Origin of the sequence: Paraburkholderia sp. RL18-085-BIA-A (genome assembly GCF_046027075.1) — a bacterium.
GTDB lineage: Bacteria > Pseudomonadota > Gammaproteobacteria > Burkholderiales > Burkholderiaceae > Paraburkholderia.
In genome coordinates this window covers 55828-112946 of the sequence record NZ_JARESU010000017.1, presented here as the reverse complement: position 1 = coordinate 112946, position 57119 = coordinate 55828, and the positions used below count along the sequence as shown (strand labels likewise).

Annotated in this window: 48 protein-coding genes (2 of these 48 only partly in view); 28 read left to right on the top strand and 20 right to left on the bottom strand. The window is 65.4% G+C overall.

The features are described 5' to 3' along the window. Both P0D89_RS14870 and P0D89_RS14865 read left to right on the top strand, forming a co-directional pair. On the top strand, positions 1-969 hold the 3' portion of the coding sequence (locus P0D89_RS14870; RefSeq protein WP_408376868.1) for a CpaE/TadZ family protein. 234 nt of this gene lie to the left of the window's left edge; the window shows 969 of its 1203 coding nt (coding positions 235-1203); its start codon lies off the left edge, out of view; the stop codon is at positions 967-969. Between the two features lie 428 nt (positions 970-1397). Then, complete coding sequence (locus tag P0D89_RS14865) at positions 1398-2837, top strand: nicotinate phosphoribosyltransferase (RefSeq protein ID WP_408367614.1); 1440 nt, start codon at positions 1398-1400, stop codon at positions 2835-2837. Here the strand turns inward: P0D89_RS14865 and P0D89_RS14860 are convergent. The 3 genes from P0D89_RS14860 to P0D89_RS14850 form a co-directional block, all read right to left on the bottom strand. Beyond that, positions 2834-4699: an ABC transporter ATP-binding protein/permease gene (locus P0D89_RS14860; protein WP_408376866.1), complete on the bottom strand. Its 1866-nt coding sequence runs from the start codon at positions 4697-4699 to the stop codon at positions 2834-2836. The two genes, P0D89_RS14865 and P0D89_RS14860, sit on opposite strands and share 4 nt — an antisense overlap. 3 nt (positions 4700-4702) lie before the next feature. Continuing rightward, complete coding sequence (locus P0D89_RS14855) at positions 4703-5581, bottom strand: extracellular solute-binding protein (protein ID WP_408376864.1); 879 nt, start codon at positions 5579-5581, stop codon at positions 4703-4705. 102 nt (positions 5582-5683) lie between these two features. Further along, entirely contained in the window at positions 5684-6610 is a 927-nt protein-coding gene (locus tag P0D89_RS14850) for an NHL repeat-containing protein (protein ID WP_408376862.1), read from the bottom strand. Positions 6611-6780: 170 nt separating this feature from the next. Between P0D89_RS14850 and P0D89_RS14845 the strand changes: the two genes are divergently transcribed. From P0D89_RS14845 to P0D89_RS14835, 3 genes are all read left to right on the top strand, one after another. Next, positions 6781-7269 carry a molybdopterin-dependent oxidoreductase gene (locus tag P0D89_RS14845; protein ID WP_408376861.1) on the top strand — a complete coding sequence of 163 codons (489 nt, stop codon included), beginning with the start codon at positions 6781-6783 and terminating at the stop codon, positions 7267-7269. 177 nt (positions 7270-7446) lie between these two features. Next, entirely contained in the window at positions 7447-7980 is a 534-nt protein-coding gene (locus P0D89_RS14840; protein ID WP_408376886.1) for a nitrogen fixation protein NifQ, read from the top strand. A gap of 39 nt (positions 7981-8019) precedes the next feature. Next, positions 8020-8430 carry a winged helix-turn-helix domain-containing protein gene (locus P0D89_RS14835; protein ID WP_408367624.1) on the top strand — a complete coding sequence of 137 codons (411 nt, stop codon included), beginning with the start codon at positions 8020-8022 and terminating at the stop codon, positions 8428-8430. A gap of 30 nt (positions 8431-8460) precedes the next feature. On the opposite strand, the gene P0D89_RS14830 is transcribed toward P0D89_RS14835, so the two are convergent. The 3 genes from P0D89_RS14830 to P0D89_RS14820 form a co-directional block, all read right to left on the bottom strand. Continuing rightward, positions 8461-9813, bottom strand: a complete 1353-nt coding sequence (locus P0D89_RS14830) for a DUF2325 domain-containing protein (RefSeq protein WP_408376859.1) — start codon at positions 9811-9813, stop codon at positions 8461-8463. A gap of 130 nt (positions 9814-9943) precedes the next feature. After that, positions 9944-10558 carry a hypothetical protein gene (locus tag P0D89_RS14825; RefSeq protein ID WP_408376858.1) on the bottom strand — a complete coding sequence of 205 codons (615 nt, stop codon included), beginning with the start codon at positions 10556-10558 and terminating at the stop codon, positions 9944-9946. Positions 10559-10723: 165 nt separating this feature from the next. Further along, the gene (locus P0D89_RS14820; RefSeq protein ID WP_408376857.1) at positions 10724-11611 is read right to left on the bottom strand and encodes a LysR family transcriptional regulator; all 888 of its coding nucleotides are present in this window, start codon (positions 11609-11611) and stop codon (positions 10724-10726) included. A 109-nt stretch (positions 11612-11720) separates the two neighbouring features. On the opposite strand from P0D89_RS14820, the gene P0D89_RS14815 reads away from it, so the two are divergent. The 3 genes from P0D89_RS14815 (at position 11721) to P0D89_RS14805 (ending at position 14887) form a co-directional block, all read left to right on the top strand. After that, the gene (locus P0D89_RS14815; protein WP_408376856.1) at positions 11721-13301 is read left to right on the top strand and encodes an MFS transporter; all 1581 of its coding nucleotides are present in this window, start codon (positions 11721-11723) and stop codon (positions 13299-13301) included. Between the two features lie 121 nt (positions 13302-13422). After that, positions 13423-13902: a nuclear transport factor 2 family protein gene (locus P0D89_RS14810; RefSeq protein WP_408367634.1), complete on the top strand. Its 480-nt coding sequence runs from the start codon at positions 13423-13425 to the stop codon at positions 13900-13902. Between the two features lie 106 nt (positions 13903-14008). Further along, complete coding sequence (locus P0D89_RS14805) at positions 14009-14887, top strand: 2OG-Fe(II) oxygenase (RefSeq protein WP_408376855.1); 879 nt, start codon at positions 14009-14011, stop codon at positions 14885-14887. 7 nt (positions 14888-14894) lie between these two features. Here the strand turns inward: P0D89_RS14805 and P0D89_RS14800 are convergent, their stop codons facing one another. The 4 genes from P0D89_RS14800 to P0D89_RS14785 form a co-directional block, all read right to left on the bottom strand. Then, on the bottom strand, positions 14895-15548 hold the full coding sequence (locus P0D89_RS14800) for a cation diffusion facilitator family transporter (RefSeq protein ID WP_408376854.1): 654 nt from the start codon (positions 15546-15548) through the stop codon (positions 14895-14897). 349 nt (positions 15549-15897) lie between these two features. Continuing rightward, positions 15898-16335, bottom strand: a complete 438-nt coding sequence (locus P0D89_RS14795) for a GNAT family N-acetyltransferase (RefSeq protein WP_408376853.1) — start codon at positions 16333-16335, stop codon at positions 15898-15900. Between the two features lie 50 nt (positions 16336-16385). Then, a complete protein-coding gene (locus P0D89_RS14790) occupies positions 16386-17825 on the bottom strand; it encodes an MFS transporter (protein ID WP_408367642.1) in 1440 nt (479 codons plus the stop codon). Positions 17826-18255: 430 nt separating this feature from the next. Continuing rightward, positions 18256-19137, bottom strand: a complete 882-nt coding sequence (locus P0D89_RS14785; RefSeq protein ID WP_408357722.1) for an isocitrate lyase/PEP mutase family protein — start codon at positions 19135-19137, stop codon at positions 18256-18258. Positions 19138-19380: 243 nt separating this feature from the next. Between P0D89_RS14785 and prpR the strand changes: the two genes are divergently transcribed. From prpR to ahpF, 3 genes are all read left to right on the top strand, one after another. After that, positions 19381-21399 carry a propionate catabolism operon regulatory protein PrpR gene (prpR, locus tag P0D89_RS14780; RefSeq protein WP_408376852.1) on the top strand — a complete coding sequence of 673 codons (2019 nt, stop codon included), beginning with the start codon at positions 19381-19383 and terminating at the stop codon, positions 21397-21399. A gap of 137 nt (positions 21400-21536) precedes the next feature. Next, positions 21537-22100 carry an alkyl hydroperoxide reductase subunit C gene (ahpC, locus tag P0D89_RS14775; RefSeq protein ID WP_020067922.1) on the top strand — a complete coding sequence of 188 codons (564 nt, stop codon included), beginning with the start codon at positions 21537-21539 and terminating at the stop codon, positions 22098-22100. A 159-nt stretch (positions 22101-22259) separates the two neighbouring features. Continuing rightward, positions 22260-23852, top strand: a complete 1593-nt coding sequence (gene ahpF, locus P0D89_RS14770; protein ID WP_408357724.1) for an alkyl hydroperoxide reductase subunit F — start codon at positions 22260-22262, stop codon at positions 23850-23852. 88 nt (positions 23853-23940) lie between these two features. Here ahpF and P0D89_RS14765 read toward each other — a convergent pair whose 3' ends face one another. Beyond that, complete coding sequence (locus tag P0D89_RS14765; RefSeq protein ID WP_408357725.1) at positions 23941-24354, bottom strand: DoxX family protein; 414 nt, start codon at positions 24352-24354, stop codon at positions 23941-23943. Positions 24355-24441: 87 nt separating this feature from the next. Continuing rightward, the gene (locus tag P0D89_RS14760; protein WP_408357726.1) at positions 24442-25167 is read right to left on the bottom strand and encodes a pirin family protein; all 726 of its coding nucleotides are present in this window, start codon (positions 25165-25167) and stop codon (positions 24442-24444) included. Between the two features lie 133 nt (positions 25168-25300). Between P0D89_RS14760 and P0D89_RS14755 the strand changes: the two genes are divergently transcribed. Continuing rightward, entirely contained in the window at positions 25301-26191 is an 891-nt protein-coding gene (locus tag P0D89_RS14755) for a LysR family transcriptional regulator (protein WP_408376885.1), read from the top strand. Positions 26192-26293: 102 nt separating this feature from the next. On the opposite strand, the gene P0D89_RS14750 is transcribed toward P0D89_RS14755, so the two are convergent. Beyond that, positions 26294-27310: a 1-aminocyclopropane-1-carboxylate deaminase gene (locus P0D89_RS14750; protein WP_408376851.1), complete on the bottom strand. Its 1017-nt coding sequence runs from the start codon at positions 27308-27310 to the stop codon at positions 26294-26296. A 168-nt stretch (positions 27311-27478) separates the two neighbouring features. Here P0D89_RS14750 and P0D89_RS14745 point away from each other — a divergent pair, with 168 nt between their 5' ends. From P0D89_RS14745 to katE, 5 genes are all read left to right on the top strand, one after another. Then, positions 27479-28006, top strand: coding sequence for an Lrp/AsnC family transcriptional regulator (locus P0D89_RS14745; protein ID WP_408376849.1), 528 nt, complete (start codon positions 27479-27481; stop codon positions 28004-28006). Positions 28007-28140: 134 nt separating this feature from the next. Beyond that, positions 28141-28650 (top strand): peptide-methionine (R)-S-oxide reductase MsrB, encoded by a 510-nt coding sequence (gene msrB / locus P0D89_RS14740; RefSeq protein ID WP_408376848.1) that lies wholly within the window; start codon positions 28141-28143, stop codon positions 28648-28650. 19 nt (positions 28651-28669) lie between these two features. Continuing rightward, positions 28670-29413, top strand: coding sequence for a peptide-methionine (S)-S-oxide reductase MsrA (gene msrA / locus P0D89_RS14735; protein WP_408376847.1), 744 nt, complete (start codon positions 28670-28672; stop codon positions 29411-29413). A gap of 429 nt (positions 29414-29842) precedes the next feature. Further along, positions 29843-30742, top strand: coding sequence for a MipA/OmpV family protein (locus P0D89_RS14730; protein ID WP_408376846.1), 900 nt, complete (start codon positions 29843-29845; stop codon positions 30740-30742). A 12-nt stretch (positions 30743-30754) separates the two neighbouring features. Next, positions 30755-33055: a catalase HPII gene (gene katE, locus P0D89_RS14725; protein ID WP_408376845.1), complete on the top strand. Its 2301-nt coding sequence runs from the start codon at positions 30755-30757 to the stop codon at positions 33053-33055. A 96-nt stretch (positions 33056-33151) separates the two neighbouring features. On the opposite strand, the gene treF is transcribed toward katE, so the two are convergent. After that, positions 33152-34960 carry an alpha,alpha-trehalase TreF gene (treF, locus tag P0D89_RS14720; protein WP_408376843.1) on the bottom strand — a complete coding sequence of 603 codons (1809 nt, stop codon included), beginning with the start codon at positions 34958-34960 and terminating at the stop codon, positions 33152-33154. 34 nt (positions 34961-34994) lie between these two features. On the opposite strand from treF, the gene P0D89_RS14715 reads away from it, so the two are divergent. From P0D89_RS14715 to P0D89_RS14690, 6 genes are all read left to right on the top strand, one after another. After that, complete coding sequence (locus P0D89_RS14715; RefSeq protein WP_408376841.1) at positions 34995-35288, top strand: hypothetical protein; 294 nt, start codon at positions 34995-34997, stop codon at positions 35286-35288. Continuing rightward, positions 35233-38820: a response regulator gene (locus P0D89_RS14710; protein ID WP_408376839.1), complete on the top strand. Its 3588-nt coding sequence runs from the start codon at positions 35233-35235 to the stop codon at positions 38818-38820. The genes P0D89_RS14715 and P0D89_RS14710 overlap by 56 nt, the downstream gene beginning before the upstream one ends. Positions 38821-38861: 41 nt before the next feature. After that, positions 38862-39719 carry a CheR family methyltransferase gene (locus P0D89_RS14705; protein WP_408376837.1) on the top strand — a complete coding sequence of 286 codons (858 nt, stop codon included), beginning with the start codon at positions 38862-38864 and terminating at the stop codon, positions 39717-39719. Between the two features lie 14 nt (positions 39720-39733). Next, positions 39734-40360, top strand: coding sequence for a chemotaxis protein CheB (locus P0D89_RS14700; RefSeq protein ID WP_408376835.1), 627 nt, complete (start codon positions 39734-39736; stop codon positions 40358-40360). A 9-nt stretch (positions 40361-40369) separates the two neighbouring features. Beyond that, the gene (locus P0D89_RS14695) at positions 40370-41497 is read left to right on the top strand and encodes a hybrid sensor histidine kinase/response regulator (protein WP_408357736.1); all 1128 of its coding nucleotides are present in this window, start codon (positions 40370-40372) and stop codon (positions 41495-41497) included. 92 nt (positions 41498-41589) lie between these two features. Continuing rightward, entirely contained in the window at positions 41590-42408 is an 819-nt protein-coding gene (locus P0D89_RS14690; RefSeq protein WP_408376833.1) for a helix-turn-helix transcriptional regulator, read from the top strand. A 71-nt stretch (positions 42409-42479) separates the two neighbouring features. On the opposite strand, the gene P0D89_RS14685 is transcribed toward P0D89_RS14690, so the two are convergent. Further along, complete coding sequence (locus P0D89_RS14685) at positions 42480-43421, bottom strand: LysR family transcriptional regulator (protein WP_408376831.1); 942 nt, start codon at positions 43419-43421, stop codon at positions 42480-42482. Between the two features lie 214 nt (positions 43422-43635). On the opposite strand from P0D89_RS14685, the gene P0D89_RS14680 reads away from it, so the two are divergent. From P0D89_RS14680 to P0D89_RS14670, 3 genes are read left to right on the top strand one after another with little or no spacing between them, the layout of a single operon-like run. Next, entirely contained in the window at positions 43636-44835 is a 1200-nt protein-coding gene (locus P0D89_RS14680; RefSeq protein ID WP_408376829.1) for an amino acid aminotransferase, read from the top strand. 44 nt (positions 44836-44879) lie between these two features. Then, positions 44880-45671, top strand: a complete 792-nt coding sequence (locus P0D89_RS14675) for a class II aldolase/adducin family protein (protein WP_408357740.1) — start codon at positions 44880-44882, stop codon at positions 45669-45671. 28 nt (positions 45672-45699) lie between these two features. Continuing rightward, complete coding sequence (locus tag P0D89_RS14670; RefSeq protein WP_408376827.1) at positions 45700-46683, top strand: 2-dehydropantoate 2-reductase; 984 nt, start codon at positions 45700-45702, stop codon at positions 46681-46683. Between the two features lie 70 nt (positions 46684-46753). Here P0D89_RS14670 and P0D89_RS14665 read toward each other — a convergent pair whose 3' ends face one another. The 4 genes from P0D89_RS14665 to P0D89_RS14650 form a co-directional block, all read right to left on the bottom strand. Continuing rightward, entirely contained in the window at positions 46754-46945 is a 192-nt protein-coding gene (locus P0D89_RS14665; RefSeq protein WP_367837090.1) for a hypothetical protein, read from the bottom strand. 17 nt (positions 46946-46962) lie between these two features. Continuing rightward, positions 46963-48723, bottom strand: a complete 1761-nt coding sequence (locus tag P0D89_RS14660; RefSeq protein WP_408376825.1) for an FAD-dependent oxidoreductase — start codon at positions 48721-48723, stop codon at positions 46963-46965. A 261-nt stretch (positions 48724-48984) separates the two neighbouring features. Next, positions 48985-50937, bottom strand: a complete 1953-nt coding sequence (locus P0D89_RS14655) for an AI-2E family transporter (RefSeq protein WP_408376823.1) — start codon at positions 50935-50937, stop codon at positions 48985-48987. Between the two features lie 160 nt (positions 50938-51097). Beyond that, positions 51098-52378, bottom strand: a complete 1281-nt coding sequence (locus tag P0D89_RS14650) for a DUF445 domain-containing protein (RefSeq protein WP_408376821.1) — start codon at positions 52376-52378, stop codon at positions 51098-51100. Positions 52379-52591: 213 nt separating this feature from the next. On the opposite strand from P0D89_RS14650, the gene P0D89_RS14645 reads away from it, so the two are divergent. Together P0D89_RS14645 and P0D89_RS14640 are read left to right on the top strand one after the other, a co-directional pair. After that, entirely contained in the window at positions 52592-53734 is a 1143-nt protein-coding gene (locus P0D89_RS14645) for a metallophosphoesterase family protein (RefSeq protein WP_408357746.1), read from the top strand. Continuing rightward, positions 53731-56355 carry an AAA family ATPase gene (locus P0D89_RS14640; RefSeq protein WP_408376819.1) on the top strand — a complete coding sequence of 875 codons (2625 nt, stop codon included), beginning with the start codon at positions 53731-53733 and terminating at the stop codon, positions 56353-56355. Before P0D89_RS14645 ends, P0D89_RS14640 begins: the two co-directional genes overlap by 4 nt. A gap of 45 nt (positions 56356-56400) precedes the next feature. On the opposite strand, the gene cobJ is transcribed toward P0D89_RS14640, so the two are convergent. After that, positions 56401-57119, bottom strand: partial view of a precorrin-3B C(17)-methyltransferase gene (cobJ, locus tag P0D89_RS14635; RefSeq protein WP_408376884.1) — the final stretch only. It continues 1057 nt past the right edge of the window; only the last 719 of its 1776 coding nucleotides appear in the window; its start codon lies beyond the right edge, outside the window — the gene reads right to left on this strand; it ends in the stop codon at positions 56401-56403.

Sequence of the window (57119 nt, the reverse complement as noted above, 5' to 3'; positions counted from 1 at the left end):
CATTGCATACTGGTGACACCGGCGCCGTCCACCGCGTTGCTGGGCGCGGCGCTGCGCATCGGCGTGCAGCACGTCCTGTCATGGCCGCTCGACTCGCAGACGGTTACGGCGGCGCTGACCCGGATCGACGCGAAGAAAAACGCGCCAGGCCGCCGCGCGGGACGGGTCGTGGCGCTTACGTCGAGCAAGGGCGGCAGCGGCACGACGATGGTCGCCGTCAATCTCGCCTGTTCGCTCGCCGGGCAGCGCGACCGGCGCGTGCTGCTGATCGATCTGAGCCAGCAATTCGCCGACGCGAGCCTGCTGATGGTCGACCGGCCGCCGCCGACGACCCTCGCCGATCTGTGCTCGCAGATCGAGCGGCTCGACGCCGCGTTGCTCGATTCGTGCTTGATGCCCGTGCACGCGAACCTGGACGTGCTGGCGGGCGCGGGCGATCCGCTCAAGGCCGCCGCGTTGCTGCCGGCGCAGTTGGAGCCGATTCTCGCGCTGGTGCGCGAGCGCTATGACGCGGTGCTGATCGATGTCGGCGCGAGCCTCAACGCGCTGACGATCCACGCACTCGATCACAGCGACGCGATTTGCATGGTCGTGCGGCAGAACCCGCTTTATCTGCACGGCGGACGCCGCATGCTCGACATCTTCAGGGAATTGGGCTATCCGGCCAGCAAGGTGCGCGTGGTGGTCAATCAGTACGACAAGAATGCGCAGATCAATCTGCCGATGCTGGAAAAAACGCTTGGCGCGAAAGTCGCGCATCAGTTGCCGCGCGACGACAAGCAGGTCAACGACGCGCTCAGCCGAGGCGTGCCGCTCGTGACGCTGGCCCGCGACAGCGCGCTCGCGCAAGGCATCGGTCTGCTCGCCGGTATGCTGTTGCCGGCGGCTGCCGAGCGCCGTAAAAGCATGATCGGCCGGTTGTTGACGACGTGGCCGAACCTGCCGCCGCAATTGAAGCCGGGGATTTGAGTCTGTCCACGTGCCAGCCCCCGCGGCGGATCACTCGTGACGCATTCCGTGCGGTCCGGTAGCTGTTCGCGAAGGCGGCGCTGCGCCGCTCGTTCGGCATCCCGCCGGCCGATTGCGGCGTCGTATCGCGCGGAGCATACCGGTTCGGGCGCCATCCGATGTACCTTGACTGCTTCCTGTTGGACAGTGACTCTCTGCTGGTGAATTTCGGCATCCAGAACATGATCGTCTACGGCTGCCAGTTCGCACTGTAGGTGAGGCGCATCGTGCCTGGGGAGAAGCTGCCGTCGGACGCGACGAGCACTACCGCGTGTACCGCAACAAGGTACGGTTCCGGGTGCTTCCCGGCGTATTTTGACGGTGTATGGTTAAGGCACGCAGTCCGTCCGCTTGCCCTTCGAGAAAATCACCTGAGCGCAGCCTCGTCCATGCCGAACATGACCCGCGGTCTTAACGACATCGCTTCGATCCTGTCCAATCCGATCCTCAACACGGATTCGTACAAGGCGTCGCACTATCTGCAATATCCGCCCGAAGCGTCGGCGATGTTCTCGTACATCGAGTCGCGCGGCGGCCGCTACGACCGCACGCTGTTCTTCGGCCTGCAAATGCTGATCAAGGAGTATCTGTGCCGTCCGGTCACGGCCCCCATGATCGACGAGGCCAAAACGTTTTTCCTCGCGCACGGCGAGCCGTTCAACGAGGCGGGCTGGCGCTACGTGGTCGAACAGCGCGGCGGCTATCTGCCGGTGCGGATTCGCGCTGTGCCGGAAGGCTCGGTGGTGCCGACGCACAACGTGCTGGTCACGGTCGAATGCGACGATCCGCAGGTGTTCTGGCTGGCTTCGTATCTGGAGACCATGCTGATGCGCGTGTGGTATCCGATCACGGTGGCGACGCAAAGCTGGCATCTGCGCAAAACGATCCGCGCGTACCTGCAAAAGAGTAGCGACGACCTCACGCAATTGCCGTTCAAGCTGCACGACTTCGGCGCACGCGGGGTGTCGAGCGCGGAGTCGGCGGCGATCGGCGGCGCCGCGCATCTGGTCAGTTTCATGGGTTCGGACACCGTGCTCGGGGTGGTGGCCGCGAACCACTACTACAACGAAGCCATGGCGGCGTTTTCCGTGCCGGCGGCCGAGCACAGCACGATCACGTCGTGGGGCCGCGAACGCGAAACCGACGCGTTCCGAAATATGATTGCGCGCTTCGGCAGGCCGGGTGCGATCGTCTCGGTGGTGTCCGACTCCTACGATCTATTCGCCGCGCTCGACGTGTGGGGCACCGAGTTGAAGCAGGCGGTGCTCGATTCCGGCGGCACGCTGGTGATCCGGCCGGACTCCGGCGACCCGCGCACGATTGTGTTGCAGACGTTGCGCGCGCTCGATGCATCGTTCGGCTCGGTGGTGAACAGCAAAGGGCGGCGCGTGCTCAACAACGTGCGCGTGATTCAGGGCGACGGCGTGAATCCGGATTCGATCGAGGCGATTCTCGCCGCAATGGACGAGGCCGGTTTCGCGGCCGACAACATCGTGTTCGGCATGGGCGGCGCGCTGTTGCAGCAGATCAACCGCGATACGCAGCGCTTCGCGATGAAGTGCTCCGCGATCCGCCTCGGCGACAAGTGGCACGATGTGCACAAGGACCCGGTCACGGACGCCGGCAAGCGCTCGATGAAAGGCCGGTTGACGCTGCTGGTGAATCGCCGCACGGGCGAGTACCGGTCGGTGACGCTGCCCACCGCGGGCGGGCAGGACGAGCGGGGCGAATGGGAAGACGCGCTGGTGACGGTGTTCGATTCCGGCAGGTTGCTGGTTGACGTATCGCTCGCGGAGATCAGGAGCCGCGCGCACGCGGGCGAAGTCTAGCGCGGACCGCCCGCGGGCCACACCGTCACGCCCGCCGCGCGGATATCGATCCGGCACGGCGCGCCCTCGCGCAAGCCGGCATCTTCACTAGCCATGTCGAAGCGCACCCCGGCGATATTCACGCGAACATAGCGCTCGCCGCGCCGCAATTCGACCGCCTCGACCACGCCCGCATGCGCGCCTTGCGACGCGACGGCCAACGCATGCGACGACACGCGCCACATGACGCGCTGGCCCGCGGCGAGATCCATACCCTGTCCGCTTACGCATTTGCCTTCACCCGCGCCGACCGCCAAGCCGTGGCTGATCTCCACCTGGCCCGCTGCGTTCATCGACCCTTCGCCGACGTTATGCAGACCGAGCAGGGCGGCCACGCGCATCGAAGCCGGCCTCTCGAACACGTCAGCGATAAAGCCCGCCTGCAACACGCGCCCCTGTTCGACGACCAGCACCTCATCGGCCAGCAACGCAGCTTCGTCCGGATCGTGCGTGACGATGATCGTCACCGCGGCGATTTCGCGCTGCAACGCCCTCAACGATTGCTGCAACAGACGCCGGCGCGGCGTATCCAGCGCGGCGAACGGTTCGTCGAACAGCAGCAGTTCGCTATGCCGCGTCAACGCACGCGCGAGCGCCACCCGCTGCCGCTGACCGAATGACAGCTGATGCGGCAGCCGCCCGACCAGCGGCGCGAGGCCCAGATGATCGAGCCAGTAACGCGCGCTGGCGGCATCGGCGTCGACGGGAAACGACAGTTGGCGCGCCACGCTCATGTGCGGAAAGAGGCCGTAGTCTTGCGGCATATAGCCGATCTGGCGACGCTCGGGCGGCAGCGTATCCAGCCCGGTCGAGCCGAGCTGGACGCTGCTCGACGCGTTCGATTCGAGCCCCGCGATCAGACGCAGCGCCAGCGATTTGCCCGAGCCCGACGGCCCGATGATCGCGAGCCGCCGTGTGGCAGGCGTCCACGCGATGTCGAGGTCGAACGCGCCCAACTGGCGCCGCAGATGGAACGCGAGGCGGAGATCGCTGGCGTCGCCGCGGCTCGCGGTGAGATTGGTGGCGGGTTCCAGCACGTCGTCGCCGTTTTCGGTCTGGTCGGCCGCAGGCTTTTGCCGAAGGCTGTAAATCGACAAAGCCGCGCAGACGATCGCGATCGCGAGCGTGGGCAACAGCAAGGGCATCATCGCCGGCAGCCCCTGACCGCCGAACACCACGTACGTGTAGACCGGCAGCGAGTACGGGTGATACGCGACCATCACGGTCGCGCCGAATTCGCCGAACGCGCGCAGCCATGCAAGAGCGAGTCCGGCGCGAATCGCCGGCCACGCCACCGGCAGCATTACGCGGAAGAAGCGGCTGCCCGCATGATGGCCGAGCGTCGCGGCGACGTCGTCGAGCACCGGGTCGACGGCGGTGAACGCGGACTTCGCGGCGATGATCAGAAACGGCGCGGCCACGAAGACCTCCGCCAGCACGATGCCGGCGAACGAGTCCGTCAGCGCGCCGCCGGTGAGGCGGCCGATTCCGCTATACGGGCCGAGCAGAAACAGCAGCAGCACGCCGCTCGTGAGCGGCGGCAGCGCGAGCGGCAACTGCACGACGAAGCCGAGCAGCGCCATCTTGCGTGAACTCGCGCGCGCCAGAAAATAACCGAGCGGCACGCCGCCGAGCAGGATCACGAGCGAGGCCACCGTGGCGCTCGCCGCCGACACGCCGACCGCCGACCACGTCGCGCGCCAGTCGACGTTCGCCCAATCCGCCGCGCCGAGTTGCGGCACGCTCGCGACGAACGGAGCGCACAGATAGACGGCCAGCAGCGCCGCCAGCCACAGCAGCGGTCGCGCAGCGGCGCGCTTCATCGCTTATTGCGCCGCGGCGTCGATCACGGCCTGCACCGAAGGCGGCATCGCCTGCAGGTTGCCGCTCACGGTGGGTTTGATCACGTCCACGCCGTGCTGCTTGAGCAGCGCGCGGCCTTGCTCGCTCAGCAGGAAATCGACGAAGCTGACCGCGCCACCGTGGTTCGGCGCGTCGCCGAGGACCGTCAGCGTATAGGTCGCCTTGGCCTGCAATTCAGGCGCGGGGCGGAGTGCCGGAATCTTCAGGTCGGACGTTTCGGTCGAATAGAAAAAGCCGGCGTCGAGCTGGCCGGATTGCAGGCGGCCCACCAGCGTTTCCTCGGGCAGAACCTGCTCGGGATTTTCGGCGGCGCCCAGCGTCTTCTCGACGAGGTCGGGCTGATGATAGAGCTCGGCCGCCTTGGTCATCATTTCGACGGTGAACGCGCCCTTCGGATCGAGCTTCGGATCGGTCCGGCCGATACGGATGCCCGGCTGCTGCAGCACCTGGTCCCAGCGCTTGCTCTTGAACTGCGACGCGAATTTGCTCTGCGGGTTATAGCCGATCATCAACGGCGATTCGGCGAAATTCACATACCACGTGACGTGGTTGCCGTTCGCGTCGCCCATCAGGCTGCTGTTCACTGTCGGACTCGCGCTGATGAACACGTCGCCGCGCCGCAGCTTGCCCTTGATCTCATTGGCGATCTTGTTCGAACCCGCCGCATAGCCGCGGAACTGCTGGCCGGTGGCTTTCTCGAACGCGGGGCCGATGCTGCGCTCCATCAGGTTGACGAGCGAGCCGGCGTACAGCACGTTGACCGTGTTGTCCTGTGCGAAGGCGGGCCCGGTCGTCACGATGCCGGTGACGACCACGAGAGAAGCGAGCAGCTTGCGAATCATGCGATAACCCCGATACGTTATTAAGGGCGCTATATTACGACGTTACCGCGTTGCGCGCTGGATGACGACGACGTCGGTATCGTGCCCATCGTGTCAATCTTGTCAGTTCAGCGGGAAGATCCGCACGTAGCTGGTGCCGCCAGTACTGCCTGCGCGGTCGATCGCATACAGCCTGCCGCGTGGCGCGTCGACGGCGACGCCGCGTGCGTCCTGAAAGTCGTTTGCCACCACGCTGATGGTGCCGTCCTGCGCGATCCGGCACAGGCCGGTGGCATTGCATTTGGTGTAGAGCGTGCCGTGGGGGTCGATGGCCGTCAGGTCGGGGCTGCTGATCTGCACGAACGTTGCGCTGGGTGTGACGGCTTGCGATGCGCCGAGCAGCGCGCTCAAACTCGCTTTCACGATGTCGTTGTTGGCCTGGTCCGACACATACACGGTGTCACCCGACACCGCGACGCCGACCGGCTTGCCGAGCCCCGTCAGCAGATCGCGCTCGACCGCGGTGTGAGCATTCAAGTCGTAAGTGATCAGGGTCAGGCCGCCTTGCGCAGGATTGCTGCCGCTTTTGATGAACCACGTCGACAGCAGGCGATTCGAGCTGATCGAAATCAGACCGAGGCGGCGCCGCGCTGGATCGGGGCCGCTCAATGCCGCGACGGTATCTTTGCCGGAGATGCTGAACACGGCGCTCGCCGTGCCGAAGCCGAAGCGCTCGATCATCAGCGTGCCGTCGTCGGTGAAGCTCAACTGACTCAGGCTGTTCGACTGGCCGGCCACCGTCGGCACGCTGGCGTAGTGCGCGAAAGTACGGGCGTCGGGCGACGAGAGCACACTGCTCGTTTGATCGCCGGTGATGAATGCCGCGCCGTCCGACGCGCGCACCGCGATGCCATTCGGCGACGCGCTGAGCGCAATACGTTGCGGTGCGACTGTGAGTTCGTCGCCGCCGCAACCGGCCAGCGCGGCAGCCAGGCCGCAGGCGGCGAAGGCGAGGCGGGTGGTGCGGCACAGGGCGGGTGAGAGGCGCATGGTTTCTCCTGAACGGCGCGAAAGACGAGGCCGGCGCAGTGGCCGATATCGCTGGCGATATAGTGTGTATCGACGCAGTTCGGCACCGATGCGGCCGGCGCAGCGTAATATACGCACGGACATAGCGATTGAACAGGGCGCCTGAGCGCCGATGCTGGAGATAACCGCGTATGGAAAGTGTGAATATGATGGCCGAGGCCGCAGTGGACGGCGCGCTCTTGCTGAGCGGGCGGTTTCAGCGGCCGCTGTCTTTCAGCCTCGAACAACTGAAGCGTTACGAAAGCTTCATGGCCACGCCGTTCGATCTGCGCTGCTACACGACCAACCGCTTCATTCGCAGCGTCGATGCGTATCGCGGCGTGCGACTGACGACCTTGATCGTGGAGGCCGGCCTGCCGAACGAGGTGCCGGGCGAGTTCAAGCGCACGGTGTTCATCGCGGTCGGGCAGGATGGCTATGTCGTGACGTTTTCGTGGCACGAGCTGTTCAATACGCCGATCGGCGAGAACGTGCTGGTCGCCTATGAATGCGGTGGCCGCATGCTCGACGCGGACGAGGGCGCGCCGATCCTGTTTTCCGGCTCGGACATCCTGCCCGCCCCGCGTCACGTCAAACGGCTGGCGCGCATCGAGGCGCGTGTGCTGACGCCATCCGCTTAAGGTGGCGTGGACGCGTGGGGCGTAAGATGGTCGGTTATTGCTCATCGCGTTGCCGCCATGTCTGACGATCCGCTTGCAAATGCCGTTCATGCCGCCGATGCTGCACCGGCTGGCGGCCTGGGCGACTCCGGCGCCGAACCGTTGCAGTTGCCGCTCGACCCGCAAATTGCCGCATGCATGAACAAATGGCTGAGCCTGGCAACGGACGCGTCTTGCGTCGACACCCGGCTGTTCGCCAAGCTGATCGCCGCACGCGACGCGCATGACGAACTTGCGTTGCTCGGCTTGCAGCCGCGCGAGTGGCGCGGGTTGCTGGCGTGGCATTTCACGCGCGCGGCTGCGCCCGCATTGCCGCTCGCGGTCAGCTTGGACATTAACGCCAGCTTCGTCCACACGCTTCACGCACTGCTGCTCACCCACGCAAGCGCCGCCGTCCACGCGGACGACGCGCACTGCATCGCCACGATCATCGCGCACGCGTGCCTGCGCCCCGACCACTTATGGCGCGACCTCGGGCTTGCCGGCCGCGAAGAAGTCACGTGGATGTTGACGCGCTATTTCCCGACGCTCGTCGCGCTGAATGTCGCCAACTTGCGGTGGAAGAAATTCCTCGCCGCGCAACGCGCGCTTTCGTTGGGCGTGCAGCCTGGTCCCGCGCCGGGTTGTCCCGGCTGCGAGGACTACGGCCATTGCTTCCCGCACGGCCGCTGAAGGCCGTTCGGCCAGGTGGCAGCGCGAGATGGTTCGTGTATGCTTTCGCGCATGGCTGACACCGCAAAAACCAAATCCACACCAGCGAAAAAATCCGCGAAGACGCGCCCCGAAGTGCGCTTCCGAATGCGCATTCGTAGCGGCGACGCGGTCGCGCTCGGACCGGGCAAAGTCGATCTGCTTGAAGCGGTGCGCGAATACGGCTCGATCTCGGCGGCGGCGCGCAGTCTCGACATGTCGTACCGGCGCGCGTGGCTCTTGATCGACGAACTGAACCGCTCGCTCAAGTCGCCCGCCACGCAATCGGAACAGGGCGGTCAAGCCGGCGGCGGCTGCACGCTCACGCCGGTCGGCGAGACCATCATCCGCCTGTATCGCGATGTCGAGGACGAAGCCCGGCGCAGTTGCGCGAAGCAGATCACCGAGCTGACCCGGCTGATCCGTTCCTGAGCGGCGGCTCCTCGCTTGCGCTTCTGGCGCTCAGCCGTGCCGGATGCAAAACGCCGAAGGCGGCGGATTGCCGAGTTGAGCGAGATGCTCCGGGTGCAGGCGGGCCATCAATTCGACGAAGCTCGCCACACTCGCTGTGCGCAGCGGGTGGTAGTCGATCTGATGCCGCTCGCAGATCCGTTTGAGCGTGTTCATCGAATCGTGGTCGATGCAGTCCACCGGAAACACGACGATATCCGCACCCGGCAACGCGGCCGCGAGCAGCCCCTTGCGATCTTCCACGCCGCCGTCGTGCACTACCAGCTCGCCGCGGGCCGCTTCCACCACTCGTTTGAGCGCGGCGTTCGAGCCGGGCCGGCCGCCCACGTACACGATTCGTTTGCCGCGCACGTGCTCGAGGCTCGCGCGGCGCGCACCGGCGTCACTGGCGGGGTCTGCCGCATCGACGGTCGCGCGTTCCAGCGTATCGCATTCGCTCTGCACCAGCTTGAGCAGCGTCAGCGCCCGATCGCGGCTCTCGCGCAACGCGCGCGCGGCGTCCTGTTCCTGCAGCGTACGTTGCTCGGCGGCCTCGCGACGGCTGGTATGCAACGCGACACGCTGATCCGCGTCGGCCAGTTTGTCGCGCAGCCGTTGTGCTTCTGCTTCGAGTCCTGCGGCATCGGCAGGCATCGGCCGGGATGTGTGGGCGGTGAGTTGCGCGATGCGCTCGTTCAGCGCGGCGCTCGACGCGTCGCGCTGCATGCTGAGTTCCTGCAAGCGACTCTGCTGCCGCTCGACTTTCTCCTTGAGCGCCGCGTTTTCTTCTTCCAGTGCAACCAGGCGGCGAATATCCGCGCGATTCGCCGCGCCCACCAGATGCGACAGCATGTGCAATTCGCCGAACGCTTTCTGGCGCACCGGCATGGTCGCGAACGGATGCGTCATCAACGCCCAGTAGGCCGGCGGAATGTCGCCGTTTTTCAGCGCTTCGTTCCAGAGCTTGAGCAGGTCGACGTCGTCCGCGGCCTTGTCGAAACGGCGGATCGCACCCGCGTAGTGCTCGTCGAGCAGCTTTTGCAGCGCCTTGGCGCCTGGGCCGCCTTCGATCGCCAGCTCGACCGCGCAATGATGAATCTCCAGGTCGCTGGCGTCGCGCCGGTCGAGGGGTGTGAATTTGGGCAGCAGCTTGCGCAACTCGTGCGTGCTCAGACAGGTCCCGATGATCGAGCAATGAAGATGCGCATCGAGTTCGGAAAGGCGCACGCGCCGTGTGCGGCTCAGAGGCGCTGCCTGCGCGGGCGTGCAGCAAGGGTCGGCGGCGCGGATGCCGGCACCGGCAAGCTCGTCTCCGGACAGTTTCAGACGCGAGGGTTGGGCAAGGCGGAACGGGGGCGTGTGCATGGCGATCTCGAATCCGGGACGGTGTCAGGCGCGCTGAACGCGCATGCTCGCAGCGGGAGTACGGCTAGCGATGTATTCGAATAGATATAACGGTGGGCAGGAGAAAGCGTTCATGTGCGGCAATGACGAATTAGTCGGTTGAGCTGACGAGGATGGGCGTGCTGCGCGCTTTGTCCGGATTGGCTGCGGCTAGAGCCGTGCTTCGCGCGATGGCGCACCGGCTGGCGGCCGCAGCCGTGGCGGGAGGCGCGGCCATTTCGCTGCCCGGCGTACGGGCGTGCTGTTCCAGCACATGGCCGACGCACAGGCCGATAAACGCGGCGTCGAGCCGTTCGAGTTCCGCCACCACCTTGCGCAGCGCGGGCACATCGTTGCTGAGCGCGTCGGAGAAGATCGCGTCGCGCAGTTGTTCCGCCGAGCGCGCTTCGTTGATCGCAGCCTTCAGTTCGCGCAGACGCGCGAAGCCCGCCGCTCCCGCGTGCTCCGCGAGGATCGACAGCAACTGGTGCAGCGAGTGCGAGCCCGACGTACCGACCGACGCCAGATTCAGCCGATCGCCGGTGAGCATCGCGACGAAGCGCTGCACGCTGCCGTACAGGCGCCGATACGCATCGACGACATCGCGGATCGATTCGGCGCGCCCGCGCTCGGACGCCGCCTTCACCGCGACGAGGGTCGACGAGATATCGGTCGCGAAGTGTTGACCGCGTTCCACGAGATCGGACAAAGGGGATCGACTGCGCACTGCTACTGGCTCCTGCTGGCTCGTTTTGCTTCGTCGCGCGTGGCGCAAACGCCCGAAGGGCGGCCCTTGCGCAAGCCACGAAGCCTACCGTGATATCCGACAGGATATAACGAAAGGCGGCGCGCGTGTTGAACCACGGCTTGCGACGCGGCGTTTATGCATGGGCTATGCGTGGCCTTTGGCGCTCCGCGCGTACTTCAGAAATGCGTTGACGGCGGGCGCCCGCTCGTATTTGCGGAAGGCGATCGCAATCTCCGAGGCGATCGGCTGACCGGCGATGTCGCGGTACACGACCCCCGGCAGCGTGATGCAATCGGCCAGCGTATGCGGCACCACGGCCACGTAGCCACCGAGCGACACACAGGCCAGCACCGCCGCGAGGGTGCCTGGGCGCGGCCCGAACCGGGCAGAAAAACGGCCCCGCCGCGCCACTTCGAAGGTGCCGGCCTCCTGCTCCGGCAGCACGAAACACTGGTCGCGCAACTGCGCGGACCGGATGCTCGCGTAGGACGCGAGCGGGCAATCGGCCGGCAGTGCGAGGACGAACCGGTCGCGGTGCACCGTGGCCGCCTGAATGCCGTCGGCCGCAGGCATGGGCGGGCGCACATAGGCCGCGTCGAGCAGGCCGTCGCGCAGCATCGCGGCGACGTTGTCCATCGGCACTTCGCGAATCGAAATGTCGACCCCCTGATGCGTGCCGCGAAAGCCGCCGACCGCCCGTTGCAACACGCCCGCATAGACCGCCGACGCCACATAGCCGACTTCGATCCGCCCCAGTTCGCCGCGTTCGGCCAGCACCGCGCGCTCCCCGGCGCGCGCCAGATGGTCGAGCGCGATGAGCACCTCGGCGAGATACGCGCTGCCCGCCGCGCTCAGTGCCACGGAGCGCTTGGTGCGATGAAAGAGCCGCACGCCGAGCAGGCGTTCGGCTTCCTGGATCAGCTTGGTCAGCGACGGCGCGGCGATGCCCAGTTCGTCGGCGGCGCGCGAGAAATGCAATTGTTTTGCGACGCAAACGAAGGCGTGGATATGGCGAAGTTCGAGTTGCCGCATGATTTTTTGTATTGCCGAAAAAGTTAATTATTTTGTGATTTTATGGCAATGACAGGTAATAGGCGTATCGCTACCATGACGAAACTTCGAATCGTCCCCGCCTGCCCGCATGTCATCCGTCTCTACCAGTCGCACAGCGCCCGCGCAGCAGCCGGCCGCTAATTCGGCGTTCGTGCTCGCCACTGCGTCCGCCACCTGCGCGCTAATCGTGCTGGACACCAATGTCGTGGCCGTCTCGCTGCCGTCGATCGCACGCTCGTTCCACGCGAGTTTCGCCGATGTCGAATGGGTCGTCAGCGCGTATATGGTCGCCTTCGCCGCGTGTCTGCTGCCCGCGGGCGCGCTCGCCGATCGCGTCGGCCGCAAGAAGATGCTGCTGCTGGGACTCATGGTGTTCTTCATCGCGTCGCTCGGTTGCGGCGTTGCGGGTTCGGCGGTCGTGCTGAACGTCGCGCGCGCGGTCAAGGGCGTGGGCGCTGCGATGCTGCTGACCGCCGCGCTCGCCGTGATCGCACACACCTTTCACGACGGACCCGCACGCGCGCGGGCCTGGGCCGTGTGGGGGACCTGCATGGGCGTGGCGACCACGGTGGCGCCGCTGGTCGGCGGTGTCATCACGCAATGGTTCGGCTGGCGCTGGATCTTTCTGCTCAATCTGCCCGTGTGCGCGGTGCTCGCGTGGTGTGCGTCGCGTGCGCTGCGCGAGTCGCGTAATCCTGCGCGCGGTCCGCTCGATGCCGCCGGCAGCCTGCTGTTCGGCGTCGCGCTCGCGCTCGGCATCTGGGCGTTGATCGAACTGCCGGCGCACGGCCTCGCGAGCTGGACCACGGGCGCGAGACTCGTCGCGTGCGCGCTGCTGTTCGGCGCGTTCATCCAGGTGCAGCGGGTCCGGGCGCACGCAATGATCGATCTCGCGTTGTTCCGGCAAGCGCGCTTCGTCGCCGCGGTGCTCGCGATGTTCGGCTACGCCGCGTGCGCACAGGTGATGATGACCTTCTTGCCGTTGTATTTGCAGAACGCGTTCGGTCTGTCGCCGGTGGCGGCGGGTGTCGGCATGCTGCCGTTCGCGCTGGCGATGGTGGTGGGGCCGTACATCGGCGCGGCGCTTGGCAAGCGCTTTTCGGCGATGACGTTGCTGTCCGCATCCTTGCTGCTGATCGCATTCGGCAACCTGCTGACCGCGTCGGTGGCCCAGGGCGAGCGCTACGTGTGGGTCGCGCTCGGCATGATCGTGACGGGGCTGGGCGCGGGAATGCTGAACGGCGATACGCAGAAGGCCATCATGGCGTGCGTGCCGTCGGAGCGGACCGGCATGGCGTCCGGTGTCAGCACGACGACGCGCTTCACGGCGATCGTCACCTCGGTCGGGGTGCTCGGCGCGGTGCTCGCGGCGCGCACGCACGCGGCTTTTATCGCAGCCGTCCCATTGACGCCCGGCGTGAAAGCCGCACTCGACGCAGGCTTCATGTCGCGCGTGCTGGCCGGCGACACCGCGCAGGCAACCGCCCATCTGCCGCCCGTGCTGGGGGCTGCGCTGACAGCGGCCGCGCACGCGAGTTTCGCCGATGGGTTTGCCGCCGCGCTTCGCGTGGCGGCGCTCGTCGCGGCGTCGGTCGCCGCTGGCGTGTGGTTGCTGGCCGGCAGAGCTCAAGTGCGGCGGGTACTTGGTGCGGGGTCGGACGGATCGTGAGTTTGCGTTGCCCGTGAGCGCCGTTTTCCGCTATCGTGCTGCATTCCCGCCGTCGAGTACTTGCGGATACATCGCCCGCTGGCTTCCCGCCAAACTCCGGCCGCGCACGACACGAAAAACAATGAGCCATCCCAACTCCGAACTGATCGAACGTTTTTACACCGCGTTTCAGCGACGCGACGCCGAAACGATGGTCGCCTGCTATGCCGATGACGTCGTCTTCAGCGACCCCGTGTTCGGTGAGCTGCGCGGCGAAGAAGCGCGCGACATGTGGCGCATGCTGGTGGAGCGCGCGCAGGACTTCTCGCTGACGTTCGACGGCGTCGCCGCGGACGAGCATGCCGGTCAAGCCCGCTGGGTCGCCCGCTATCAGTTCAGTCAGACGGGCCGCGCGGTAGTCAACCAGATCGACGCGCGTTTCGCGTTTCGGGACGGGCGCATCGTCGAGCACCGCGACCGCTTCGGCCTGTGGCTGTGGCTGCGTCAGGCGCTGGGCGTGCGCGGCACGCTACTCGGCTGGTCGCCGCTCGTGCATCGCCTGATCCGCGCGCAGGCGCGCAAGGGACTCGCCACCTATCGAAATCGCGATCGGGACCGCTGAAAGCGGTGTCGTCGATCTATCGTCATGTTGCGCGCGTCGTGCTTGCTATGATTCGGCCAATTGATCCAGTTCCAGTATTTGTTCAGGCCGACTGATAGGGAGTGCTATGCCAGTAGTGGATGCTGCGTGGGAAGAGTGGCTGGGCAGCAATGTGGCGCGCGGTTGCAGTCCGGACTCGATGATCGAGGCGATGGTGCGCGCGGGCTTCGCCATCGACGCGGCGCGCGTCGCGGTGCATGAAACGTTTGACCGGCGCGTGGCGGATGCCGGGCTTGCCGCACCGCCCGCGACCGAGTCGGCATTCGCGCAGACCGAGCCGCAAACCTACCGGTACGACGAGTCGCCGGTCGCGCGCGGCAATGTGATTCGCGCGTACGACCGCGATGTCCGCGTGCTGATGCGCTGCGAACGTCCTCAGGTGATCGTGTTCGCAGACGTGCTGTCCGCCGACGAGTGCGGCGAGATGATCGAACGCTCGCGTCATCGGTTAAAGCGCTCCACCACGGTCAATCCCGACACAGGCAAGGAGGACGTGATCCGCAACCGCACCAGCGAAGGCATCTGGTACCAGCGCGGTGAGGATCCGTTCATCGAGAAGCTCGAACGGCGTATCGCGAGTCTGATGAACTGGCCGGTTGAGAACGGCGAAGGGCTGCAGATCCTGCACTACGGCACGACCGGCGAATACCGCGCGCATTTCGACTACTTCCCGCCCGATCAGCCGGGCAGCGCGGTGCATACCGCAAAGGGCGGCCAGCGGGTGGCGACGCTGGTCGTCTATCTGAACGACGTGCCCGACGGCGGCGAAACCACGTTCCCTGAAGCGGGCATGTCGGTCGCGGCGAAGCAGGGCGGCGCGGTGTATTTCCGCTATATGAACGGCCACCGGCAGCTCGATCCGCTGACCTTGCACGCGGGCGCACCGGTGCTCGCCGGCGACAAGTGGATCATGACGAAGTGGATGCGCGAACGCGCTTACGGCTGAGCCCGCGTCATTCGGCTGCCTGACGGGCGGGGGCAGGGCCGGTCGAGCCGGCGAACAGTTGCTTCAGCGCGTCGCGGCCGCTTGCATAACCCATGCGCAGGACCAGCAGGCCGATCGCCGCGCCCGCGATGTGATCGAGCATCGGCAAGCCGGCGAGACTACCGGCCAGACCCACGGTCGCGACCAGTGCCGACACAGCATCGACGCGCGCATGGCAGGCGCTGGCAATCAGAATGGCCGAGCCGGTGCGCCGGCCTTCGGCGCGCAGGTAGCGAAACAGCGTTTCCTTGGCGACCATCACGAAGCCGCTGACCGCGAGCGCGCCGATGTGCATCGCGTTGCCGCCATTCAGCGTCGAGCTTTGATCGATGCTCTGCCAGAGCATTTCCACTGCGGTGAAGATCAGCACGGCGGCGATCAAAAGCGAGGCGAGGCCTTGCTCGATGCTGGTGTCGGTGCGGCCTGCCTGGCGCGCGTTCACGCTGAAGTGTCTCGCGCCGAGGTACAGCACGAACAGCACGATGGCATCGGCGGCCAGATCGCTCAACGTATGAATGCCGTCGGCGAGCAGTCCGTCCGACTGCGCGGTGATGCCGAGAGCGATCTGCAGCGCCGAAAGAAACGCGTTGAGCAGCGCACTTGTGGAGGCGGCCTTAAACAAGGCGTCCGCCGTTCTGGATGGGGCCGCGGTGGCGGCTGTCGCACTCGGTGGACTCGGGCATGGGCTGTGACGTTTTCTGTTTGTCGCAGCACAGTACCCGCCGAACGTGGCACGCCGATGACAGCGCGTGATCGTGTGGTCGCGCGTGTCGTGACGTGTCGTGGTTGATGCGCGGTAGGTGGGGCATCCCGGCGTTGGCTTGCGTCACGTTGCGCATCGCCAGTGACGTTGCCGGCGGGGCTCGCGTGCTTCTCGCGTCGCGCATGTCGCAAACATCACAAACGCCGCAAACATCACAAACGTCGCGGCGTTTTGCGCTGTTCGTTTAAGTTGTCCGTTTGATCCGCGCTCAAGCCGTCGTCTTGTAGACCTCCGGGTTATGCAACTCCATATAGCGCTCGGGATTCGCCAGTGTCGTGAAGCCGTGCGGCTCGTAGACGTGGTGCGCGTCGGTCGTCACCAGCACGATTCTTCGCAGACCCGTGAGCGACGGGCTCGCGAATATCTGTTTCATCAAGGTCGACGCATAGCCTTTGCCGCGATACGGGGGCAGCACGAATACGTCGCACAGGTACGCGAAGGTCGCCTCGTCGGTGATCAGGCGCGCGAACGCAATCTGCTTGCCGCCGATATAGCCGCCGAAACATAGCGAGCGCTCAACGGCCCGCTCAAACGTGTCGAGCGGCATGCCCTTCGCCCACGCGGTTTCCTGCGACAGGAACGCATAGACCATCTCGCTGTCGAGCTTCGCCTTGTCATTCGAGACGGTCAGTTCATCGCTTTGCACTACATATCTCCGGTTGAGTTCGGATTGGCCGACGCCAGCCCTGGTCACCATCACCCCTTCGCCGGGTCCTCGCTGCCGCGCGAGCCGCCGCCGATGCTCTGTCCGGCGTCGCGCGCGAGGCCCATATAACCGACCACGGACACCAGCGTCAGCACCCCTGCAAATAGAAACGCGAGGCGGAAATCGTCGAGCGTGAAGACGCGGCCCGTCGTCTCGCCGTTGAAGAACGCCGCCGCGCGCAGCGAGACCGCGCCGAACGCGATGCCCAGGCCGATGGTCATCTGTGCCGCCGCGCTCCATAGTGTGCTCGCCGCGCTCATCTGCGGCTGCGCGACATCGGCGTAGGCGAGCGTCGCGAGCGTCGAGAATTGCATCGAGCGCGCCACGCCATACACGAACACGACGAACAGCACGAGCGCGAGCGGCACGTTCGGCGACAACAGCCCGCACGCGATGATGAACACCCCGGCCACCGCCACGTCGACGATCGACACCATGCGGAAACCGTAGCGCTGCAAAATGCGCGTGGTCAGCGCCTTCATGCCGAGGTTGCCGAGCGCGCTCGCGAGCAACAGCAGCCCCGATCTGAACGCGGACAAACCAAAGCCGACCTGAAACAGCAGCGGCATCAGATACGGCACCGCGCCGATGCCGATGCGCGTGAACGAGCCCGTCACCACCGTCACGGAGAAAGTGGGGATTTTCAGGGTCGACACGTCGATCAACGGATACGGATGGCGCTTCGCGTGCTGGAACGCCACCACGCCTACCAGCAAGCCGCCTAGCACGACCGCGCCGGCGATCCACGGATTCGTGCCGGGCTGGCTCGCCAGTTCCGCGCCGTACAGGATCGCGGTGAGCGTCAGGCCGCTCAGCATCAGGCCGACCACGTCGAGCGGCTTGCGTTCGGCACCGCGCAGGTTCGGCACCAGCGCGAGCGCGACGGCCATCGCCGCCAGACCGAACGGCACGTTCAGCAGGAAGATCCAGCGCCACGACGCGTAGGTGGTGATGAAGCCGCCCACCGGCGGCCCGACCACGGGCGCGGCGATGGCCGGCCACGTGATCGTCGAAATGGCCTGCATCATGCGGCTCTTCTCGGTGCTGCGGACCACGATCAGGCGGCCCACCGGCACCATCATCGCGCCGCCCATGCCTTGCAGCACGCGCGCTGCGGTGAATTCGACGACGTTCTGCGACAGGCCGCACAACACCGAGGCCGCCGTGAACACGGCGATCGCGCTGAAGAACACCGTGCGTGCGCCGCAGCGGTCGGCGACCCAGCCGCTCGCCGGGATGAAAATCGCCAGCGCCAGCATGTACGCGGTCATGCCGAGACTGAGGCTGTTCGGACCAACGCCGAACGAGTGCGCCATTTGCGGCAGCGCGGTGGCGATCACCGTGGTGTCGAGATACTCCATGAAGAAGGTGGCCGCGACGAGATACGGCAGCCAGCCGACATGCGTATTGCGTGTGCTGCCGCCGGTCATTGCGGGGTCTCCGCTGCAATGCGTGCGGGGGTGTCGAGGTCGTGAGCGTGCAGGCGCGGGGCGCGCGATGAAGTGGACTTCATGTTTGTTGCGACTACCTTTCGATAACGTGTTTCCGGCATCCGGGCTTCCGGGCTTCCGGGCTTCCGGCTTCCGGGGCGTCAGGCGTCCCACGTCCGTGCGAGACGGACAGGCGCCAGGATGGCGAGTGCCGGCGATGCACGCGTGAACCCGTGTTGGATCGCACGCGCGTTGCCAGCCCTGAATCCTAACGCAATAAATGGCGCCATACCGTTGCCGAGCGCAGGATGCGCCGCCCCAATGCAGCATCCAACGCACCGCCGGCATGGCGCGTGCCGGTCCGCCGGTCCGTTGCGCGCAGCGCGGCGCGTAACGGATCGGCGCGGGAAACACGATCGACGCGCGCCGCTCAGCCCTTCGCGGCGTACTCGCGATCCAGCCGGTCGTACAGCGGCTTGTTGACGAGCCGCTGGCGTTCGCTGAACGGTGCGACGAGCGTCGCGTCCTCGTCCAGACGGCCATTGCTCTTCAAAGTACCGAGCGCGCGCTGCATGCCGAGCACCGCGCCCTGCAGCGCCGCATTCGCATACAGCACGATGCCGTAGCCGAGCTTCGCGAGCGCCTCGCGCGACTGCACCGGCGTCTTGCCGCCGATCACGATGTTGATCAGTTGCGGCTTGTCGAACAGCGCCGGCAGCCGTTCGATGTCGGCAAGCGATTCGGTCGCCTCGATGAACAGGATGTCGGCGCCGGCTTCGATGAAGCGATGACCGCGCTCGATCGCGTCCTCGATGCCGTGGACCGCGGCGGAGTCGGTGCGCGCCATGATCTGCAGATTGCCGTCTTCGCGGGCGTCGACGGCCGCGCGGATCTTGCCGACCATCTCGCTCGTCGCGACCACTTCCTTGCCGGAAAAGTGGCCGCATTTCTTCGGCATCACCTGGTCTTCGAACTGGATCACGTCGGCGCCGCTGCGCTCGAGCACGCGCACGGTCTGGCGTACGTTCAGCGCGTTGCCGAAGCCGGTGTCGGCATCGACGATCAGCGGCAGCGCCACCGCGTCGCGAATGCGCGCCGTGTGTTCGGCGACTTCGGCGAGTCCGATGAAGCCGAGATCGGGCAGTCCGAGCGACATATTGGTGACGCCCGCGCCGGTGATGTAGAGCGCCTCGAAGCCGGCGTCCTCGATCACGCGGGCGCTCATCGCGTTGAAGGCGCCGGGCACGAGCAGGCCCTGGCGTTCGTTGACCTTGGCGCGGAACGCGGCGCGACGGGTAGCGGAAGTGGTCATGACGGTGTGTCTCCAGAAGAAAAGTCGTTGGCGGGATGGGGAGCTATTCCGCAGGAAGCGTGCCAATTTGCGACGATCGCGGCTTTGCCTTGAGTAATCAAAGGGTTGGGCCCAGGGGCTGGCTCGTGCGGTTCGTGGCAGAATACGGCGTTCGTTCCATGAAACGTTTCATGGAACGTTTCAACGCTCAAACATCGAAAGCCGGGCGTTGAGCCTCGCAGCGTCAGAAAAGGAGTGCCGCCGGTGTCCACTTTCACGTCGTCCCTTGTAAATTCCAATTCCGGCCGGCCGGGCGTCGCACTCGTCAGTATCAGCCGGCTGCAGTCGCTTTGCGAGACGGTCGCGCCGCGCTACGCCGAGCGCGCGAAATTTTTCCCGGTCCGGGAAGGTTACGGCGCGGCGGTCGCCACGCTGCAAGCCTACGTGGATGCGGGCGCGGTCGACGTCGTGCTGGCCGCCGGCTCGAACGGCGCCTATCTGCGCGAGCATCTGAATGTGCCGGTCGTGATGGTCAAGGTCAACGGCTTCGACGTGCTGAACGCGATCACGCTCGCCGCCACTACGTGGCCCGGCGCGCGGATCGGGCTCGCATTGCATGAAACGGTCTCGCAGGAACTCGCCGATCTGGGGCCCTGGCTGAACGTCGGCCTGAAACAGTGTGCGTACCGCTCGGTCGACGAAGTGCGGCTCGCCGTCGACAAGCTCGCCGCCGAGGGCTGCAGCGTGATCATCGGCCCCGGCATGGCCTGCGATCTCGCGCAGCAGGCCGGCATGGAGAGCGTCTTTCTGTATTCGCTCGGCGCGGTCGAAGAGGCGTTCGAGCGTTCCGTCGAACTGGCGCGCGTGAGCCGTCAGAAGGAGTCGAAGCGCGTGCGGCTGAACACGATCGTCGCGCATCTGCGCGACGGCGTCGCCGCCTTCGACGACGCGGGCCAGCTCGAAGCGGTCAATCCGGCGATGCTCGAACTGCTCGGCCTGGGCGATCCGAGGCAAGCCCGTATGGGGAACGCCCTGCAGGAAGCGCCCGTGGGGGGCCGCGAACACGGCTTGCCCGCGCAAGTGGCGCGCCTGGTCGGTCCGCTGCTGCGCGAAACGCTCGCGCACGATCAGCCGATCGAAGAGCGCATCGAGCAGATCGGCGGCCGCGCGCTGATCGTCAACTGCGTGCCGATCGTCGAGCACGGTGTGCGCTCCGGCTCCGTGGTGACGGTGCAGGACGCGCTGGTCGCGCAGCGGATCGACCGCTCGCTGCGCACCAGCCAGCGGCCGAAGCATCTGGTCGCGCGGCATCAGCTCGACGATCTGATCGGCGGCTCGCCGGCGCTGGAACGGGTGCGCCGCCTCGCGCGCGCGGGCGCGGCGCACGACGCAACCGTGCTGCTCACCGGCGAAAGCGGCACCGGCAAGGAGCTGGTCGCGCAGGGCATCCACAACGCCAGCCGGCGGCGCGGCAATCCGTTCGTCGCGTTCAATTGCGCGGCGCTGCCCGAAGGGTTGATCGAAAGCGAGCTGTTCGGCCACGAAGAGGGCGCGTTCACCGGCGCGCGCCGCGGCGGCAAGCCGGGCCTGTTCGAAATCGCGCATACGGGCACGATCTTCCTCGACGAAATCGGCGAGATGCCGGCCGCGCTGCAAAGCCGGCTGTTGCGCGTGCTGCAGGAGCGCGAGGTGATGAAGCTCGGCTCGGGACGCGCGACGCCGGTCGACGTGCGGGTCATTGCCGCCACCCACCGCGACTTGCATGCGCTGGTCGAGCAGGGCGCGTTTCGCGCGGATTTGTATTTTCGTCTGAATCTGCTTCAGATAGAATTGCCGCCGCTTCGCGAGCGGCGCGGCGATGTCGCGCAACTGGCGCGGCACTTGTTGAGCCGCGGCGCGCTCCAATATGGTTTGGCGGACGCGGCGCAGCAGCGGGTGCTGGCGTTTCTCGCGCCGCTGTTCGAGCACTACGCGTGGCCCGGCAACGTCCGGGAGCTGGAAAACCTGCTGGCGCGCGCGGCGATTTATTTCAGCGACGCAGCGGCGGACGCGTCGCAGGATTCGCACGCGGTGTTCCCCGAGTTCGGGCGGATGACGCGGGCGGCGGCGGTCAAAACCGCGCCGGGCGTCGCAGATGCCACCATCGGCAACATTTCTGTGCGCGCCACGCCCACCCGCAAGGACGTGCTGCACGCCCTCGAACGCTCCGGCGGCAATCGCGCCGCCGCAAGCCGGGCGCTGGGAATCGGCCGTACCACGCTATGGCGGCTTCTCAAGGACTGACCCCGGCGCGATAGCCGGCAGCGACGAGATAAATAGTGCCAGACTATCGTTACCATTGAGACAATCTGCTTTACCTATTAAGCGTCGTCTGACATACTGACTCCACTTTCCAACCACCCAGAAAGAGGACTCAGTAAATGCCGATCATCAACAGTCAAGTCAAACCGTTCAAGGCACAGGCTTATCACAATGGCGATTTCGTGACCGTCACTGAAGAAAGCCTGAAGGGAAAGTGGTCGGTTTTCGTTTTCTATCCGGCTGACTTCACCTTTGTTTGCCCGACCGAACTGGGTGACCTGGCCGATCGCTACGCCGATTTCCAGAAGCTCGGCGTCGAAATCTACAGCGTGTCGACCGACACGCACTTCACGCACAAGGCATGGCACGACACGTCGGACACGATCCAGAAGATCAAGTACCCGATGATCGCCGACCCGACCCTGGCAATCTCGCGCAACTTCGACGTGCTGATCGAAGAAGAAGGCCTGGCGCTGCGTGGCACGTTCGTGATCAACCCGGAAGGCGAGATCAAGCTGTGCGAAGTCCATGACAACGGCATCGGACGTGACGCTGGCGAGCTGCTGCGCAAGGTGCAGGCTGCGCAATACATCGCGGCTCACCCGGGTGAAGTTTGCCCCGCCAAGTGGACGCCGGGCGCAGAAACGCTGACCCCGTCGCTCGACCTGATCGGCAAGATCTAAGGTCTTCGGACCTTTCGCAGTACGCGCCCTTCTGCGCCTCTGCATCACCGTGCGGACCGTTTCATGCAGCGGTCCGCGCGTCCCAGGGCCGCACGTGTCCTATCCGGACTGCGGGCGGCGCCTGGAAACCAACACCCCTCGTCACGGAATCGAATCGCCATGCTTGACGCCAATCTCAAGAATCAGTTGAAAACGTACCTCGAAAAGGTTAGCAGGCCTATCGAAATCGTCGCATCGCTCGACGACAGTGCTAAATCACAAGAACTGCTGGCATTGCTGAACGATATCTCGACGTTGTCGGAACGCGTGACTGTGGTGGAACGCCGCGACGACAACGAGCGCAAGCCGTCGTTTTCGATCAGCGAGCCGGGCAAGGATACCGGCATCCGCTTCGCCGGCATTCCGATGGGGCATGAATTCACGTCGCTCGTCCTCGCACTGCTGCAGGTCGGCGGCCATCCGGTCAAACTCGACGATGCGGTGGTCGAACAGATCCGCAATCTCGACGGCGACTATCAGTTCGAAACGTATTTTTCGCTGTCATGCCAGAACTGCCCGGAAGTCGTCCAGGCACTGAACGTGATGGCGCTGATCAACCCGCGTATCCGCCACGTGGCGGTCGACGGCGCGTTGTTCCAGAACGAAGTCGAAGCGCGCCAGATCATGGCGGTACCGACGATGTTCATGAACGGCGAAGTGTTCGGCCAGGGTCGCAGCGGCGTGAAGGAAATCCTCGCGAAGCTCGACACCAACGCCGGCGCCCGTGCCGCGAAGGAACTGGAAAAGAAGCCGGTGTTCGATACGCTGATCGTCGGCGGCGGCCCGGCAGGCGCGGCTGCGGCGATCTACTCGGCGCGCAAGGGCATTGCGACGGGCGTGGTCGCGGAACGCTTCGGCGGCCAGGTGCTCGACACGCTGGCAATCGAGAACTTCGTCTCGGTGACGGAAACCGAAGGGCCGAAGTTCGCCACTGCGCTCGAACAGCACGTGAAGGCCTATGACGTCGACATCATGGACGTGCAACGCGCCGAAGCGCTGATTCCAGGGCGCATCAACGAAGTGCGCCTCGCCAACGGCGCGGTGCTCAAGGCGAGGACCATCATTCTGGCGACCGGCGCGCGCTGGCGCGAAATCAACGTGCCGGGCGAGCGCGAGTATCGCAACCACGGCGTCGCGTATTGCCCGCACTGCGATGGCCCGCTGTTCAAGGGCAAGCGCGTCGCGGTGATCGGCGGCGGCAACTCGGGCGTCGAAGCGGCGATCGACCTCGCGGGCATCGTGCGTGAAGTGACGCTGTTCGAATTCGGCGCGACGCTGCGTGCCGACGAAGTGTTGCAACGCAAGCTGCGCAGCCTCGCCAACGTGACGATCGTCACGCAGGCGCAGACCACTGAAATCACCGGCGACGGCAAGAAGGTCAACGGTCTGGTCTACAAGGACTTGCGTTCGGGCGAAGTGAAGACGGTCGAGCTGGAAGGCGTGTTCGTGCAGATCGGCCTCGTGCCGAACACCGAATGGCTCAAGGGCACGGTGGAGTTGTCGAAGCACGGCGAGATCGTCGTCGATGCGCGCGGTGCGACTTCGGTGCCGGGCGTGTTTGCCGCGGGCGACGTGACCACGGTGCCGTTCAAGCAGATCGTGATCGCCGTGGGCGAGGGCGCGAAGGCATCGCTGTCCGCATTCGATCACCTTATCCGCAACAGCGAAGAAGTGGAAGTGGCCAGCGAAGTTGAAGCCGAAGCAGTGGTTTGATGCGGCAACGGTAGCGTGAGTGGTGAGCGGCGGCCTGCGGGCCGCCGTTTTTGTTTGTGCTCGACAACGGGTCCGTGTGAACGCGCGCTCAACGCCGGTCGATCGAATACTTGCCGGCGCCGGTCACACACAGCAGCAGTAGCCCGCCGATGATGCTGATGTTCTTGTAGAAGTGAATCATGTTGTCGTACTGCATCGCGCCGGTCATGTTCCAGTAGTGGTGGCCGATGATCGCGGCGCCCAACGTATAAACCGCAAGCAGCAGCGCAAGCGGCCGCGTGAAGAAACCCACCAGCAGCGCGATGCCCACGACGAACTCCATCACCACGGCGATGATCGCCGACAGCTCGGGCATGGGCGCGCCGCTCGACGTCATGTAACCGACGGTGCCGGAAAAGCCCGTCAATTTCGACCACCCGAACATCACAAACAGCACCATCAACAGGATGCGGGCGACGAGAATGACCGCGTCTTTCTGGTTTTCAAACAACGTGTAGCGCATGATTTTTCTCTCAACAGTGGGGAAAGGGTGTGGCTCGCCGCCTATCATCCGGTGAGCCACGTTTAAACCGGTAGAGCAATCGAGCCATCAAGCCCACAACGCCGACGTCTCGATGTTGCGCAAATCGAACACCAGCACTTCCGCGTCATGGCCTTGCGAGAAGCTCGGCGCTTCTTCGCCGCGCACTCGCACGCCGTCGCCTTCGCCGAGTTCGACACCGTTCACCATCACGCTGCCGCGCGCCACGTGGATGTACGCATAGCGATCGCTCGCCAGTTCGAGCCGCGCGGTCTCAGCGCCGTCGAAAAGCCCGGCATACACGCGCGCATCCTGTTGCAGCATCAGCGAATCGTTCGCGCCGTCCGGCGACAGCACGAGGCGCAACACGCCGCGCTTGTCATCCGCGCTGAAGTGCCGCTGCTGATAACGCGGCGCCGTGCCCCGTGCAGCAGGTGCGATCCAGATTTGCAGGAAGTGCACCGGCTCGCTCTTCGAATGGTTGTATTCGCTGTGCGCAACGCCGGTTCCCGCGCTCATCAGCTGGATGTCACCGGGCACGATCACCGAGCCGGTGCCCATCGTGTCCTTGTGCTCCAGCGCGCCTTGCAGCACGTACGAGAAAATTTCCATGTCGCGGTGCGGATGCTTGCCGAAGCCTTGCGCCGGGGCCACGCGGTCGTCGTTGATCACGAGCAGGTCGGAGAAACCGTTCTGCTTCGGGTCGTGATAGCTCGCGAAGGAAAACGTGTGACGCGAACTGAGCCAGCCGTGTTCCGCGCGGCCGCGTTGATTGGCATGTCTGATTTCAAGCATCTTTTTTCTCCTTTGGGTTGTGCGATCCGGGCCAGATGTGTGTCCGCGATCCATGCATGAGAGTTTAGGTCAATCTGGATGGTTATAATCGCTGTGAAAAGCGAAACACTGTCGCCTTGGAGTGGACAATATGATGCAGCTCGATGACATGCGGATCTTCGTCGCCACGGTCGACGCGCACAACTTCACGGCGGCGGCCAACCGGCTCTCGCTGTCGAAGCAGTTCGTCAGCCGCCGGGTGATGGCGCTGGAAGAGGCGCTCGGCGTGCAACTGCTGATCCGCAATACGCGCAAGCTGGCCGTGACCGACCTCGGCCAGGAGTTTTACGAGCGCGCAAGGCGCATCCTCGGTGAAGTCGAGGATGCCGAGCGGGCCATGTCGCTGCGGCGCGCGGGTCCGCGCGGACTGTTGCGGGTGAGCGCGCCGATGTCGTTCGGCATGATGCATCTGTCGCCGCTCGTCGCGCTGTTCCTGCGCGAGCACGGCGACGTGCGCTTTGACATGGAGTTGAGCGACCGCACCGTCGACGTGGTGGGCGAGGGCTTCGACATGGCGATCCGCATCGGTACGCTGGCCGATTCCACGCTGCTTGCCCAGAAGCTCGTCGACGTCAGGATGGTGGCGTGTTGCAGTCCGGGATATGTGAGGCGCCGCGGGGCGCCCGCCGCGCCGGCCGATCTGCAACGTCATTCATGCCTGTTGTACGGGCATGGCGGCGCGGTCAGCTGGGACTTCGTCGTGGACGGGGTCGTGAAGGGCGTTGAAGTGCGCGGACCGTTGCGGGCCAATAATGGCGATCTGATCCGCGACGCCGCCGTGGCCGGGCTGGGGATTGTTCGGCTTCCTGATTTTATCGTTGCGGATTCGCTCAAAAGCGGTCAACTGGTGCCGGTGCTTGACGCATTCCTGCCTGACGCGACCAGCGTCTACGCGGTGTATCCGCAGCATCGGCAAAGCTCGGTCACGATTCGCGCGTTTGTCGAGTTCTTGCGCAAGCATTTGAAAAAGAATCTGGCGGCTTGAGGGCTTACGCGGGGCGTGAGAGGCTGGCGGGGAACTACGGCTCGCCGCCGCGGCGCCCGTCACCGCAACCTGCTCATTGCCTCACGCCGCCCTTGAACAGCATCACCCGTTGCGGAAAATGAAGCTGTAACCATTCAACGCCGGCACGCCGCCCAGGTGCGCGTACAACACACGCGAGCCCGCGGGAAACTCCCCGTTACGCACCATGTCGATCATCCCGTGCATCGATTTGCCTTCATAGACCGGATCGGTCAACACGCCTTCGAGCCGCGCGCACAAGCGAATCGCCTCCAACGTGCCGTCGTTCGGCAGACCGTATTCCGGACCGCCGAATCGCTCGTCGAGTATCACGTCTTTCGCGGTGATATCGCGGCCCAGGTCGACCTGCTGCGCGGTCTGCTGCGCGATCCGCGTGATCTGCTCGCGCGTTTGCGCGGGTTTCGCCGACGCATCGACGCCTATCACGCGCTCGGCGCGGCCATCGGCGGCAAAACCGACCACCATGCCGGCCTGCGTGCTGCCGGTCACCGAGCACACGACGATGTAGTCGAACCTGAAGCCCAGTTCGGCTTCCTGCTGACGCACTTCTTCCGCGAAGCCGACGAACCCCAACCCGCCTAGCGGATGATCGGAACAGCCGGCCGGAATCGCGTAGGGCTTGCCGCCGGCGGCGCGCACGCTTTGCAGCGCATCTTCCCCGCTCTTGCGAAAGCCGATGTCGAAGCCGTCTTCGACCAGCCGCACATCCGCGCCCAGAATCCGCGACATCTGGATGTTGCCGACACGGTCGTACACGGCATCCGAATAGTTGACCCAGTTCTCCTGCACGAGCACGCACTTCATGCCGAGGTGCGCGGCGACCGCCGCCACCTGGCGGGTCTGATTCGATTGAATCCCGCCGATCGACACCAGCGTGTCGCAGCCCTGCGCCAGCGCTTCCGGGATCAGATATTCGAGCTTGCGGGTCTTGTTGCCGCCGAACGCGAACCCGCTGTTGCAATCCTCGCGCTTCGCGTACAGATGTACCTTGCCGCCGAGGTGATCGCTCAGGCGTTTGAGCGGCTGGATCGGCGTCGGTCCAAAGGTGAGCGAGTAGCGAGGGAATCGTTGCAGGTTCATGGCAGCTCCGTGGTCAGTAGATGTGCGGCGCGACGCGCACAGCGGGTCGTCGCGTTGAATCCATGTTAGGTAAAACCGGTCGAAATGAGCTTGCGAAAAAATTACGTTCGGCATAGTTTTATAAAGTGATTACACTCTATCGGTTAATAAAAGAATGTACCGACTGCAATGAACGCAACAAAAACTCGCACGACCCCGAAATCGCCTAAGGCATCGGCCGCGCAGACCGATCCGCTTCAGGCGCTCGACCGCATCGATCGCGCGATCCTGCGGCAGTTGCAGAGCGACGCGTCGATCTCGAACGTTGGGCTGGCGGCGAAGGTGAAGCTGAGCGCGCCCGCCTGCTTGCGGCGCGTCGAACGGCTCAAGGAGTCGGGGCTGATTCGCGCAGTGGTCGCGCTGATCGACCCGAAGGCCGCCGGCGCAGGGATGCTGGTAATCATCGGCGTGGTGCTGGACCGCTCCACGCCGGAGTCGTTCGCCGAGTTCGAGAAAGCCGCGCAGAAAGTTGCCGGGTGCATGGAGTGTCACGTCGTCACCGGCGAATTCGACTATTTCATGACGATCCGCACGCGCGACAGCGACAGCTTCAACCGCCTGCACGCCGAGCAGTTGCTGTATCTGCCTGGGGTCCGGCAAATCCGCTCGTTCATGGTGCTCAAGGAAATCCTCTCGACCACGAAATTTCCGCTGTAACGCGCGCCGTCGCGCAAAAAGACGCGCATGCTGTCATAAAGTGCGCGCCCGAACGACCTATCTCAGGATCACTCGCGGACGGCGCGCGCTGCGTCGGAACGGGTGAACGGTACGGACTTTCCGGAGCGATCATCATGGCTTGCAACAGACGGGTATTTCTCAGGGCGATCGGCGCGGCGTCGCTGACCGGCGGCGCGTGGGCGGGCCGCGCGGCGCAGGCGGCGGACCAGGGCGCGGCGGCTTACGAGGTCTCGCACAGCGACGCCGAGTGGCACAAGCTGCTGACCGACGCGCAGTACCGCGTGCTGCGCGAGGCGGGCACCGAACGCCCCTTCAGCAGCGCGTTGAACGACGAACATCGCGCCGGCACGTTCGCGTGCGCCGGCTGCAAACTGCCGCTGTTCTCATCGAAGACCAAGTTCGACAGCGGCACCGGCTGGCCGAGTTTCTGGCAGCCGCTGGATCATGCGGTCATCACGCATACCGACCGCTCGTTCGGCATGACGCGCGACGAAGTGCTATGCCGCCGCTGCGGCGGCCACCTCGGCCACGTGTTCGACGACGGCCCCAAACCGACCGGCCTGCGCTACTGCATGAACGGTCTTGCGTTGACATTCACGCCCGCCCCGGGCGGCGTGAGCTGATCGAATCGGGACGGACATCATGGACATCCGGAATCGCATTGACGGCAAGCGGGCTCGTTCGCGCGCGGTGGCTCTTTCGGTATCGCTCGGAATCGGCGCGCTGGTGCTGCTGCTCGCTCATGGCGTCGCGTTCGCGGCGGAGGCGGCGGTGGTGATCGCGCCGCCCACGCTCGACGAGCCGATTTCCGCGAGCACGGCCCACGAGGAAACCGCAGTGTTCGCGGGCGGCTGCTTCTGGGGCGTGCAGGGCGTGTTCCAGCACGTGCGCGGCGTGACGAAAGCGGTCTCCGGCTACTCGGGCGGCACGCGCGAGACCGCCGACTACGAGATCGTCAGCGGCGGTGAGACGGGCCACGCGGAATCCGTGCAGGTCACGTTCGACCCCAGCAAGGTGACTTACGGCCAGTTGTTGCAGGTGTATTTCTCCGTGATCCACGATCCGACCGAGTTGAATCGTCAGGGGCCGGACAGCGGCACGCAGTACCGCTCGGCGGTGTTTCCGCTGAACGACACGCAGCGGCGCGTCGCGCAGAGCTATATCGCGCAGCTTGAAAAAGCGCATGCGTTTGCCGCGCCGATCGTCACGCGCATGGAGCCGTTCAAGGGTTTTTATCCGGCCGAGGCGTATCACCAGAATTACCTGACGCTGCATCCGAACTCCGCCTATATCGCGTTCAACGACATGCCGAAGGTCGCCAATCTGAAGCGTCTGTTCCCCAATCTGTATCGCGACAAACCGGTTCTGGTCGAAGCGTCGCAATAGCAAGAGCGGCGTTCGCCGCAAGTTCTTCCCGGCGCGGCGGCAGGCAATGCCGCCGCGTTCTGCTCCCCGCCGCGTCTTGCCCCGCAAAGTCGTGAAGCCGGCTTCGCGCGCGTCCCAACTCCCATCTGCACGGCCGCCGAGCCTCGCGTTCGGCCATCCGAACCTGTGTCCCACGGACTTGGCGCATATTTTGCGCACGTGTTGTCCGTCGGCCGACCGTCCACAGGGTCTTTTCATACAAAAGCGCCACCCAAGGGCCCGGCGGCCGGTATGGACGGTACGGCTTCGCCGTGCAGAGCGTGTCGTTCTCTGAAAAAATTACATGCCGTAAGTAACGGCGCGACGGTTGCCCTGGCGCTTTTTTATCCGTCGGGCGATGTCGAAACAGGAATTGAACCCCTTCGCGATACGCGAGATCGGAGGCTTCTGGTGTTGAACAGCCTTAGAAAGAAGCGGGGCGGCGCGCTCCGCAATAAACAAACAGGCATCGCGGCAACGTCTGTGGTCGCCGTGACTCTCGGCGGCATTGCCTTTCTTCCGGGTTCGGCGGTGGCTCAGACGCCTTCGCCGTTGGGCGAATGGCAGTACTCGGTGGGCGTTCCGCTGCAGAAGATGTGGCAGCCGAACATTCCGGACTGGCAGGTGCGTCTTGGCGTGGCGACCTCGTTCCAGCCGCGCTTCGAGGGCTCCGACCGCTATCACGTGGTGGCCGGCCCGAGCGTCGACGTGCGCTATAAGGATCTTTTATTCCTGTCGAGCGGCGAAGGCTTCGGGGTCAATTTCGCGCAGGGCGAGAACTGGCGCGTGAGTCTCGCCGGGGTCTACGACCTCGGACGCCGCGGGCAAGACGATCCGCAAGAACTGAACGGACTCGGCAATATCAACTTTGCGCCGGGCCTCAAGCTCGCGGCCGAATACGTCGTATCGAAGGACTTCCCGCTCGTGATCCGCGCCGACGTGAGGCGTTATTTCGGCGGCTCGAATGGCTGGATCGGCGACCTGGGCGCCTATATGCCGATGCCGGGCAGTTCGAAGACGTTCTTCTGGTTCGCCGGTCCGAACGTCGCGCTCGCGGACTCCAAGTACATGAACAGCTGGTTCGGCGTGAATCAGGAACAGGCGGCGCACTCGCAGTATCCGCACTACCACGCAAGCGCGGGCTTCAAGTCGGTGGGCTTCGGCATCAGCGCGATCTGGCTGTTCAACAAGCACTGGTTCGCGACGGCGGACGGCGCGTTCGAACAGCTGGTCGGCGGTGCGGGCAATAGCCCGATCGTGCGCACCAGGGCGACTGGCGTAGCCGACGTTTCGATCAACTACCGCTTCTGATGCAACGGGCCGATGTGTGAGTCGACGGACGGCGGCGCGCTCGCCGTGCCTCGATGCAATCAATCGCCGCGTAATCGCTGTGTCGAGCTTCTCGTGCCAGCTGGCGAATGCGTCGTCGCGGGTACATCGCTTGCTGACTCCCTGATTGCGCGCGACACCGGCCATTCCGCCGGCGCGCCCGAACACAAGGAGCAGATCCCCATGGCAGGTAAGACGAGCACACGGAAGCCCGCGGCGCAGGCCGCCCCGGCGAGCGATCCGAAATCGAAGGATCTCGAACAGTTTCGCGTCAAGCCTGACGGCGAGGCGCTGAGGACCAATCAGGGCGTCAAGATCGCTGACAATCAGAACACTTTGCGCGCCGGTCCGCGCGGCCCTTCGCTGCTGGAAGATTTCATCATGCGTGAGAAGATCACGCACTTCGACCACGAGCGCATCCCCGAGCGGATCGTGCACGCGCGCGGGTCGGCGGCGCATGGCGTGTTTCAGGCGTACGAGTCGATGAGCGAGTACACCAAGGCCGCGTTTCTACAGGACCCCGCCGCGCAGACGCCGGTCTACGTGCGCTTTTCGACGGTGCAGGGGCCGCGCGGTTCGGCCGACACCGTGCGCGACGTGCGCGGCTTCGCGGTGAAGTTCTATACGCAGGAAGGCAATTACGATCTGGTCGGCAACAACATGCCGGTGTTCTTCATTCAGGACGCGATCAAGTTTCCGGACTTCGTGCACGCGGTGAAACCGGAAGCGCCGAACGAGATGCCGACCGGCGGCTCCGCGCACGACACCTTCTGGGACTTCGTGTCGCTCGTGCCCGAGTCCGCGCACATGGTGCTGTGGACCATGTCGGATCGCGCGATTCCGCGCAGCCTGCGCACGATGGAAGGATTCGGCATTCACACGTTCCGCTTCGTCAATGCGCAAGGCAAAGCGCGCTTCGTCAAATTCCACTGGCGGCCGGTGCTGGGCTCTTACTCGCTGCTGTGGGACGAGGCGCAAAAGCTCGCGGGCAAGGACCCGGATTTTCATCGGCGCGATTTGTGGGAAGCGATCGAGCGGGGCGACTTCCCGGAGTTCGAACTTGGCGTGCAGATCATCGAGGAAGAGGACGAGCACAAGTTCGACTTCGACCTGCTCGATCCAACCAAGCTGGTTCCGGAAGAACTGGTGCCGGTGAAGATCATCGGCAAGATGACGCTCAATCGCAATCCGGACAACTTCTTTGCCGAGACCGAACAGGTCGCGTTCCATCCGGGCCACATCGTGCCGGGCATCGATTTCTCGAACGATCCGCTGCTGCAAGGGCGCCTCTTTTCATATACGGATACGCAGATCAGCCGTCTGGGCGGCCCGAACTTTCACGAGATTCCGATTAACCGGCCCGTATGCCCGTTCGTCAACAACCAGCGCGACGCGATGCACCGCCAGGCGATCAACGTCGGACAGGCTTCGTACGAGCCGAATTCGGTGAGCGGCGGCTGGCCGAAGGAAAGTGATCCGGCGGCATCGGACGGCGGTTTCGAAAGCTATCAGGAGCGGGTGGAAGGCACCAAGATTCGCGTGCGCAGCGAATCGTTCGCGGATCACTTCTCGCAGGCCGCGCTGTTTTATAACAGCATGTCCCAGCCGGAGAAAGACCACATTGCCGCGGCGTATCAGTTCGAACTCGGCAAGGTGACCCAGCCCGACATCCGGGCGCGCGTGGTCAATGAAATTCTCGCCAACTTCGATGCGGACCTCGCCGCGAAAGTCGCCGAAGGTTTGGGCTTGCCCGCGCCGAAGAAGGGCACGGCGAAGCTTGCCGGCCCGAAGGAGTCGCCGGCGCTGAGTTTGCTCAATCGCGTGAAGCCGGGGATCAAGACGCGCAAGATCGCGCTGCTGGCCGCACCGGGCTCCGATGGCGCCGCGATCAAGCAACTCCAGCAGGCGCTGCAAGGCGAGGGCGCGGCTCCGATGCTGATCGCACCGACACTGGCCGCGATCGATGGCATGGCGCCCGACGCGACGATTGCAGGCCTGCCGTCGATCATGTTCGACGCGGTGATCGTCGTGGGCGGCGACGCGGGTGCGAAGACACTCGCGCAATCGGGCGATGCGCGCCATTTCGTGCTCGAAGCGTTCAAGCATCTGAAGGCGATCGCGGCGCTTGGCGCGGGGCGCGACGTGCTGGCCGCCGCACATCTGCCCGACAATGCCGACGGCGTCGTGACCGGCGACGACAAGCAGGCCACGGACGTGCTGAAGGCGTTCATCAAGGCCGCCGAACAGCATCGCGTGTGGTCGCGCGCGGCGCAGGCGGAGACGGTGCCGGCGTAAAGCGGGCGGCGACTCGACGACGGTTCGATGCAAAACTGGCCGGTGCGAACCGGCCAGTTTTCTTGTGGCGCACCGAAACGCTGTGGCGGAAAAAGCCTACTGATTCACCCGCGTTCCATGCAGTCGATGCGTATTCTTGGGCGCCGCGGCAGCGGACGCGGCTGCGGCCGACACGCCCGCCGGACCCTCCGGAATATCGCTCGGCCGCGACGCCTGCACTGTCTGCGGATACAGTACGAGCAGCACGCGCAACACGCCGTTGGTCCAGCCGAAGCCATCCTGCAGCGGATACTCGCCGCCGCCCGCGGCCACGCCCGGCGTGGTTGCATCGACATCGTATTTCTCGACCAGCTTGCCGGTGTGCTGGTAGTACGCGACGTTGGTTCGGATCCAGCGCGTCGCGATGGTTTGCGCGAGCGCCGGCTCGCTATAGCGCCGCAAGCCGATCACCGCCAGATACTGCAACGGCGCCCAGCCGTTCGGCGCGTCCCATTGCTGGCCGCTATTGATCTGCGTGGTGGCGAGTCCGCCCGGCCGCAGCAACTCGCGCTGCAAGGTCGCGGCAACCGTCTTCGCCTGCTGCCGGTTGGCTACGCCCGTATACAAGGGATACACGGTCGCAGCCGTGAGCCTGTGCGTCAGCATGCGGTCCGCGAAATTGTAGTCACCGAACGCCTGCAGTTGCGGGTCCCACAGCACGCGGCGGATCGCGTCCGCGCGCGTCGCGGCGCGCTGCTCCATGTTTTCCGCATGCGTGACGTCGCCGCGCACCCGGTACGCTTTCGCGAGCGTGCGCTCCAGATCGACCAGCAGGCAATTCAGATCGACCGGCACGAGCGCAGTCACATCGACGCTGGCGAGCGTCTTGCCGTCGGCAAACCAGCGTGAACTGAAGTCCCAGCCGGTCTCGCCACCCGCCCGCAGATTGCGCCATAGCTGCGCGGGGTCGCGTTGCGGCGTCTGCTGCGCGGTGAGCACGTCTTCACGATACGACTCGTCGCGCGGCGCCGCGCGTTCGTCCCAATAGCGGTTGAACAGCGTGCCGTCCGCGAGGCGCACCACATGGCGGCTCGCATGGCCCGCCGGCAGGCCTTCGCTGCCGTTCATCCAGTACGCGTATTCGCGCTGCAGCTCGGGCAGATATTGCGCATAGACGCCGTCGCCGTCCTTGTCTGCGACGAGCCGCACCATCTGCGCGAAGAACGGCGGTTGCGAGCGGCTCAGATAGTACGTGCGGTTGCCGTTCGGAATATGCCCGTACCGGTTGATCAGCGTCGCGAAGTTTTTCAGTTCGTCTTCGACCAGCGCATGCTGGCCGCTCTGTTCGAGTCCGAGCATGATGAAGTACGAGTCCCAGTAGTAGATCTCGTCGAAGCGGTCGCCCGGCACGATGTACGCGTTCGGCAGCGGCAGTAGCGACGACCACGGGCTTGCGGTTGCATCCGGTTCGCGGCGCAGCACGTCCCACAGCGTGTCGATATGGCCGACTACATCCTGGTTCGGATCGGACACGTAGACCTTCGCAGTGCGCGTAGGCAGCGTGAAGTTGCGTTTCACGAAGTCGGCGAGACTGAAGGTTGGCTGCTGCTTGATGGCGTCGTACGCGGTCTCGATCTGCGCGGGTGGCGACGACGGCACCATGTCCGCGAAGGTCTTGCTGTCGGGGTAGAGATGCGCGAGTTGCACGTCGCGATATAGCGCCGCGTACTGCTCGGACGGCGGCACCGCCACGACCGGCGACGCCTGCGTGGGCGGCTCGACGTGCACGGCAACCGTTGCGATGCCAGCGGACGGCGCGGCGGAAGGCTCGGTTGACGTAGCCGGCGACGCATGCCACACGAGCGAGGCGGCGAAGGCTGCGCGCAGCGCAGCGCGCGAGACAGCGGCGAGATGTGGAGAGGGCATCGGCAACCGGGTAAGAGAGTGGATGGCACGAACGATGGAACAGCAAGCCGCGCAGGAAACCGCATGCATCGGACGATTGACCCACGCGCGCCGCGCAAAGTTGCGTGCGTCGGCAACAGCCCCGTCCAGTAAGCCTGAGCGCGCAGGATCACATCTCAAAAATACCTCCGTCCTGTATGATTACCGGCATGGCGCCGCGACCAAAAACCACCACGCGATAATCCGAAAAATATTCCGGATCGACTCGATTCGTTATGCCGATGACAGAAAAAATGACCGCATCGCAGGCCGTCGACCAGCAACGTTTCCGCAGCATCATCCGCCGTAACATCGCGCTGCCTTTGGGTGTCGGCCTCGTCACGATGGCGGTGTTCGTCGGCCTGATCGCGTATCTGGTCTCCACGATGAACTGGGCCGAGCATTCCGAGCGCGTGATCGGCTCTGCCAATGAAATGCTGCGCCTCGCGGTCGACCGCGAATCGTCGATGCGCGGCTTCCTGATCACCGGCGACGAAACGTTTCTGACGCCGTATGAAACCGGCGGCCCGAAGTTCAAGACGCAAATCGAAGCGTTGCAGGCGCTGGTCTCCGACAATCCGCCGCAAGTCGAAAGGCTCAAGCAGATCCAGGCGATCCAGCAGCGCTGGAGCCATTTTGCCGAAGACATGATCGACGCACGCCGCCGCAATCAGGACTTCGAATCCGCAGTGGCGAGCGGGCGCGGCAAGATCGAATTCGACGAAACGCGCCGCGAGTTCAGCGATTTTCTCGATGTCGAATTGCGCCTGCACCAGGAGCGCGCCGACGCGACGCGCCGCGTCACGACCACGCTGGTTAGTGTATTCCTGCTGTTCAGCCTGGTCGTGAGCGCGCTGCTTGCGTGGAGGGGCCGCCGTGAACTGATGAGCCTGTCCGCCACGTACGACGGCGCGTTGCGTCAGCAAGCCGAACAGACCGAAGCGTTGCAGGGGCTGGTGTGGTTGCGCTCCGGGCAGCGTCTGCTCGCTGAAAGAGTGGTCGGCCTGGCGAGCCCGCCGCTGGTGGGTCGGGCGATCCTCGACTTTCTCGCGGAGTATCTGGATGCCGCGGTCGCCGCGCTCTACGTGCGCGATAAGCAGCATGGCACGCTGCGCCGCATCGCCGCCTATGGCTTCAGCCGCGAAAGCGAGCAGGCCGCCGCGCGCGAGCTCGAAGCAGGCGAAACGTTGGTCGGCCAGGCCGCGCTCGCGCGTCGCACGCTCGTTTTGCGCGACGTGCCGGACAGCTACGTGCAAGTGGTGTCCGCGACCGGGCGCGGCGCGCCGAAGAACCTGCTGATCATGCCGATCGAAAACGACGGGCAGGTGAACGGCGTCGTCGAACTGGGCTTTATCCGCGAGTTGACGCCGCGTGACCAGGAGTTCATGGAACTGGTCAGCAACAGCATGGGCGATTTCATCGAGGCGGCGTTGTATCGCGAGCGGCTGCAGGACGCGCTTGTCGAAACGCAGCAGTTGAACGAGGAGCTTCAGGTTCAGCAGGAGGAACTGCGCGTTTCGAACGAAGGACTCGAAGAGCGTGGCCGTGCGTTGATGGAATCGCAAACGCGCCTCGAAGCGCAGCAGGCCGAACTCGAACAGACCAACGTGCAGCTCGAGGAATACGCGCAGCGTCTCGAACGGCAGAAGTCGGACCTGCTGCGCGCGCAGGATGAACTCGCGGCCAACGCGGAGCGCCTCGAACAGTCGAGCCGCTACAAGTCCGAGTTTCTCGCCAACATGTCGCACGAACTGCGCACGCCGCTGAACAGCTCGCTGATTCTCGCGAAGCTGCTGCAGCAGAACCGCACCGGCAATCTGACCGAAGAGCAGGTCCGCTACGCCGAAACGATTCATGCGTCCAACAGCGATCTGCTGGTGCTGATCAACGACATTCTCGATCTGTCGAAAGTCGAAGCCGGGCAGCTCACCGTCGAACTCGAAACGGTGTCGATCGATGCGACGCTTCAATCGCTGGACGAAATGTTCAGGCCGCTGGCTGCGTCGAAGCACTTGCGGCTCGCATTCGAACGCCAGCCGGGCACGCCGGAGACGCTCGTCACCGACGGCCAGCGCGTCACGCAGATTCTGCGCAACCTGCTGTCGAACGCGGTGAAGTTCACCGGGCACGGCGAGGTAACGTTATCGGTGGCGTCGGCTGAAGGTGGCATGCTGCGCATCGATGTGCGCGATTCCGGCATCGGCATCGCGGCGGACAAGCTCGACATGATCTTCGAAGCGTTCCAGCAGGCGGACGGTTCCACCAGCCGTCAGTACGGCGGCAGCGGCCTGGGTCTGTCGATTTCGCGCGAGTTTTCGCGTTTGCTCGGCGGGCGCATCACTGTCGTGAGCGAGGTCGGCAAGGGCAGTGTGTTCACGCTGTGGCTGCCGCTCGATGCCGAGGCTGCGCTGGCGGCCAGCGCAGACGTATCGTCCACGCCGCTGTCGGTATTCGCGCAGACTCATGCTCACGCTCAAGCGCACGCCCAGGCGCAAGCCAGCGCGCCGGCCACCGTCGACACCGCGAACGAGCCTCCGCTGATCCGCGCATCGTCGGGCAATGCCCGCGCCGCGGTGATCTCGCCGGCCAACGGGCTCTCGGCCGGCAACCCGTCCGAGAGCGCCGGCGGTTCCATCGCCGACGATCGCGACAACCGCACGCGTGCCGGCCGTCTGATCGTGGGCGTTGAAGACGACTTCGCGTTCGCCGAAATCCTGCGCGATCTGACGCATGAACTCGACTTCGATTTCGTGCACGCCAGCGACGCGGCCAGCGGCCTGGCACTCGTGCGCGACATGCGCCCGGCCGCCGTGCTGCTCGATGTCGGGTTGCCGGACCGCTCCGGTCTGACCGTGCTGGAGTGGCTGAAGAACGATCCGCTCACGCGCCACATTCCGATTCATATCGTCTCGGCCACCGACCACGCCGACAAGGCGCTGCACCTCGGCGCGATCGGCTACACGCTCAAGCCGACCGCGCGCAGCACGATGGAAGCGGCGATCCGCCGTCTCGAAGCGCGTCTGCAACAGCGCCTCAAGCGCGTGCTGGTGATCGAGGACGACGCGCCGATGCGCGAGAGCATCCGCGCGCTGCTACAAAGCGAGAACACCGAGATCGTCGCGGTTGCCACGCTCGCGCAGGCGCTGGAGCATCTGGGCCGGTTCACGTTCGACTGCGTCGTGACCGATCTCGCGCTGCCGGACGGCACCGGCTACGATCTGCTCGAACGGCTGGCCGCGGACACCGCGCGTGCCGCGCTGCCGGTGATCGTCTACACGGGGCGCATGCTGTCCGACGACGAAGAGCACCGCCTGCGCCGCTATTCGAAGTCGATCATCATCAAGGGCGCGAAGTCGCCCGAGCGTCTGCTCGATGAAGTCACGCTGTTCCTGCACAGCGTGGAGTCGTCGCTCGCGCCGGAACAGCAGCGCATGCTGCGCACGGTGCGCCAGCGCGACAACGCATTCGAAGGCCGCACGATCCTGCTCGCCGAGGACGACGTGCGCAATATCTTCGCGCTCTCGCATGTGCTGGAGCCGCTCGGCGCACAGTTGCAGATCGCGCGCAACGGGCGCGAGGCGCTCCAGGCGCTGGAAAACGGCTCCGAAGTGCATCTGATCCTGATGGATGTCATGATGCCCGAGATGGACGGGTTGACCGCGATGGGCGAGATCCGCCGCAATCCGCGTTTCGCGCATCTGCCGATCATCGCGCTGACCGCGAAGGCGATGGCGAACGATCGCACCCGCTGCCTCGAAGCCGGCGCCGACGACTACGTGTCCAAGCCGATCGACGTCGACAAGCTGGTCGCGCTGTGTCGCGTCTGGTTGCGGCAACGGTAGTGGAAACCACAGTGGAAACGCCAGCAACGAGCGGGATCACGATGAGCCAGTCCGAAATCGAAGCGTCACATGAAGCGCCGCACCGCATGAGCGACTTCGACATCGAGTTGAAGCTGCTGCTGGAGGCAATCTACCTCAAGTATCAGCACGACTTCCGGCACTATGCGATGTCGTCGCTGCGGCGGCGTCTGTCGCAGGCGCTCGACGAATTCAGGCTCACCACGCTGTCGCAATTGCAGGACCGCATCATGCGCAACGGCGACGCGTTCTCGCGGCTGTTCCAGTACCTGACGGTGCAGGTCAGCGACATGTTTCGCGATCCCGCGTATTTCCTCGCGCTGCGGGAGCACGTGCTGCCGCGGCTGCGCACCTATCCGTCGATCAAGGTGTGGGTGGCCGGTTGCAGCACGGGCGAGGAACTGTGGTCGCTGAAAATCCTGTTCGACGAAGAAGACCTGACCGAGCGTACGCTCTTCTACGCGACCGACATCAGCCCGGATGCGCTCGCGCGCGCCGAGTCCGGCATCTATGCGCTCGACCGCATCCAGGGTTTCACGCAGAACTATCTGGCGGCCGGCGGCAAGCGTTCGCTGTCGGACTACTATCATGCTGCGTATGGCGGCGCGCGGTTTTCGGGTTCGCTCAAGGAGCGCGTCGTGTTCGCCGATCACAGCCTGTCCACCGACGAAGTGTTTCTCGAAGCGCATCTGGTGTCGTGCCGCAACGTGCTGATCTATTTCGACCGCGGCTTGCAGGATCGCGCGCTGGGTCTGTTCGAAAACGCGCTGGTGCGGCGCGGTTTTCTCGGTCTGGGCAGCAAGGAAAGCCTGCGCTTTTCCCGTCATGCCGAAGCGTTCACCGAGTTCCGCCCGAGTGAACGCATTTATCAGAAGCGCTGACACGCACGCTCGTCATGGCACGCTCAACGGTCACGTCACCCGCCAGTTCCCAGCCGGACGCCGCAGCGGCGCGCGGCTACGATCTCGTCGTGATCGGCGGCTCGGCGGGCGGCATCGAAGTGCTGAACCTACTGCTCGGCGCGTTGCCCGAGCGCTTTGCGTCGGCCGTGATGATCGTCACGCATTTGCCGCCCGATTCGCCGAGCTACCTGGTGCATGCGTTCACGCATCGCTGCGCGTTGCCGGTGATCGAGCCCGATGCGGGCGAGCGGATCATGCCGGGCCGCGTGCACGTCGCGCCGCCCGGCTATCACATGCTGGTGGAAGTGGACCGCACCGTCGCGTTGTCGACCGACGCCGCCGTGCGTTTCTCGCGGCCCTCGATCGACGTGCTGTTCGAGTCGGCGGCCGTCGTGTACGGCGAGCGCCTGCTGGCAATCCTGCTGTCCGGCGCCAACGACGACGGCGCGCAAGGACTCGCGCAGGTGCGCGCGTTCGGCGGCACCGCGTGGGTGCAAGCGCCGGACACCGCCGGTTCGCCGGAAATGCCGCGCGCCGCGATCGAACGCGGCGCGGCCGACTCCATTTACAATCCCGAAACCATGGCCCGGCGGCTCGCCGCATTGCCGGCCTCTCTCTGACCCGATGCCATGACGAATCCACCTGTGAACATCCTGATCGTCGACGACATCGTCCACAACATCACGGCGCTCGAAGCGCTGCTGACGCGCCCGGATGTCGCCGTGCTGGTGGCCGATTCCGGCACCGCCGCGCTCGACCTGCTGCTCAAGCACGAAGTCGCGCTGGCGATTCTCGACGTCAACATGCCGGGCATGAACGGCTTCGAACTCGCCGCGCTGATGCGCGGCAGCCCGCGCACCTCGCACGTGCCGATCATCTTCCTGACCGCGACCGCGCAGGATGCGTCGCGCACCTTTCGCGGCTATGAAGCCGGCGCGGTCGACTTCCTGTACAAGCCGTTCGATCCGCGCATTCTGCAATCGAAGGTCGATGTGTTCGTGCAGCTCGAACAGCAGAAACGCCAGCTCGCCGCGCAACTCGTGACCACGCGCCAGATGCTGGAAGCCAACGAGATGCTGATGGCGGTGCTGAGTCACGATCTGCGCACGCCGCTCGGCGCGGTGCTGGCTTCGGCGGAATATCTGATGCGCACGGCCGCCGACGAACAGTCGGCCACGGTGGCCGCGCGCGTGAAGAACAGTTCGCTGCGCATGGCGCGCATGGTCGATCAGTTGCTCAACCTGGCGCGTTTGCAGGGCGGCCGTCTGCCGTTGCAGCCGCGCTCGATCGAGCTTGCGACGCTGTGCCGCTCCGTGATCGACGAGTTCGCGTCGCAGAAGAGCGGCCGGCGCATCGTGTTCGACAGCCGTGGCAACACGGCGGGTGCGTGGGACACGGATCTGGTCTGGCAGGCCGTGTCGAATCTGATCAGCAACGCGCTGCATCATGGCGCGCCAGGTGGCGATATCGGCGTCGAGGTGGATGGCGATGCGGTCGAATCCGTGCGCCTGAAGGTCTCCAATCACGGCACGATTCCGGCCGAGGTGTTTCCGCATCTGTTCAAGGCTTTCGGCCCGAACAACGGCGGGGCGCGCTCGCGCGAAGGCCTGGGGCTCGGCTTGCATATCGTGCAGGAGATCGCGCGGATGCATGGCGGCAACGTGAGCGTCGAGTCCAGTGAGCCGGCGGGGACCGCGTTCACGATCGAATTGCCGAGGATGGTTACGTTGCAGCGCGGCTCGTTCACGCGCAAGTAGACGCGCAAGCAGAGGCGCCGCGTGAAAAGGAGCTTGCCGGTCGTGCTGTGCTACGCTTGCCGCAACCGAATCCACGCAACGCGAATCCCATCATGCGTTCCTGGCGCATCGCTCCACCGCAACGAAGCGGGCAGATCAGCACCGCGTGCGCGACCGACCTCGTCATGTCGATCTCGCATCCCGACGCCGACGCGCTCGCCGCGAGCATTCTGAAAACCGTCGGCGCCGCGCTGCCCGTCTCGCAGTGCGCCATCTTCGCGTACGAATTCGACGCGCGGCCGCGCACCGTGTCGGCCGCTGACCATCGCGGCGGCCGCTTTCTGCGTGATGTCGCCGACCGTTACGCGACGCACTTTTATGCACTCGACGGCAACCGCGCGATCATCGGCCGCGCGCCGCGCACGCAGGCTCGCGATGCGCTGATGCTGCATCAGCAGCGCAGCGAAGAGATCGCAAACGAAGCCTATCGCACGGCCTGCTACGCGCAGCCCAATGTGTCCGACCGACTGTCGCTGCTGGTTCAACCGATGGACAGCGTGTGGTTGTCGATCAATCTGTATCGCGACAGTGCGTACGGCGTGTTTGCGCCGGGCGAGCTGGAGCATGTCGAAAGTCTCGCCCATCTGTTCGCGCATGCGGCGAAAAGCCACTACATGCTTAACGGGCAACATCAGCAAGATCCGGCCGCCGCGATGCTGGCGCGCGTTCGGCGCACGTGCCCGGCGCTCACGCCGCGTGAGCTCGATGTGCTGCGCGGCACGCTCGAAGGCGCGAGCGCTATTGAGATCGCCGTGCAGATGGGCGTCAAGCCCGCTAGCGTGGTCACGTATCAGAAGCGCGCTTATGCGCGGCTCGGCATCTCCAGCCAGCGGCAGTTGTTCGCGCTTTGCTTGCAGCCCGAGCGGGGCTGATTCAGTCAGCCTGGAGCCATTCGTCTTGTTGCGCTGACGCTGCGCTTTTCCCGCGCTGTGTCTCGCACGCGCTATGCGTGTTTTGCCCGCGTCTCGGCCTGGGTCTCGCGATCCCAGCGTTTCAGCCACGGCATCAGGAAGTCCGCGAAACCATCCGCGGGCGGCGACAGCGCGCGTTCGGTGGAGCGGTACACACAGACCTTGCGGATCGTTTCCGGATCGACGATGCGCTTCATCACCAGCCCGAACGTGCGCGCCAGTGGCGCGACGTAGGCCGGCGCGAGCGTCACGGCCAGCCCTTGCGACGCGAGCCCGAATGCGGTGGTGACGTTGTCCACCACGTTCACCGGAATGATGCGCGCCTCCACCGGCAGATTGGCGAGCATTTGCCCGACCGCGCGCTCGTGGTCGCGGCCGGTGGCGATGATCGGCACGTCGCGCAAATGCTGCCATTGCACGCGGCGCCGCGCGCCCAGCGGATGCGTGGCTGCGCACCACATCACCCACGGGCTCGCAAACGCCGGATCGCAGCGCACGCGCGTGCCGCATTGCCGGTCCGGCCCGACCGCGAGATCCACGTCGCCGCTTTCGACGCGCTCCACCAGTTGCTCGACCACGGTGTCGCAAATGCGCACGACCACCTTCGGCTTGTCGCGCGCATATTCGGCAATCGCCGCGGGCAGCGCGGTGGCCGCCAGCACCAGCGGCGCGCCCACCCGCACGATGCCGGCGGCGCGGTTGCGGATGTCGTCGGCGGATTGCGCGGCGGCGCGCACGTGGCGCAGCACCGATTCGGCCGACGACAGAAAATCCTGCCCCGCGCTCGACAGATTGACGCGCCGCGTGGTCCGGTCGAACAGGCGGAAGCCGAGTTCCGTTTCCAGCTCGGCCAGCAACTGGCTGACCGCCGACGGGGTCAGCCCGAGCCGTTCGGCCGCCGCGCCGATGCTATGCAGATCGACGATGGCGAGGAACGCTTCGAACTGGCGGATGGTGGTGCGGGCGAGTGGCATCAGGCGATTCTAAAGAAAAACTTACGAATCGTGAAAAATCGATTGATTGTGCGCGGCGGCCGCATGACCGACACTCGCTCGATCGACGCACATGCGGATTCCCGCTTAGACTTCCGAATTCTCCTGTCGTCCGCGGCCCGGCTTTCAAGGTTTAACGCCGGCTTGCGGCCAGGCCACAGCGACGCACCTTCGGCGCCGCATTCGAGGACCTATCATGTTCGACCATATTCCCGCCTACCCAGGCGACCCGATTCTGAGCCTGAACGAAGATTTCCAACTGGACCCCCGGCCGAACAAGGTCAATCTGAGCATCGGCATCTATTTCGACGACGCCGGCAAGCTGCCGGTGATGGACGCCGTACGTCGCGCCGAAACCGCGCTGCTCGACTCGATCGGCCCGCGTTCCTATCTGCCGATGGCGGGCCTGCCGCTGTATCGCGAGATGGCGCAGGCGCTGGTGTTCGGCGCGCAGAGCGAGGCGCGCGCCGCGGGGCGGGTCGCGACGCTGCAGACCATCGGCGGCTCGGGCGCGCTGAAGGTCGGCGCCGACTTTCTGAAGCGCTATTTTCCTGGTTCGCAAATCTGGATCAGCGACCCGAGCTGGGAAAACCATCGCGTGGTGTTCGAAGGCGCGGGGCTGACCGTCAACACCTATCCGTACTACGACGAGCAGACAGGCGGCTTGCGCTTCGCCGACATGATCGAGACGATCGACCGCTTGCCCGAACGCAGCGTCGTGCTGCTGCACGCGTGCTGCCACAATCCGACCGGCGTCGATCTGAGCCCGGCGCAATGGGCGGAACTGGTGCCGGTATTGCAGCGCCGCAAGCTGATAGCGTTCGTCGACATGGCCTACCAGGGTTTCGGCGCGGGCCTCGAAGAAGACGCCGCGTGCGTGCGTTTGCTCGCCGACGCGGGTGTGCCGTTGATCGCGGCGAACTCGTTCTCGAAGAATTTCTCGCTGTACGGCGAGCGTTGCGGCGCGTTGAGCGTCGTGTGCAAAAGCGCGGAAGAGGCGGGCCGCGTGCTTGGGCAATTGATGTCGACGGTACGCGCCAACTATAGCAATCCGCCCACGCACGGCGCGCGCCTCGTGGCCAATGTGCTCGCCGATGCGTCGTTGCGCGCGTCATGGGAAGCCGAACTCGCCGGCATGCGCGAGCGGATTCTGGCGATGCGCGGCACGATCCACGCGGGACTCGCGGGCCGTGTCGATGAAGTGATGCGCGCGCGTTACGTTGCGCAGCGCGGCATGTTCACCTATACGGGCCTGACCGAGAGCCAGGTGGAGCGTCTGCGCAGCGAATACGCGGTGTACGTATTGCGTTCGGGCCGCATGTGCGTGGCGGGGCTGAACGAACGCAACGCCGGTTATGTGGCGTCGTCGATCGCGGCGGTGGTGTCGGGCGCATAACGGCGACTGCCCGCACCGGCACAACGATAACCATGGAGACCCTGATGACGACCGTTGAAACGCAACCGGCGAGCGCGCCGAAGATCCCCGTCATGCATCCGGACGAATGGCAGGCGCGCGTGCAACTGGCCGCGTGCTATCGCATCTTCGACATGCTCGGCTGGACCGAGATGATCTACAACCACATCACGTTGCGGGTGCCCGCGAGCGTAAGCGGCGGGCAGCGGCAGTTCCTGATCAATCCGTTCGGCCTGCACTATAGCGAGGTGACGGCGAGCAATCTGGTGAAGATCGATGCGCATGGGCGCGTGCTCGACAGCTCGCCGTATCCGGTGAACCCGGCCGGGTTTGTGGTACATGCGGCGATTCACGAAGGTTTGCCCGACGCGCACTGCGTGATGCACACGCACACCACGGCGGGCGTCGCGGTGGCGTGTCTGGAAGACGGTCTGCAGCAGACCAACTTCTATAGCGCGCAGTTGCACGAGCGCATCGCGTATCACGACTTCGAGGGCATCACCGTGCATGCGGAAGAAGGTCCGCGCCTCGTCGAACATATCGGCGACAAGCAGGCGGTGATCTTGCGCAACCACGGCCTGCTTGCGTGGGGCCGCACGTTGCCGCAAACTTTCGCGATTCTGTGGACGCTCAATCGCGCGTGCGAAATCCAGATGGCGACGTTTGCGATGGGCCGCGCGCGGCCGGTGCCGGAAGAGGTGGCGATGCGCTGCTCGCGCGACGCGTTGCAGTTCGATCCGCGGCACGGCGCGGGGCAGGATGTGTTCGACGCGCTGGTGCGGCGGGTGGATCGGATCGACGCGAGTTACAAGGATTGACACACGAATTAACGCAAGGATCGAAGCGATGAAAGTTGTTATCTACGGCGCAGGCGCGATCGGTGGCTGGATGGGTGTGAAGCTCGCGCAGGCGGGCCACGAAGTCGGCGTGGTGGCGCGCGGCGCGACGCTCAGCGCGTTGCGCGAGCAGGGCTTGCGTCTGATCGAAGGCGGACTCACGCATGCCGTGAAGGTCGAAGCAAGCGACCAACCGGCGGACCTCGGCGCTCAGGATCTCGTCGTGGTCGCCGTCAAGGGCCCGGCGATGGCGTCGGTAGCCGCCCAGATCGTGCCGCTATTGGGCCCGCAAACCATCGTGCTGACGGCGATGAACGGCGTGCCGTGGTGGTTCTGCGACGGCCTCGGCCGCGACTTCGCGGGCCAGCGTCTGAAGTCGATCGACCCCGACGGCGCAATCGCCGCGGCGATCCCGAGCGAGCGGACGGTGGGTTGCGTGGTGCATGCGAGCTGCCTCGTCGAAGCGCCGGGTGTGATCCGGCATCATCAGGGCAATGGGCTGATCATCGGCGAAGCGTCGGGGCGCGCGAGCGAGCGCGTCGAAGCGCTCGCCGCCACGCTTGTCGCCGCGGGCTTCAACGCGACGATGTCCGCACAGATTCAGCGCGACGTCTGGTACAAGCTGTGGGGCAACATGACCATGAATCCGGTCAGCGCGATCACCGGCGCGACGACCGACCGGATTCTCGGCGACGAACTGGTGCGCGGCTTCGTCACGAGCATCATGCTGGAGGCCAAGGAAATCGGCGCGCGTTTCGGCATTCCGATCGACCAGGCGCCGGCGGATCGTCACGCGGTCACGCTCAAGCTGGGCGCGATGAAAACCTCGATGTTGCAGGACGTGCAGGCGGGCAAGGCGGTCGAACTCGACGCATTGGTGGGTGCGGTGCGGGAGCTGGGGCAATTGACCCACGTGCCGACGCCGTACACGGACGGGTTGCTCGGTCTCGCGCGGCTGCATGCGAGCACGTTGGGTCTGTATCCGGGGCAGTGACGCTTCACACATGAACGAAAGGCCGTCGCGCGTTGATCGCGCGGCGGCTTTTTGCTTCGCTTTCTACTTCTTAAGCAGCCACTGCCGACACGGCCGGCAGCTTCGCCGCGTCGATCAGCGACAACGCGCGCTGCGGGTCGTCGAGTTCGGTCAGGCACAGCAGCGCGAGGCGCGCCAGATAGAGCGGCGCCTGCGCTTCGCCTTCGGCCGTGAGGGTTTTGCACAGCGTCGTGTAGACGAGGTCGAGATCGCTATCGGTCATGATGGAGTCCTTCTGCGTTAGATCGTCAACGTTGCGGTCAATGCGCGCTGCGCCGCCGCCGCACTGCCCTTGCGCCAGCGCGCGAGCACATGGCCGTCGGGGCGGATCAGATAGACGGTGCCGGGCGTCGCGTCGAGTATGTCGTGCAGATGGCCGGTTGAGTCGATCGCATATGCAGGTACCGTGCATGGCGTGTCGCTCTTGACCAGCGTGACTGCTTTGAACGGAATGCGTTGTTCGGCGAGCGTGCGTTGCAGTTGCTGCCACGCGTCGTCGTGCTCTGCATCCGCGCCGAAGCGCAGCGCGGTGAAGCAAGGTCCGAGCAGATCGGTAAGATGAATAGCGGCACTCGCGCCGTCGTTTCCGGGTTGGAGTAGCCGGCATTCCGGCAGCACCGCACCGGGGGCGGGGCCTTTGCTGAAGGCGTCGGCGTTGCCCTCTGTGTCGCTCGCGGCATCGCCTGCCGCCTCGTTCAGCGGCGACCGAACATACGCGATCGCATGCGTTTGCCTTGGATTGATCAGCGGCCGCACGGCCGCGTGTTGCTCCGCGAGACCGAGCACGGCCGTGCGCATCAGGTCGAACGCGAACGACGGCGGCGCCATGAACTCGGTGCTCTTCATTCCATAGCTCAGGTTCTCGCGCGCCGCGAACACCCGCTCGTCGCTATAGCTGTCGAGCAGGCGCGGCGTCGCGATGCCGTTGACCACGCAGCCGAGTTTCCAGCCCAGATTGTCCGCGTCGTCGATACCGGAGTTGGCGCCGCGCACGCCGAAGATCGGCACGAGATGCGCGGCGTCGCCCGCGAACAGCACCGAGCCGTGCCGGTAGCGGTCGAGCGTCAACGCATTGGCCTTGTAGACGGTGATCCAGATCGGCGACCACGCGCCCGTTTCGCCCATCGAGTCGAGCACGCTTTGCACACGCGGCATCACGTTCTCGGGCTTGACGGCCGCTTCCGGGTCTTCGTCGTCGCGCAGCTGATAGTCGATGCGCCACACGTTGTCCGGCTGCTTGTGCACGAGCACCGTCGAGCCGGGATTGGACGGCGGATCGAAATAGGCGAGGCGTTCGGTGGCGCGCGCGCTGTCCAGTTCGATATCGACGATCACGTAGCGGCCCTCGTAGGTAGTGCCGGTGAGCTTGAGGCCGAGCGCGTCGCGAACCACGCTGCGCCCGCCATCGCACGCGACGACCCAGGCGGCCCGCATTTGCCATGCGGTGTCGTTGGTGGCGTCGGCGCCCCCTGTGCTCACCGTGCGCAGCGCGAGCGTGGCGCCGCCTTCGGGCAACTGTTCGATGCCGGTCACGCGGGTTTGCCAGCGTACCTCGACCAGATCGGCGCGACGTTCGATCTCATCGAGCAGCAACTGCTCGATCTGGTATTGCGCGATGTTGATCATCGGCGGCAGCGACTGCTCGTCGTCCTGGTGCATCGCGAAGCGGAACACTTCGGCATCGCGGTAGAAGCTGCGGCCCCCGGTCCACGGCAGGCCTTTTTTCAGGAAGCCCTCGACCACGCCGATGCGCTTGAAAATCTCCAGGCTGCGCCGCGAGATGCAGATCGCGCGGCTGCCGGCGCATACGCTGTCGTCAGCTTCGATTAGCACCGAGCGCACGCCCTGGCGCGCGAGCGCGAGCGCGACGGTCATGCCGACCGGCCCGCCACCGACGATCGCCACGGGTCTCGTCACCGGATCGTGGCCGTCGACGAGCGGCGGCACCTCGCCCGCGTAGTGGCGCGGCGAAAAGGGATAGGGTTTGAAGGGGCGGCTCATGCGTGTCTCCTGGTCTTCGATGCTTGTGGATCGCCCGCCGGGGCTGGTTGGCTCTGCGAAGGCGGTGCGAATCGTCAGCGAAGTATGCAGGAGGGCGCGCGAGGCGCTGTCCTCATTTTGGGTACAACGCTTGCCTCGCTAACACGCGCCCGCGGCAAATGCGCTACGACGAAACGCGTACGAAAAAAAACCGCGAGGCACTCACGCGCCCAGCGGCTTCATTCATTCGTCCGTTCAATCACGGGCGTGCAAAGACCCGCGTCACTCCGCCCCGGCCACATGCGAAGGCTGACGCACATGCTGCACGCTCGCCGCCGCCTGGCATTCCTCGATCATCGCGCGGAAGGTCGGCGACGCGTGCGACGCGCCGGTCGCCCCCAACTCCGTGCCGCTTTCCGGCAAGCCGCCGACACCCACCACCAGCGTCGCGCGCGGCCGCCATTCGCGCGTGCGCCGCAGCATGTTGCGCAGATACGGCGGCGATTCCGGTGCGTCGAGCGAGACGATGCAGATGATCGGCGCGTCCTTGAAGCTCGGCTCGTCGGCGCGCGCGCTGCGATAGCCGGAGTGCGTCGCCATCATCGGCGCGAGACCCTGGCGCCCGAGCAATTGCACGGCGATCGCGGTCGTCACTTCGTCGAAAGCGCCGCGTCCGGGCACGCACAGCACGGACGTCCGCTCTGTTTCGTGAGCGTCCTGCGGCTGGGTCGAAAAGGCGTGGTCGTGGCGCTCCGACAGATCCGCCGACGCCGACGCCAGCAGCGCGCCGGCGCTCTCTGCCGGTTCGGCGCGCGACAGACGATCCGGCAAGCCGTCGGCGATTTCGAGGTTCTCGACGATATCGACCAGCGACTCGTTGATCCGCTGCAACTGGTCCGGCATCAGCACGCCGCGCGTTGCGTCGTTGCGGGCAAGCTTGAGGCCTTCCAGCGCGACGTTGTCGTAGTAGTCGATCAGCGACATCTCGCGCAGCAGGCGCTCGGCCTGCACGATCGCTTCGTGCGGATCGTCCGCGAGCAGCCGCTGATAGAAGTTTTGCGCGGGGGTGAGCGCGGGCTGGTCGCCGAGCAGCACGGTAAGAAAGTTCAGCCGGTCGGCGTAGCGCCCGAGCGTGACGACGCACAACGTGAGCGGCGTCGACAGCACGAGGCCGATCGGCCCCCACAGCCAGCTCCAGAAGATTGCCGCGACCACCACCGCGAGCGGCGACAGACCCGAGCGATGACCGTACAGGAACGGCTCGGCAATCTGCCCGGCCACCACGTCGACGACGATGAACAGGATCAGCGTGTAGACCGCCATCGTCCATTGCGGCTGGATCGCGGCGGCGAGGAACACCGCGAGGATCGCCGCGATCCAGATGCCGATGTACGGCACGAAGCGCAGCAGCGCGGCGATCACGCCGAACAGCAGCGCGCCCGGCACGCCGATGATCGCGAGGCCGATCGCGATGATGCCGCCCGCGCTGAGGTTCACGCCCAGCTGCGCGACGAAGTAGCGGCTTAGCCGCACGGCGGCATCGTTGATCGCGGTGGTGGTGCGGTGCAGATCGCGCGAGCCGAACAGGCTGATCAGGCGGTCCCGCAGATCCTCGCGTTGCAGAAGAATGAAGATCGTCACCACCAGCACGATGAAGGTGGTCTCGATCGGCGCGATGGCCGGCGACAGCGCGCGCTGCGCGAGCTGCATCGGCGTGGGCGACGGCTCGTGAACCTCGACCGGTTGCGGCACGGCGGGCGCGTTGCGCGCGGCGCGCCCGGTCGGGCGCGGCGGATTCGGCTTGGACGGCGCAACCCGTTGCAAGGTCGCGGCGGCGCGGCTCATCAGCGAGTCGGCGCGGCCCACGGTCTTTTCCTGAACCGTTTCGATCTTCTGCTCGATCGCCGCCTGATACTGCGGCAGGTCGCCTGCCAGTTGCACCAGTTGCGCACCGATCAGCGCGCCGAGCGCGAGCAGCGAAGCGAGCGCGAACAGCACGGCGATGAAGATCGACGGCAGTTGTCCCATGTGCAAGCGCCGCAGCATCTGCACGAGCGGCGCGAGCAGGAAGCTCAGCAGCACCGAGAGCGTGATGGGGATCAGTACCTCGCGGGCGAAGTAGAGCCCGCACACCACCACGACGCCGGTGATCACCGATGCAAGACCATGCAGACTGGGTGTGCCTGGCGGGTAAACGCGGTTCGGCCGCCCGGACGGCGGTAACGATATTTTCATGAACACACTTTCCGATTGAGAAGCGCTGTCGTTCGCTGTTGTTTGTCACGCCGCGTGCGGACGCGATCGCGTCGCGTGCGTTGCGTTGTCCCCAGGCAGAGCGCTTCCGCAAGACATATGCCTGAATTGTAAGCGCTTTGACGGGCGCAGAACCAGTGGACTAGCCCAGATGCAGCCGCAACAGCTCGAACAGCTGCGAGCTCGCGTACAGCAGCAGGCCGATGAAGCCACCGACAATCGTGCCGTTGATGCGGATGTATTGCAGATCCTTGCCAATGTTCAACTCGATCTGCCGCGACATCTCGCGCGAGTCCCAGTTCTTCACGGTATCGCTGATATGACGTGTGAGGAATTGCGCGAAGTCCGGCGCCATGGTGCGCGCCGCGTCTTCGAGATGATCGTTCAGCGACTGGCGCAGCGCCGGATCGTTCGCGAGTTCGCGGCCCACCCATTGGCCCATCGCCACCACGCGCGCGTGCAGCGCCGAGTCGGCGCTTTGCAGATCGCGCTTGAGCCACGCGCGCAATTCGCCCCACATGTCCTTCACGTACGCGCCGAACGCTTCGCCTTCCATCAGATAACGCTTGAGTTCTTCGCCCTGTTGCAGAAAAACCGGATCGGTCTTGAGTTTGACGATCAGCTTCTGCGCGGCTTCGTCGAACTTGCGGCGCAACTGGTGCGCAGGGTTCTCGCTGATCTGCTCGAGCATACGGTTCACCGCCTTGGCGATCGCTTCGGCGCCTTTCTCGCCGAGCCACGCGGACGGCAGATACTTCTCCATCTTCGGATACTCGCTCTTCACCCAATCGACGATGCGCTCGGCGATAAACTCGCGCGCCTGCGGTTCGCGCAACAGCGCCAGCACCTGGTGGATGCCGGCGTCGAGCAACTCCTGATGACGGCCGTCGCGCGTGAGCGTGTCGAGAATGGCCCCCAGCGATTGCGACAGATCGACTTTCGCCAGCACGTCGCGCAACGCGTCCTTGATGAACACCTGGATGCGCACGTCGTCGGTCAGTTCGAGAATGCCGCCGGTGAGTCGGACGACGTAGTTGCCGAGGCGCGCGGTGTTGGCCGGCTGGGTCAGCCAGCCGGTGATGCTGCGCGCCGGGTCGTGCTTCTGGATCAGGCCGACCAGCGACGGCACGTCGAGAAATTTGTCCTGCACGAACACCGCGAGGTTGTCGGCGATCTTGTGCTTGTTCTTCGGGATGATGGCGGTGTGCGACGAGACGATCGGGATCGGCACGCGGCGAAACAGGGCGGCCACCGCGAACCAGTCGGCGAGCGCGCCGACCATCGCGGCCTCGGCGACCGCCTTGATGCCGTCCACCCAGATGCCACGCGGCATGAAAGCGGTGACGACGAAAACGCAGGCGGCCGCGAGCAATAGCAGCAATGGCGTGCGCTTGGCCTTTTTCAGTTCGAGTGTCTTGTTCATCGGCGGCGGGGCAGCGGGTCCGGTTCGATTGATGTGCGGTGCGCTCGGCGCGCGCGTTCGCGCAACCGCGAGTGTAGCGCCGCTGATCGGGCCGCGCGGCATACGCTTTGCCGCGTCCGCGCGGTAACATCTGCGGTTAGACTGCGAAGCCGCGCGCGGCGTGCGCGGACGGCAACGCAACGGATCGGAACGTATGAACGCAATGGAGGCAAGGTGATCAGGTTTCTGCACACAGCGGACTGGCAGATCGGCACGCAATTCGGCCAGTTCGAGCCGGATGAAGCGGCGCATCTCGCGCAAGCGCGCCTCGACACCGTGCGCCGCATCGCCGACGAAGCGGCCGCGCGCAAGGTCGACGCGGTGCTCGTCGCGGGTGACGTGTTCGATTTACAGACCGTCTCGGACACGGTGATCCGGCGTCTGTTCGGCGCGTTGCAGAGTTTTTCGGGGCCGTGGATCATGCTGCCGGGCAACCACGACGCCGCGCTCGTCGAAAGCGTATGGACCCGCGCGCAGCGCCTGAACTGCATCGCGCCGAACGTGCGGGTCGTGCTCGAACCCGGCGTGGTGTTGCTCGACGCGTGCCGCGCAGCGCTGCTGTGCGCGCCGCTCACGCAACGCATCACTTACGACGACACCACCGGCTTCTTCGACACCACTGAAACCCCGCCGGGCTATCACCGCATCGGGCTCGGGCATGGCAGCGTCAGCGGGATTCTGCAGGAAGGCATCGATTCGTCGAACCCGATCGCGCCGACGCGTGCGGCCAGCGCACGTCTGGACTATCTCGCGCTTGGCGACTGGCACGGTCATCTGCGCGTCGACGAACGCACGTGGTACGCCGGCACGCACGAGCAGGACCGTTTTCGCGCGAACGATCCAGGCTTCGTGCTCGACGTCACGCTTAATGAGCCGGGCGCCTCGCCGCGGGTCGAAGCGGTGCGGGTCGGTCAATATCAATGGCATCGCTGGGACGAAACGATTTCGGTGCCGACCGATGTGGACGCGCTCAAGGCAAGGCTCGCGGCGTTGCGCAATCACGACGTGCTGCGCGTGAGCGTGAGCGGCACCGCCGCGCTGGCCGACGCCGAAGCGTTGCACGTCGCGGTCGAAGAAACCCGCGCGCGTGTGCGGGCGCTGCGCGTCGATCTGAGCGCCCTGCAAGTGCTGCCCACCGCCGACGACCTGGCCGAACTCGGCGCGCAAAGCGGCTACCTCGCGAAAGTGGTGGCGCGGCTGCGCGGCTTGCAGGAAGACCCGCAATCCGATCCGCAGCAGGTCAAGCGCGCGGCCGAAGCCCTGTTGCTGCTGGCGCGTTTTCAACGTGAATTGCCGCGCGAAGCGAGGTCCGCATGAAGCTGCAAAGTATTGCGATCCAGGAGTTCAAGCAGTTCGGCGCACGGCTCGTCATCGACGATCTGCAGCCCGGTCTCAATCTGTTCACCGGCCCGAACGAAGCGGGCAAGAGCACGGTCGCCGAAGCGGTGCGCGCGGTGTTTCTCGAACGCTACAAGGCCTCGCATCTGAAAGATCTGCTGCCTTGGGGCAAGGCGAGCGGGCAGCCGTCGGTCGAAGTGAGCTTCGATCTGGACGGCGTTCAGTGCCGGCTCTCGAAGCAATTCGTCACGCGTCAGCGCTGCGAACTGCGGATCGGCCAAGCCGTATTCGGCGAGGACGAAGCCGAGGACAAGCTCGCCGCGCTGCTCGGTTTTTCGCGTGCCGCGCGCGGGCCGCTGAAGGCGGAGAACGCGGGCGTGCCCGGGCTCCTGTGGGTCCAGCAAGGCGGCACGCAGGCGCTGCGCGATTCGACGGGGCATGCGGCGCAGTATCTGCGCGATGCGCTGTCGCAATTGTCGGGCGGCAGCGAATCGGCGGGCGAGGATGCATTGATCGCCGCCGTGCAGCGCGAGTTGCGGCAACTGTTGACGGCGCGCACGCAGAAGGCCACCGGGCCGCTGGCCGAAGCCGAAACGGCGCTGGCCGCGTCGATTGCCGAGCGCGACGAACTGCAACAGCAGCGGCAACAATTCGAAGAGAACATCGCGCGGCTCGCGTCGCGGCAGGAAGCGTTCGACGACACCCAGCGCAAGCGTCCGTGGGAGCTTCACGAACAGAAAGCCGTACTCGCGCAGCAGCGCGCCGATGCCGCCGCGGAGCTCGAACGCAGTCTGCACGGACTGGCGCAATCGCTGCAGGTGAGCGAGGCCGAGTTGGCGCTGTCCCTGCAGCAGGAGCAGGGCGCCGCCGAACTCGAAGCAGTCGTCGCGCGCGATCGCCAGCAACTCGATGCGGCGCGGGCCAACGTGTCGGCCGCGCAGACCGAGCATGCGCAAGCGGCGACCGGCGTCGCGCAATTCGAGCAGGCATCCATCGATGCGAACCGCGCGCTCGAACTGGCGAACGCCGCTGTGACTGCCGCCGACTTGCGTAGCCAGATCGGTTTCTATCGCACCGAGAGCGAGCGGCTCGACGCGGCGATCGCCGCCGCGGGCAAGGCGAACGACGCGGTCCTCGAAGCCGCGCGCGACGCCGCGGCCGTCGAGATCGACGAAGCGAAGCTCAAGCGCCTCGCCGCGCTCGATGGCGAGCTGACCGTGCTGCGCGCCCGCACCGAAGCGGCGATGACGCGCATCGAGTACCGGCTGAACGGCGTGCTGACGGTCGACGGTGCGCAGATCACGGGCGAGGGCGTGCTGCGTGTCGATGACGAAAAGCTGATCGCTCTCGGCGAACTCGGCGAATTGCGCGTGATTCCAGGTGTCTCCGACCTGTCCGCGCAATTGTCCGAACTCGCGTCGCTCGAAGCCGCGCACGCGCAGTCGTTGCAGGTGCTGGGTGTCGCGTCGCTCGGCGACGGGCAGGCGCGGCACGAAAAGTGGAAGACGCTGATCGCCCAGCAGAAAAGTCAGGCGAAGATTCTCGACGTGCACGCGCCGCAAGGCATCGACGCGCTGCGGACCGCGCTGGCTTCGGCGGCTGCGCGCTTGCAGGCGTCGAACGAACGGCTGGCCGGCTTGCCCGATGTGTCCGCCGCGCCGCCGCTCGACGAAGCGCGCCGCAACGCGGACATTGCGCGCGATGCGTTGGAGGCTGCGAGAAAAGTGCTGGCGCAAGCGGCGGAAAAAAGATCGACCGGCATCGCAACCGCCGAATCGCTCGCCGCGCAGTTGCAGCGCAAGGAAGCGCAGTTGAACGACGAAGCTTATCGTCGCAACCGCACGCAGTGGCAGACGAAAATCGTCGAGCAGCGCGTGCAGGTCGACGCGTTGAGGAAGCAGCGCGAAGCGCGCGAACGCGAACTGGACGCGGCGCGTCTCGATGATCCGGCGGCCGAGGCGAAGCGCTATCGCGCGTCGGCGGAACTCGCGCGCAACGAGCAGCACGAGCGGCAGGTGAGGATCGCGCAATTGCGCAGCCAGCTGGAGACGGTCGGGGCGTCCGGGCTCGGCGAGCGCCTCGCGGCGCTCGAAGCGCGGGTCGAGCAGGCCACGCGCCGCAAGGACGAACTAAGCTTGCGGGCGAGCGCGTTGAGTCTGCTCGACGAGGTACTGGTCGACGAACGCGACGCAGCGCTCGCGCAACTGCGCGCGCCGTTGACCGAGCGGCTTGGGCACTATCTGAAGCGGATTTTCCCGCAGTCGACGCTCGCGCTCGGCGACGATCTGAGCCCCGCGACGCTGGATCGCCATGGCCGCGCGGATACGCTCGATGCGTTGAGTTTCGGCACGCGCGAACAGCTCGGCATTCTGACGCGGCTCGCGTATGCGGACCTGTTGAAGGCGTCGGGCCGGCCGACCCTGCTGATGCTCGACGACGCGGCGGTTCATACCGATGCCGCGCGGCGCGACGCGATCAAACGCGCGCTGATCGACGCGGCGACGCGCCACCAGATTCTGGTGTTCACTTGCCATCCGGAGTTGTGGGACGACCTAGGGGTGCGGCAGCGGGCGCTCGAAGACCTGAGGGTGGCGGCGTAGCGCACGCGTTTCGCTTCTAGTGGCGAGGGGCCGGCGCGTGCCGGCTCACTCGTACCAGCGCGGCGTGTACACCCACTCGGCGCCGTCGATACCGCTCGCGAATTTGCGCGTGGTCGATGACCCAACGATCACCATCGTGCGCATATCCACGTCTGACGAACGCAATTCGCCTAGCGTGAGCGTACGCAGCGTGCCGCCGGGCCGGCCGATGTCGCGCCCCAGCACCACCGGGGTCGTGTCCGGGCGGTAGGTCCGCACGATGTCCAGCGCTTTGTCGAGTTGCCACGGACGCGCGCGCGAAATCGGGTTGTAGAACGCCATCACCAGATCGGCTTCGGCCGCATGCCGCAGACGCTTTTCGATGATGGTCCACGGTTTCAGGTTGTCGGACAGCGACAGCATGCAGAAGTCGTGGCCGAGCGGCGCGCCGGCTTGCGCAGCGGTTGCGAGCGCCGCCGACACACCCGGCACGATCGACAGTTCGACGGCGGCCCACGCTGGGTTTTGCGACGCTTCGAGTGCTTCGAGCACGGCGGCGGCCATCGCGAACACGCCCGGATCGCCCGATGACACCATCACCACCGAGCGTCCTTCGCTCGCGAGTTCGAACGCGTGCCGCGCGCGTTGCATTTCCTCGCGATTGTCGGTGCCGTGCACGCATTGGTTGGTGCGCAACGGGCCGGCCATTTTCACGTAGGTCTCGTAGCCGAGGATGTCGGTGGCTTCGTCGAGCGCCTTGCGCGCGGCGGGCACCATCAGGTCCG

What these genes read in the sequence shown, in the direction of transcription:
- P0D89_RS14700 (WP_408376835.1), top strand. Translation starts at nt 39,734, where the DNA reads ATGGCACGCTCAACGGTCACGTCACCCGCCAGTTCCCAGCCGGACGCC.
- P0D89_RS14680 (WP_408376829.1), top strand. Translation starts at nt 43,636, where the DNA reads ATGTTCGACCATATTCCCGCCTACCCAGGCGACCCGATTCTGAGCCTG.
- P0D89_RS14705 (WP_408376837.1), top strand. Translation starts at nt 38,862, where the DNA reads ATGAGCCAGTCCGAAATCGAAGCGTCACATGAAGCGCCGCACCGCATG.
- P0D89_RS14690 (WP_408376833.1), top strand. Translation starts at nt 41,590, where the DNA reads ATGCGTTCCTGGCGCATCGCTCCACCGCAACGAAGCGGGCAGATCAGC.
- P0D89_RS14685 (WP_408376831.1), bottom strand. Translation starts at nt 43,421, where the DNA reads ATGCCACTCGCCCGCACCACCATCCGCCAGTTCGAAGCGTTCCTCGCC.
- P0D89_RS14815 (WP_408376856.1), top strand. Translation starts at nt 11,721, where the DNA reads ATGTCATCCGTCTCTACCAGTCGCACAGCGCCCGCGCAGCAGCCGGCC.
- ahpF (WP_408357724.1), top strand. Translation starts at nt 22,260, where the DNA reads ATGCTTGACGCCAATCTCAAGAATCAGTTGAAAACGTACCTCGAAAAG.
- P0D89_RS14810 (WP_408367634.1), top strand. Translation starts at nt 13,423, where the DNA reads ATGAGCCATCCCAACTCCGAACTGATCGAACGTTTTTACACCGCGTTT.
- P0D89_RS14755 (WP_408376885.1), top strand. Translation starts at nt 25,301, where the DNA reads ATGCAGCTCGATGACATGCGGATCTTCGTCGCCACGGTCGACGCGCAC.
- P0D89_RS14750 (WP_408376851.1), bottom strand. Translation starts at nt 27,310, where the DNA reads ATGAACCTGCAACGATTCCCTCGCTACTCGCTCACCTTTGGACCGACG.
- P0D89_RS14840 (WP_408376886.1), top strand. Translation starts at nt 7,447, where the DNA reads ATGAACAAATGGCTGAGCCTGGCAACGGACGCGTCTTGCGTCGACACC.
- P0D89_RS14790 (WP_408367642.1), bottom strand. Translation starts at nt 17,825, where the DNA reads ATGACCGGCGGCAGCACACGCAATACGCATGTCGGCTGGCTGCCGTAT.
- P0D89_RS14835 (WP_408367624.1), top strand. Translation starts at nt 8,020, where the DNA reads ATGCTTTCGCGCATGGCTGACACCGCAAAAACCAAATCCACACCAGCG.
- msrA (WP_408376847.1), top strand. Translation starts at nt 28,670, where the DNA reads ATGGACATCCGGAATCGCATTGACGGCAAGCGGGCTCGTTCGCGCGCG.
- P0D89_RS14670 (WP_408376827.1), top strand. Translation starts at nt 45,700, where the DNA reads ATGAAAGTTGTTATCTACGGCGCAGGCGCGATCGGTGGCTGGATGGGT.
- P0D89_RS14765 (WP_408357725.1), bottom strand. Translation starts at nt 24,354, where the DNA reads ATGCGCTACACGTTGTTTGAAAACCAGAAAGACGCGGTCATTCTCGTC.
- P0D89_RS14860 (WP_408376866.1), bottom strand. Translation starts at nt 4,699, where the DNA reads ATGAAGCGCGCCGCTGCGCGACCGCTGCTGTGGCTGGCGGCGCTGCTG.
- P0D89_RS14710 (WP_408376839.1), top strand. Translation starts at nt 35,233, where the DNA reads ATGACCGCATCGCAGGCCGTCGACCAGCAACGTTTCCGCAGCATCATC.
- P0D89_RS14830 (WP_408376859.1), bottom strand. Translation starts at nt 9,813, where the DNA reads ATGCACACGCCCCCGTTCCGCCTTGCCCAACCCTCGCGTCTGAAACTG.
- msrB (WP_408376848.1), top strand. Translation starts at nt 28,141, where the DNA reads ATGGCTTGCAACAGACGGGTATTTCTCAGGGCGATCGGCGCGGCGTCG.
- P0D89_RS14820 (WP_408376857.1), bottom strand. Translation starts at nt 11,611, where the DNA reads ATGCGGCAACTCGAACTTCGCCATATCCACGCCTTCGTTTGCGTCGCA.
- P0D89_RS14675 (WP_408357740.1), top strand. Translation starts at nt 44,880, where the DNA reads ATGACGACCGTTGAAACGCAACCGGCGAGCGCGCCGAAGATCCCCGTC.
- P0D89_RS14855 (WP_408376864.1), bottom strand. Translation starts at nt 5,581, where the DNA reads ATGATTCGCAAGCTGCTCGCTTCTCTCGTGGTCGTCACCGGCATCGTG.
- P0D89_RS14850 (WP_408376862.1), bottom strand. Translation starts at nt 6,610, where the DNA reads ATGCGCCTCTCACCCGCCCTGTGCCGCACCACCCGCCTCGCCTTCGCC.
- P0D89_RS14745 (WP_408376849.1), top strand. Translation starts at nt 27,479, where the DNA reads ATGAACGCAACAAAAACTCGCACGACCCCGAAATCGCCTAAGGCATCG.
- P0D89_RS14805 (WP_408376855.1), top strand. Translation starts at nt 14,009, where the DNA reads ATGCCAGTAGTGGATGCTGCGTGGGAAGAGTGGCTGGGCAGCAATGTG.
- P0D89_RS14715 (WP_408376841.1), top strand. Translation starts at nt 34,995, where the DNA reads ATGGAACAGCAAGCCGCGCAGGAAACCGCATGCATCGGACGATTGACC.
- P0D89_RS14660 (WP_408376825.1), bottom strand. Translation starts at nt 48,723, where the DNA reads ATGAGCCGCCCCTTCAAACCCTATCCCTTTTCGCCGCGCCACTACGCG.
- P0D89_RS14650 (WP_408376821.1), bottom strand. Translation starts at nt 52,378, where the DNA reads ATGAACAAGACACTCGAACTGAAAAAGGCCAAGCGCACGCCATTGCTG.
- P0D89_RS14640 (WP_408376819.1), top strand. Translation starts at nt 53,731, where the DNA reads ATGAAGCTGCAAAGTATTGCGATCCAGGAGTTCAAGCAGTTCGGCGCA.
- P0D89_RS14695 (WP_408357736.1), top strand. Translation starts at nt 40,370, where the DNA reads ATGACGAATCCACCTGTGAACATCCTGATCGTCGACGACATCGTCCAC.
- P0D89_RS14655 (WP_408376823.1), bottom strand. Translation starts at nt 50,937, where the DNA reads ATGAAAATATCGTTACCGCCGTCCGGGCGGCCGAACCGCGTTTACCCG.
- P0D89_RS14760 (WP_408357726.1), bottom strand. Translation starts at nt 25,167, where the DNA reads ATGCTTGAAATCAGACATGCCAATCAACGCGGCCGCGCGGAACACGGC.
- P0D89_RS14865 (WP_408367614.1), top strand. Translation starts at nt 1,398, where the DNA reads ATGCCGAACATGACCCGCGGTCTTAACGACATCGCTTCGATCCTGTCC.
- katE (WP_408376845.1), top strand. Translation starts at nt 30,755, where the DNA reads ATGTGTGAGTCGACGGACGGCGGCGCGCTCGCCGTGCCTCGATGCAAT.
- treF (WP_408376843.1), bottom strand. Translation starts at nt 34,960, where the DNA reads ATGCCCTCTCCACATCTCGCCGCTGTCTCGCGCGCTGCGCTGCGCGCA.
- P0D89_RS14785 (WP_408357722.1), bottom strand. Translation starts at nt 19,137, where the DNA reads ATGACCACTTCCGCTACCCGTCGCGCCGCGTTCCGCGCCAAGGTCAAC.
- P0D89_RS14845 (WP_408376861.1), top strand. Translation starts at nt 6,781, where the DNA reads ATGGAAAGTGTGAATATGATGGCCGAGGCCGCAGTGGACGGCGCGCTC.
- P0D89_RS14665 (WP_367837090.1), bottom strand. Translation starts at nt 46,945, where the DNA reads ATGACCGATAGCGATCTCGACCTCGTCTACACGACGCTGTGCAAAACC.
- ahpC (WP_020067922.1), top strand. Translation starts at nt 21,537, where the DNA reads ATGCCGATCATCAACAGTCAAGTCAAACCGTTCAAGGCACAGGCTTAT.